The sequence below is a fragment of the Vagococcus fluvialis genome (assembly GCF_048815235.1).
GTDB lineage: Bacteria > Bacillota > Bacilli > Lactobacillales > Vagococcaceae > Vagococcus.
This window is the reverse complement of record NZ_JBMEAO010000022.1, coordinates 1-47,073: the sequence shown is the minus strand read 5'-3', so window position 1 is coordinate 47,073 and position 47,073 is coordinate 1. Positions and strand designations below refer to the sequence as shown.

Sequence of the window (47,073 nt, the reverse complement as noted above, 5' to 3'; positions counted from 1 at the left end):
GGCTGTAAATCAGAAAAATAAACCAATAGATAACAAAAAAGAATCGGAATCCAAAAATCTTTTTAAGATTTTCGAATTTCGATTCTTTTATTTAAGAACTGTAACTACTTATGTCACAGCCTCTTTTATTTTTGATTAATTAGTGAAAAATACAATGATAAAAGGTACTAGTATAACTCCAATCATAAAAGCCCATGCTTGCCATTTAGCAAAGTTAAAAGTCATCCCGACTCCCATTCTTTTCTCTACCCAAAAAGAAGGATCTTCTTTGTTAAAATAAAACATACCTAACTTCCAATTGTCATCTGAGTCATCCATAATAATACTGTCTTCTAGTTCTTTATCCTCAGAAGTAGTCGGCATGTTTTTTAATCGATCTCCTGATTGTCCATAATAAAGTGAATACCATAAAGTAATTCCCAGAACTAGAACTGTAAAGATAATCGATAATATCATAACAACTTTAGGTGAAATCGTATCAAAAATAATTAGCAATTGGATAGCTGTCATTAATATTTGCGTTAAAATAGAAATGACAAAATTTAGTAAAGAAGACTGTCTTCTAAATTTTTTATTTTTAGCAGCTGATTGTTCTGGATTATCCCTATCAATTTGTTGTTTAGCAGATAAAAAAGAGTGATTGCTAATAGCCATTACCACTGTTAAAAATAATTGAATAAAAGGAAGTGATAAAACAGTTCCCCAACTCTTATCAGCTACTCTACTTGGATTCATATTAAAATCCCATTGCATCACAACTGTATCTGGAATATTGTGATAATTAGCGATTGTTAAAACTAAGGTTAACAACACAAATATTAAATTAATTCCTACTAAATAACTTGTTGGAAAAATAAGTTTTTCATCTCGAAAAGACAAATCTACTACTATTTTTTGACTGATTTTTTCTTGGCTAGATAAGCTTTGTTTGTATTCTTTTATCTTTTTAAAACGAGTCACATAAGTAACTATTGAAATAAATAAGATGATAAACAAACTAACAATACTTAAATAGACTAATGTTTCTTCCTTAATATTATTAGATAATTGATTTAATAATATTGTTACTATGCTCAAGACAATACTTGATAAAAAATTAATAACAAAATAGCTTTTCTTTTGTTTATCTACTACTTTTTTAGTTGTCTCTGTCACTGGTAGACTAACCCCGAAAGGTGTGTTTTTCCGACTAATAAAAGGAGTCAATCCTAATAATAATCCCATCAATATATTCAAACTAGTAAAAAAATAAACACTAATCATCTCTGTCAACTCCTTCTAACTTGTTACCTACTCTTTCCATGACTTCTTTCAAATCAAGCCCGTAAACGCCTGCATCGATTAACAAGTTTTCTACTTGCATCTCTAGCTCTATATTATATTCTCGACTTATTTTTGGAGGTGCGTTTCGAGAAATTTCATATCCTTTTTTGACTTGAATAACGGCACCTTCAGTAACCAATTTTTTATAAGCTTTATTCACTGTATGAAGATTTATTCCAATATCTCCCGCCAAACTTCTCACACTAGGTAAACTGTCTCCTGGCTTTAATTTTCCTTTGTAAATCCCTTTTTTAATTTGAAATACTAATTGTGTGTAAATAGGTATTTCTGACTTCGTGTCAATTTCAATAATCATCTTCTCACCTCTTATCGTTATACACATAGTATAACAAAACTTATTATAGGTCAACTATAACAAAAGTTATAAATAAAAAAAGTTGCGATGTAAGCAACTCTCTTTACATCACAACTTTACTTATTTTATTAGAGGATATTTAATCCCATTTTTCACTAATTTTTCTGCGATAATCTCATCAATATCAAATCCCAGATTATCCGCCATCATGTACGTATAGATTAGAACATCAGCAATTTCTTCTTTTAAGTGTTCTCTATCTTGATTACCTTCTTCTGCTGATTTCCACTGATAAATTTCTAATAATTCATTGGCTTCTAAAGAAATAGACAAAGCTAAATCTTTTTCATTATGGGCTTTTCGCCAATTTCTTGCATCACGGAAAGCATTAATTTTACTTAGCGTTTCTTTTGTACTCATTCTATTCAATCCCCCGTTTATAATAACTTGATTTTATTATAAACCTGTTAACTTAAAAGAGCATTAAAATTGTTTTTTCAGATTCTCTTGATGTTCTTTTTTAATTGATTCTAATAATTCTGTGTCTACGATTAAATCAAATGCTGTTCTAGCTAATAATTCTGCTCCTAACGCAATTGATGCTAGTCCTTTTTCACTTTTCGATGCTTCTCTAAATTCAATACTGTGCCCCGCAATATACTCATCAGAAATTGAAACGGTTGGTTGAATAGTCGGAATAACTTGACTAACATTTCCCACATCTGTTGATCCTAAACTGATTCCTACTTCTTCTTTAAGATAAATATCTTTTTCAGGAATTCCAATTGCCTCCACGTGTTTAAAGAAAGCCTCATCAAACGTAGGTGTTAATACTGTATTATCTACTGAGTTTTGGAATAAGCCAAATTCATAAGTACAACCTGTTTGTAAAGCCGCTCCCTTAACAATATTTTCTACCTTTTGATAGACTTCATTTAAAGTTGGCCTTGTGGCAGCTCGTAAATAAAATCTAGCAGAAGCAAATTCTGGAACCACATTAGCAGCTACTCCTCCATCTGTAATAACACCATGTATTCTCACATCAGTTGGTAAATGCTCTCTTAAAGCATTGATGCTATTGTAAACTTGAATAACAGCATCTAAAGCGTTAATTCCTTTTTCTGGCGCTGCTGATGCATGAGACGCACGACCATAAAATTTAATATCTACTGGATCATTAGCTAGTGAAGGACCAGATTTTGAGTAGTAGGTTCCTGGATGAACACAAACAGCTGCATCAACATCATCAAAAAAGTGTTCTCTAACAAAACTACCTTTAGCTGACCCGTTTTCGCCACCCTCTTCACCAGGTGTTCCGTAAACTCTGATTTCACCACCAATTTCATCAATCACTTCTTTTAAGGCACTAGCTGCTAACACTGAGGTTGTTCCAAATAAGTTATGACCACAAGCATGACCAATTCCAGGTAACGCATCAAATTCAGCTAAGAAACAAATAGTTGGTCCTGACTTTTCAGCTTTGTAACGAGCATCAAATCCTGTTCTATGCCCTGCTACTCCATAGTCTACAAAAAAACCTTCTGCTTTTAGTTGTTTAACTAAAGCTTCTGATGAATAAAATTCATAATTACTAACTTCTGGATGGGCATGGATATCTAAGGCTAACGCTTTATATGTTGGTAAATTTCCTTCAATAAATGTTTTGATCGTTTCTAATTGTGTCATAGTAAATCTCCTCCATTTTTTATTTTTAGATAAACAAAAAAAGCCTTCATCCTTATAAAAGGACGAAAGCTTTGAGCTCACGTGTTACCACCTTAGTTCATGAGAAAAAATTACTTTTTTCTCACCTCTATCAGAACCAAAAACCGATTCTTATCCCTATATCGTAGGCATACGTTGTTAGTTTATCTTATCGACTCACTAACAAATAAACTCGAAGACCATTTTCAAATAACGTCAATTACTCAATTCACACCATCATGAGCTCTCTTTAAACCGCTGCTTATCCTACTTATCTTGTCATAGTTTTTTGTTTATTAAAATATGTTAAGAGTATTATTAAACATTTATGAATGTTTGTCAACTATTTTATTGCTAAATGAATTGTTACTTGTCCATTTGCTTGATATTCTTCAAAATCGGCTGTAAATAAGCGTTGCTCATAAATTACCTTATCTTCCCATATGATATGCCAAGCTGCCCCTACTTTCTCAGGTGTCGCATTTGGTATCTCAACCATTAAATAATTGCCCTCTGATAAGACAACGTCTTCACCTTCTTGGTAATTAGAAGTTCCTATTAAAAAGTCATATTCACCATGATGGTCACTCTCATAATTATAATATACAGCATATAGATTGCCTTCTAGTCCCATAGTTGGTACCTTTTGCCACAATTCTATAATTTCGTCTACCTTAGAATTACTTGTTCTAATCTTGTTACCTCGAATACTTATCTCACTTAATTTTATTTGTTTCATTGACTCAACTTCCTTTCTCCTATGCTATACTCACACTATATAAGTTAATAGTGCCATTTTTAGTCACCTTTAGGAGAAAATATATGAAAAAAAATGAACGACTCATTGCTGAACTTTTCTACATCAACCAAATAAAAGACTTTAACCTCAATGACTTAATGACAGAGTTTTCTATTTCAAAACGAACTGCATTAAGAGATATTTCTGACTTAGAAGCTTTAGGAGCTCCAATTACAGTTAATAAAGGGCGATTTGGTGGGTATCAAGTCTTACAAAATAATAACTTACCTCCACTTTATTTGAATAAACAAGAATGGCATTCTTTATTTTTAGCATTACAATTATTTAAACACATGGAACAATCTCCGTTTTCTTCTTCCTATCAACACTTAAAAACAAAATTACTAGCGATTGCTCCCCAAGAAGAATACAAAATTAATGAACAGCTAGAAAAGATGGTGGTAATCTCAACGACTCAAACTATTTCTAGTGTGCCTTTTTTAACTGAGTTATTTCAAGGTATTTATGAAGAACAAACACTGATAATTACCTATACAAGATACTCCGAAGATAAACGCAATATTCGTCCTATTCAGTTAGGCTTTAAATATGGCCATTGGTATTTACTTGCTTGGGATTTATCAAAGGAGTCCTTTAGATATTTTCGTTGTGATTATATTTCAACTATCACCGAATTATTAGAAGAGCACACCCCTCTTTCTTTTGACATTCTTTATGAGCGTTACCTTGAAGAAAATAAACAAAAAAAACCTCTTACTTTCAAAGCTAAATTGAAAGCTGAGGCATTAGATTTATTTCATTCAAAAAAATATTTAGGTGTAGATTTAATGAAAGAACAAGATTCCTACTTCATCATTGGCCATTATAGCAAAGATGAAATTCCTTTTATGGTTAACTACTTATTAAGCTTTGGGACGTCCATTCAATTGCTAAGCCCTACTTCTTTAATAAATAACGTCAAAAAACATATTCTATCCATTTTAGAAAACTATGATTAATAACGAATATCTTGTTTTCTTTTTTTGGTAATTATTAAAGTGAGAGCTATACCAAACAAACTATATAAGGATAATATTAAAATAGACTGAATTGGTATAACACCTGTATTCATATACCCCACAGCAAGTTCTCTTACTTGATAGGTTGGCATAGCTTTTGATATTGGTTGTAACCATTCTGGAAATTGATCTGTCGGTATCCATAATCCCCCTAAAGAAGACATACCTAGGTATAATATATTAGCAAACACAGAGGCGGTTTTTTCATTTTTAAATAACGTCATTATTAATCCTATTCCTAAAAATAAAACCCCACCTAACAACAAAGCTAATCCTGATATAATCCACTCTTGAGGAGTTAGTGTTACACCTTTAGCTAGTCCTCCTACTAAAAAGACGGCGACAATAGCAACAATATACATCACTACCATTTTTAACATTTTAACAAAATAAATAGAGAATTGGCTTAAATCCACGTGAGTTAGTCGTAATCTCCATCCATTTTTTCTATCTTGAATAATATCAAAAGGAAAAGTAAATAAAGAAAAATTACATAAACTAAATGCTGTCATCGACATTAAGTATTCACGATAATAAACTTCTTGATACTCTTTTGAGATAGGAATTAGAGATGTAAAAATAAAATAGAAAAAAATGGGCATTCCAATACTCATAATAAAAGTTGATTTATCTCGACTCATTCGTTTAGCCTCTATTTTTATTAAAGCTAGCATTATATCTCTACTCCCTCCTGTAAATTATTATTAAAAATCGTTTCAAGTAACGACGTATTCGTTAGTTCAACATTTTCAAATGGAAAATCTATTTCCATTAAGTTTTTTAATAAATTTGCTGTCACTTCATTTTTAAAATGCCATCTGACAACAGCTTTATCTTTAATAACGTTTATGTTAAAAGTCTTAATGAGTGATTCCAGACTATTTTCTCTAGATTCGTAAATATCATTTTCAATTATCATAATTTTCTTTTTATTTAAAGTTCTCAAGTGATAAGGTGTACTATCTGCTCTTATTTTACCTTGATCTAATAAGATTACCCTATCTGCACAATAATCTACTTCTTCTACATAGTGAGTAGTAAATAATATCGTTGTGCCTGTTTCTTTTAACGGTTTTATTAACTGCCAAAAATGATTTCTCGTAGACGTATCCATACTAGCTGTAGGCTCGTCTACTATTAAAAGTTTAGGTCGATTCATTAAAGCTAAACAGGTATCAATCAAACGTTGCTCTCCCCCTGAACAAGTTCCCACTAATTGTTGGTATTTCTTTTTTGGAAAGGGAAGTATCATCTCTATTTCACGACTAGATAAAGGATTATCAGAAAAACTACTTACAAAATCTATCATTTCTTGAATAGTCACATCATCTGGAAACCGTGTTTTCTGAGATAAAAAGCCAATTTCTTTTTTTCCGTATGTTAACGAAAGATTACCTTTGGTTGGATAATAATGACCTAAAATCAAATTGATTAAAGTACTTTTCCCCGCGCCATTTTTCCCTAACAACGCGACGCATTCTCCTTCGCCAATTGTCATAGAAATATCCATTAATACTTTTTTATCCTTAAACACCTTATTAACCTTATCTATATCAATGATTGTTTTCATTATCTCGTCCCCTGCCATCATTTAATTTTTTATTGATTTCATTCACACTCAATTTCACCTTTAACATTGATAAAACTACCATTGATACATAAATACCAATAAAAATAATAGTGTATCTCATCATATCTGTAAGAGAGTACTCAAACCAATTCAGTAATACGTTTAGTAACAACAATCCTAAATAAGTACAAGAAAAATGTATACTAGCCTGTTTAAGAATTGACCAGTTATCCTTTTTATAAATTAAGCTGGCAAAGGAAAACATGATACCAATGACACTCCACAAGACAATACTCCAACCTAAAGCTTCTAATTCAGTATTAAATTTTGACATAAATAAAGGTGTACTTGGATAAAACTTACCTTCTCCAACTCGCCATGAAATAATAAAAGATGTGATTAGGCCAATAAAAGTTCCTGAAGAAATACCAACACCCATATGTTGAATCATTTTTTTCATATTCCTAACCTCCTTTTAAATTCTTTCATATATCTTCGTGATGTATGGCTAAATGATCCATCCTTAAAATTAATCTTTATTGTTCCTGTAAAAGATAGTTCTAAATTTTTAATATAATCTGGATTTATTATCTCTCCACTTGAAATTCTAATCATTTTTACAAATCTTTCTTCTAGTTTATACAGAGGTTCTTTAATTAGAACTTCTTCATTTCCAACATGACAAAAAATTTTCTTATCAGATGTGAAAAAACGAATCACTTCTGATTCTTTAATTGGAATTATTTGTTCATCCTTGTAACCAAAAAGTGGTGTTTCTTGAGATTCTTTAGAACAAATAGTTAATATTTCTTGAATAGCTGGTGTCATAGCCTTAGCATATATATTTATTTCGACTTCTTCATATTTATCATCTATCTCAAAAGAAACGTTCATCTTACCAACTCCCGTCTTAGTTACATTCTATCGTTTTTTTTACCTATCTGTCTTATTATTTTGATAAATGGTTCTTATTCAATGCTATATGGTTCTCTAAAATTCTCTATATTTTTTTCACCCTATCAAACAGTTTACTGCTATAATGAAGCATAATACTACGAAAGGTGCTGAAACTAGTGAGAAGTCGTCGAAAAAAAGAAACATCTAAAATAAATGGTTTAGGAACCAGTTTTGGACAACTGATTCTAGAATTTTTCTCTACCTTATTTTTCTTCTGGCGCTAAATATATTTTATTATTTTTAATTTAGGAGTGATATATTTGAAAAAATCAGATTTAGATAGATTAAACCCAAAAGCAGATTCTATGACAGGTTTTGATTTTTATAATCGAGGTAATATTGGTAAAGACAGCTACTCAATGACGACCAATAAATATGGTATTCTATTTTTTTCGACTTTTATTGTGTCATGCATTGGTTTCTTATTCCTATTATTAAATTCGTCTTATTATTTGAAGAACTATGGAGATTCCCTGTCTGCATTAGCCATCACCTTGTTGGTTATTATTTTAATAAGCCTCATTCTTGCATTTACTCTTAATACAATCTACCTAAAGAGAAAAAAGAATTTACGTAAATAAAAAAAGTGTAGAAAATTCTACACTTTTTTATTTATATTTATTTGTTAGTCTTAAATAGAACTGTTCCTGCAATAGCAACTACCATTGTTGTTATAACTTTTATCGTATTTTTTTGCCATTCAACAGAAATCAATTGATTAATGAAGTGATTCGCATAAAATAAAATAACAGCAACAATAAAAATAATCACTATTTTCGATACAAATTCTATTTTTATTTTATTCAAATAGTTAAAAATTTTATTATTTTTAACTAGATAAATTATGCCTCCTCCTAATAACACCATCACTGCGATTCCGTTAATGAAAGGACTAGTAATCTTAGGTGTCTCAAAAAAATGACTAAGTAAATATAAAAATAAATAAGCTACTGCTATGACAATTAGTATTAAACTTATTTTCTTACTACTCATTGCACTATCACTATCTCTCTCAATTTTTTCCATAACTTCTCTATCTCCTTTAATTAATTCATCCAGACTTATTTCATAAATCTCACTAATTAAAATAATATTTTTAATATCTGGTAGTGTGCGCCCCGTCTCCCAATTTGAAACAGTTTGTCTAGATACATATAACTTTTCTGCTACTTCTTCTTGTGAAACACCTAATTCTTTTCTTTTATTTTTTAGTTTTTCTGATAATTCCATTTCTACTCTCCTCTATTTCCATACTAACTAGAACATTATAATTCGTCTGCCAAAACCCTTTGTTATTCAAGTATAACTTAGTATAAAAGCATTTGACATAGCTCTGATTAAGTCTTTTTACATAGCATTCATCGCTAATTAAGCATTGCAGTTTATTTATCTACATATGTGGTACTATAAGATATAAATACATTTGTTATCTAAAGGAGTTGGTCTAATGAAATCACTAATCAAAAAAAGAAACTTACATGTTGGGCTTATTTTATTACTAAGTTTTTCATTTTCTTTTACAAGCATCACTTCTGTAGAGGCCAAAAGTAATAAAGCTAAAACAGAAAAAATTACAACCAAACAGGAGAAACGATTAAAAAAAGAAACAAAAGCAGCTTTAAAAGAATACGGTATTAAAGATGATACTAGTAAAAAATTAAAAGACTGGACTATCAAAAAAGATACAACTTGGAAAGTCTCAGTTAAATCAAAAAAACACAAAAAAATTACTTCTGAATTTAAATGGAATGGTAAAAAACAGGACGAACCAGAATTAATAAGTCTTACTACCAATAAAAAAGAAGTTCTAAAAAAAGAAAATAAAAAAACAAAAGAAGTCACTAAGAAACAAGATAGTATTTCAAAAGAAATCAAAAAATCATATAAACATTTAGCTAGTTTAGATTATTCTGGTGAGCAAACAATTGATGTGAATAAAGGAGTTCCCTACTTCACTGATAAGGATTTATCCATTAAAAATGGTGCTTGGGAAACTTATGGAGATTTAGATTCTTTAAATAGAGCGACTGTGGCAAATGCGTTATTAAATCAGAGTTTAATGCCTTCAGAAAAACGGGGCGACATTTCAAAAGTAAAACCAACGGGCTGGAAAAACAAAGAGATAAAAGGTGGCTATCTATACAATCGATCACATCTTATAGGTTTTGCTTTGTCTGGTGAAAATGATAATTGGAAAAATTTAATCACTGGAACTCGCCAATTAAACTCACCTGAAATGCTGCGACATGAGATGGATGTTAAAGAGTATCTAGAACGAGATAAAGATAACTATGTCAGATACCGTATTACACCTATTTTTAAAGACGATGAACTACTCGCTCGTGGTGTACAAATGGAAGCTCAATCGATTGGTAGTTCTGACATCCAATTTAATGTTTATATTTTTAATATTCAAGACGGGGTTACTTTAAATTATACAGACGGATCAAGTACTATAGATCCTAATTACATCTCTGACTCAGAGAAAGAAGAAATAGCCAAAAAACAACAAAAAGAAGCTGATGAAGCTGCTGCAAAGGCCGCTGCTGAAATCGCAGCTCAGCAACAAGCTGAAGCAGAGGCACAAGCTCAAGAAGAAGCCACTAACAACGGAGAACAGCAATACGTTGATGAAAACGGAAATGGTACAATAAAAGGATCTAATAACGGGATTTATCATGTGCCTGGTTCTACCTATTACAGTCGAACTACAAATCCAGCTGCTTGGTTTAAAACAATTAGTGAAGCAGAAAACGCAGGTTACAGGGCACCAAAAAGATAAAAAAGAAGCTAGGTTATAAGATTTTACTTATAACTTAGCTTCTCTTTTTATAAAGGTAAATAAATATTAAGTTTAAACAAATCACCATCAACTTCAATTTCAATATTTCCTTCATGGAGAGAGACAATCGAATTAATAATCGCTAATCCTAATCCTGATCCTTCTGTATGTCTCGAACTATCTCCACGTTGAAATTTTTCCATCAACTGATCGGCATCTTCGTTTAGTTCATGTTGAGAAATATTTTTTAATTCTATCCTTGCCATCTCTTCTTGTTTTTCTAATTTTAAATAAACACGTGTTTTAGGCATAGCATATTTAATGGCGTTGCCAAAGATATTATCAAAAACACGCCACATTCTCTCACCATCTAGAGAAATATTTATTTCTTCTTCTGGTTTATTAAAAATAACTTTTAAATCATGGTCTTCAAATTCTTCGCTATATTCAGAAACAGATTGCTGTAGTAATTGAGTTAAATTGACTTCTGTTTTATCTAAGATAATTTCACCATTGTTCATCTTAGTCACTTCAAATAAATCATCAATTAGATGTTTCATTCGTTGTGATTTTTTATTAATAATCTCAATATATTCTTTTCTATTCTCATCAGAAAGAGAATCTTGTTTTAATAATTCACCATAGGTAATAATTGACGTTAATGGCGTTCTTAAATCATGACTGACATTCGTTAATAGCTCTGCTTTTAACATTTCACTTTGAATTGTATCTTTTTGAGAGACTTCAATTAATTTTTCCAATTCTCCTAATTCTCGAATCATTTCATCAAGACTTAATTCCTCAGACACATCTTCATCATAAGAGGCTAATAATTTCTTAGATTGTTCTAATGCTCTCTTTGTCTTAAAAAGTACATCTCTAAATAATTTAATTTCTATCCCTAGCAAGATCAATAAACCAACAGCTAAAATCAATTGATACAAACTACCTAAATAACCCCTTAAAAAGAGCATTACTAAAAAGACATTGCTTATCAATAAAAGAATTATTGTAACTATCTTTAAACGCCAAGGTAATTTCCGATAGGTTCTAAAAATCCCGTTATAAACAATACAAACAAAACTATCTCCAAATACTTCTTTAATCTCTTTCTCTCGATATTTAGGCATTAATTTTTGCCAAATGACTTTAAAAGCTAAGAAACTTATCCCTAAACAGAAAAGCCCTCCTACAAACGGCAAAATGATATTATATAAATTCGACGTAACACTCATATTATAAGGATGAACTACTACAGCTGAAAAAGCAGCAAAAAATCCTAAAATAAGAAAAATAATTATAGCAATATCTATTGGCAGTTTTTTTAATTTAAGAAGAATAAAATCGGTATTAATATACAGATATAAAACAACTATCCCAACTAACATTGCTATAATGCCTACATAAATTAATTGGCTAAAAACTTCCCTACTTTGATCTTGCTCTTTTAGTTGTGTCGCTAAATTAGAGTCTTTTGACACAATACTATATCCTTTTAAAAATGCCATGGTTGACTGAAACAATCCTTTTTCACTTGCTTCAGATGTTATTAGTTGATGAAAACCAATTGGATATTCTTCCCGATTAATTTTCCCATAACCATTTTCTTTCAGAGCATTTTTTATTTCTTTATCACTCGAATATTTAGTTAACTCTGAAACATTTGTATAGATTTCACCAGTCTGTGCATCTTTAAAATAATACTGAAACGACTCATTTGCTTGAGAGATATAATTAGATGAATCAGTAAGTATTTGCTTTTTATGACGCTTTAAATATTCTTTTTCTTCTTCAATAATTTTCTTTTTAACCACTTCATCATCACTAAAATTTTCAACAATCGCTTGTATTTTACTATCCCGTTCTTTTTTTAGTTTTGCTTGTTCTTTCTCATCAGTCGTCGCAACTATTTTTTCTTCATATTGATTTTTTATATCTAATACTTGGGCTCCTAAATCACCATAACGATTACGATAATTTTCGACTTCTTCCTGACTAATATCTTTTGGTCGATTCTTTTCATAGTCCTTAATCGTTTCATTAACATAAATACTTTCAACCATTAGAAAATCAAGTCCATAATTTGTAGAATCAGCTGTACTCACTCTGTCACTCGATATATAAGTCATAAACCATCCACCAAGACAAAGAAATGTTGCTAATACAAAAAGTAGCCTATTTTTCCATTTTGTAGCCAATGCCCCACACCACCTTTAGATACTTTGGTTTTTTCGGATTACTTTCAATCTTCTCACGAATTTTTCGAATATGAACTGATACTGTATTATCTGAATTAAAACTAGGTTCTTTCCACACTGATTCATAAATATCATCAATTGAAAAAACTCGTCCCGGATGAGACATTAACAGCTCAACAATTTTATACTCTGTTTTCGTTAAATTAACTTCTCTTTCTTCTACAAAAACAGTTTTTGCATGAGTATCTAATTTAAGCTCATTTAATTCAATAATGCCTTCACTTGATTCTTGACCAAACTCACCTAATGTAAAATATCTACGTAACATTGACTTAACACGCGCTAAAAGTTCCATAGGGCTAAAAGGCTTAGTTAAATAATCATCTGCGCCTACATGTAATCCACTTATTTTATCAATATCTTCATTTTTAGCGCTTAACATCAAAATCGGCACATTACTTGTTTCTCTAATTTTTTGAGTAGCTGAAATACCATCTAAGTTAGGCATCATAACGTCCATAATAATTAAATGAATATCTTTGTTTTTGACAATATTAAGAGCTTCTACTCCATCAGTTGCTTCTATTACCTGATAATCATCTTGCGTCAGGTAAATCTTGATGCCTTCACGTATTTCTTTATCATCATCAACCACCAAAATAACTGTTTCTTCCTTTTTCATTTTTTCACCTACGTCCTTTATTTGTACATCTCTTAGTATAAATTATATCCTTTAATTCTTTCTTCGTAAAATTCTTAATAATTTATGAAGAAAATCAACTAGTATGCTTTACATACTAGTTGGAATATGATAAATTAATACCACTAATATGTTATACATACTAGCAGGAGGTAATCAATTTTATGAAACAAACGCAACTACTAAAAGGTGTCTTAGAAGGCTGTGTTTTAGCCATTATTAAAGAAAAACCTATTTATGGATATGAATTAGTCCAATCATTACGGCTTTCTGGTTTTCAGGATATTGTTGGTGGTACAGTTTATCCTTTGCTCCAAAAACTTGAAAAACAAGGAGCGATTTTAGGAGTCGAAAAACCTTCTCCTGACGGTCCTAACCGTAAATACTATACACTTACTAATCTTGGAGAAGATAATCTTATAGCATTTAAAAAGCAATGGAAAAGCTTAACTATTAATGTTGAAACTATTTTAAACAATGAAAAGGATGTTTTAAATGACTGAATCAGAAAAATTAATTGAATTAAATAATGAACTCCGTGAACAATTAACACCTGAAAATAATGAATATTACGAAAATATATTAATCTATCTACGAACAAAATCATTATTTCAAGATGAATTAACGATTGAAAAAATATTAATAGAATTACTTCAAGATATACTAGAGGCTCAAAAAAACAACGAATCAGCTAAAGACTATTTTGGTGAAAACCCTCAACCAATGTTGGATACTCTCTTGAAACAAGTTCCTAAAATATCTTTCCTAAAAAAGTTAAAATTAATGTTGATTGTTTTTAGTATCAGTTCTGTATTTGCTTTATTCTCTATGTTGACTAAACCTGAGCCAACTCTTAATTTCTTAACCCTCTTATTTAACGGTGTGATTAGTTTTATTTTTGTGGAACTCATTTTTCTTATGATTAATCGTTACACTTTTAAACCTAATAAAAGTAAGAAAAAAGAATACCTTGTCGTTTTTTTAGTTAGTTTTATTTTTATTGGCCTAACTTTCTTATCTAATATTTTTGGTGATTTTTGGCTAAGTATTCCTGTACCAAGTTTCACTAGTTTAGTTATTGTATGGAGTGCCTTATTAATTGCTAGTATTTGGATATTAGTTAAAAAGAAAAAAGAGTATTATTATGCTATTCCTTCTTTAACTATGCTCGCTTTAATTCCAACCTTACTAAAATTACCAATGACAAAACACTTATTCATTTCTTCTACTAACAAAATAATTATGGTAGTAATTGCGTTAATCGTTATCTATGGATCAATGTTTATTAGTTCAAAAAAATTTAACATAAAAAGAAAGTCGTTTCTGCATCTAGCAGTCACGACTTTCTTTTTATGTTAAATTTTTTCTTGTTTACTTACTTGAGCAATTAATACATTAAAGAAATAACCTAAACCAACAGTTAATACAATATGTCCAATTCCTGCAAGTCCTGCTATCATGGGTGAATCATCGTAACCTAAAACGGTCATTGATCCATGGATTAACATTAATAAAAGAGTAATTCCTAATCCACTATTATAAATGGCATAGAATTTTTTATAATTTTTATGTTCACTTAGTTTAAAGCTTTTTTCTAATAATAATACGATTAAGAAAAAGAACATACCTAAAACTAAAATATGAGTGTGCAAGGTATTTAACTGGCTCTTCCCTTGAAAGTCATTAAATCGGCCAAATTCTCTATAATAAATGCCTGATGCTAAGCCTGCTATCATATAAGTCATACTTGTTCTTGCTAATTTTTTCATTTCTTACCATCCTTTTTGTTATTATATGATTATTTTACTTAAGCAGTGACACTTTGTCACTTTAATTGCTCAAAAAAAGATTAATTCTAGATTAATCTTTTTTTGAGCAATATGATTTTTGTCCCACTTCTAAATGAAACTCTTTTAACTTACTTAATTCTTCTAACTTTTTAGCATTTCTTGCCCAGTAATCTAGGACTGCCATAGCACAGATTAAAACAGGAGCTTGCTCTTTATTAGGAATCATAATTTTAAAAAATCTTTTTCCTTCTTTTGAAATAACACCTGCTTCAAGTATTCTTTTTTTGAAACTTATTATTTGATACCTTTTTTTAGGAATATGACCAATAACAAGCCAGTTTACTTTTTTGATGACATAATAATCTCTTTTTAGCGCGAATAATTGTTTCATGGTTCCTATTTGAGAAGTGCTATCATACAAATCAAACTTCGCTCTAAAACCATCACTTTTTTGAGTTGCTTTTGCTAAACGCTGGCCATCTAAATCATAAATGGATACACTATCACCCTTAACTCCCCAATTACCTAGAAGTAAAAAAACAGGCTCATCGCTTTCATTCTTAATAAATACTCGAACTTTCGCCGATAATAAATGTTCTTCTATATAATAAGTCGCCATGTTTACTCAGCTTCTTTCTTTAATTCTTATAGATTTTCTTCAATTGCTTTAAATATCGCTTTTCCAACACCATCGTTAATATTTGTATCTGCCTCATATTTCGCAATTTTTTTAACGCCATCTTCAGCGTTTCCCATTGCAAAACTAACACCTGCAATACTTAACATAGAAACATCGTTATAATTATCTCCAATAGTCATAACATCTTCTAAAGAGATACCTCTTTCTTCAGCCATTCGTTTAACGGCATTTCCTTTTTGAGCTTCTTCATGATTTATTTCAATATTGTTTGGGAAAGATGAGGTAACATATAATTTACCAAGTTGTTCCACTTTTTCTCCAATCGGTTGTAAAAAATCTGCGCCTTTATCACTAAAACTAATAATTTTTAAGACTTCTATACTATCATCTTCAAGTAACAAATCATAAGAAGAGATATAATTAACTGGCAACATATTTAAGTGTGTTGATGCCATAGCAATCGCCATTTTATATGTTAAATGAGGTACTTGATTTGCTAGTAAAGTAGCAAAATTTTCAATTCGTTTTGGCTGGCTCTCAGCATAAACTCCATCAGTTGTCATTAACTCAAAATACAACTCATTTTCTCTTAATAAACTCATGATATTTCTTGTCGTTTGTTTATCAATACCAATGTTAAATATTTCATTTCCTTCGGCATCAAAACCTTGAGCTCCATTTCCAGTAATCATCGGGCACTTAATTCCTGCTTCATCTAAAGCAGGTTTAGCTTCTGAGTATGCTCTCCCCGTTGCCATCATAAACTCAATCCCTTGAGATTGTGCATATAACACTGCTTCTTTATTTTTTTCTGAAATGGATAAATGAGAAGATAAAATCGTCCCATCCATATCTGATGCAATCATTTTAATCATTGTTTGCCTCCTAGAATTTGGTTATTTCTATTTTAACATTTTTCTAAAAGTAATCATACTTTCTACTGTTTATGATAAACTAATCATCGAGGTGAATAGAATGAAGCTAATAATTCCAACAGAATGGCAAAAACACTTACAAGAAGAGATTAATCAGACTTATTTTAAAGAGCTTGAAACTTTCCTATCAATTGAATATAGTACCCAAACTATTTTTCCTAAGGAAGAAGATATTTTCACAGCTCTTTCAGCAACTAAATTTGAAGATGTTAAAGTCGTTATTTTAGGACAGGACCCTTATCACGGTGAGAATCAAGCTCACGGATTAAGTTTTTCTGTTTTACCTGATCAACCTTTACCTCCTTCTTTAAGAAATATGTATAAAGAACTAGAAAGTGATTTAGGTATTACCAGAAAAGATGGTTGTCTACTCTCTTGGGCGGAGCAAGGAGTTCTTTTGTTAAATACTTGCTTAACAGTTAGAAAAGGACAAGCAAACTCTCATAAAGAAAAAGGTTGGGAAACATTCACTGATAGTATTATAAAAAAACTAAGTCTTCGTGAAGATCCTGTCATTTTTGTTTTGTGGGGAAATCCTGCTAGAAAGAAAAAAGCAATGATTGATACAGAAAAGCACTTTATTATTGAGGCTCCGCATCCTAGCCCACTATCTTCTTACAGAGGCTTTTTCGGAAGTCAGCCATACTCTGTTATTAATAACCTATTAAAAAAACAAAACAAGACAGAAATCAACTGGGAATAATAGTACAACAGACCATTATTCTGTTACATTAATACTACTAAAAATCTAATATTTCAATGATTTTCAGAAAAAACAGTCTCAAATACTGTTCTTTTTGTTCATTTAGTTGTATGATAAAACAGTGAACAAAAAAGTATAATAATAAAGTGGAGGGTTTCATAAGTGGAACTATTTGAAGGACTTAAACAAAATATTGGCGGCAAAAAAATTACAATCGTATTTCCAGAACCAACAGATGCTCGTGTTTTAGGCGCAGCTGTTAGATTAAAATCAGATGATTTAGTTGAACCTATTTTAGTAGGTAACCCAAGTGAAGTTAACAAAATCGCTAGCGCTCGTGGTTTAATCATCGACAACTTAAAAATTATTGACCCTGAAAAATTTGACAAAATAGATGAAATGGTTGAAGCATTTATCGCTCGTCGTAACGGTAAAGCAACTGAAGACCAAGCTCGTGCAACTTTAAAAGACGAAAACTATTTTGGTACAATGTTAGTATACATGGACTTAGCTGATGGACTTGTAAGTGGTGCTATTCACTCTACTGGTGACACAATTCGTCCAGCTTTACAAATTATCAAAACTAAACCAGGCGTTAGCCGTACAAGTGGTGCTTTCTTAATGGTTGGTAACCGTGACTCAGAAAAATACATTTTCTCTGACTGTGCTATCAACATTAACCCTGATGCTCAAGCTTTAGCTGAAATCGCTGTTGAAAGTGCTAAAACTGCTGAATTATTCGGTATCGATCCTAAAGTATCATTATTAAGCTTCTCAACAAAAGGTTCTGCTAAATCTGAAGAAGTAACTAAAGTTATTGAAGCAACTAAAATTGCTCAAGAATTAGCTCCTGAAATGGCTATTGATGGTGAATTACAATTTGACGCTTCTTACGTTCCTGGTGTAGCTTCTCAAAAAGCTCCTGAATCAGACGTAGCTGGTAAAGCAACTGTATTCGTATTCCCAGAAATCCAATCAGGTAACATTGGTTACAAGATTGCTCAACGTTTAGGTGGATTCCAAGCGATTGGACCAATCTTACAAGGTTTAAACAAACCTATTTCTGACCTTTCTCGTGGATGTAATGAAGAAGATGTTTACAAATTATCAATCATTACAGCTTCACAAGCATTACAAGTAAAATAATTATTACAACAAAAGAGGCTGTCCAATTAAATTGGTCAGCCTCTTTCATTATAAATTCATATGTCTGTGTTACAATTTTTTATATACTATTATTTTTTAAGGAGTTTAGATATTTATGCATCCACATTTTGAAGATGTTTACGATTTAATGGTGACTTCTTTTCCATCTAGTGAAAGAAGAACTTATGAAGATCAAAAAGCATTATTAAACAAATCAAATTATGAAATTAAAACTAATCACGATAATAAAGGAAATTTATTATCTTTTATGGCTATTTGGCAACTTGAAACATCACATTTTATCGAGCACTTAGCTGTTTCTCCTCTTAGTCGTGGAACTGGTATTGGCGCTTCTGTCATGAAAGAAATGCTTGCAGCTAGTGAAAAGCCTGTTCTTTTAGAGGTAGAATTACCTGAAAACGAGATTGCTAAGAAACGTATTCAATTTTACGAACGTTTAGGTTTTCACTTAAATGAGCATGACTATGTGCAACCTCCTATTCAACCTGGGGAAGAACCACTTCCTTTACTGATTATGAGTTATCCAGATCCAATTAAAGCAGAAGATTTTTCTTATTTTAAAGAAGATGTTTTCTTACACCTTTATAATAGTAAAACTGCATAAAAAAAGCTGTCCTTTTGGGCAGCTTTTTTTATATATGAATAACTGTTTCATTTTCAATTAATTGGTGTGGTATAATCACTCGTTTTTTGAGTGCATCTTCTTCTTTTAACTGACTTAAAAACTCTACTACTGCCGTTTTACCCAAATCACTGACATTGACATCAATCGAAGTAATATATGGGTGAAGCAGTGTCGTAAAAATAGAATTATTAAAACTAATAATAGACACGTCATCAGGTACTTTAAAACCTAGTAGATTCAACATTTGAATTACTCTTAGAGCAAACATATCATCAATAGCAATACATGCTGTTGGTTTAAATTCGTTAATCACTTCATCAAATTCAACATAATCTTCTGGGGTTATTAAAGATAACTCTTTATAACTTGCTAGTTGATTATCTCCCATGCATTTTTGATAACCAAAAAAACGATCTTTCGAAAAGTTTTCCTGTTGATTATTAGTTACAAATAAAATTCTTTCATGCCCTTTATCAATTAAATGTTGTGTTGCTGTTTGGCCTAATAATTGATTATCATTATCCACACAACTAGCTTCATTATTGTATTTGTAAGGTTGCCCAATAATAGTAAATGGTACCTTGTTTTTAACAAGATAATCTAAGACTTGATCTTTTTCTTTTGAATACATCAAAATAAAGCCATCCACTCTTTTTTGTCGATACATTAACTCAACATTTTCAAGTAACTCTTCATCAGAATGACCACTAGCAATAGCTATTGTCACTTTTTGCTGGCTAGCCTCTTCATTCATTGCCATCAACATTTCTAAATAAAAAGGATTGTTACTTCTTTCTTTAGAACTAGTAGCTGGGAGAATAACTCCAATGGTATTAACATACTTATTCGCTAAGTTCTGAGCTGACACATTAGGAACATATCCTAACTTATCCATTGCTTTTCTAACTCTCTCTTTTGTTTCTTTAGAAATACTTGGATGATCTTTTAGCGTTCTTGAAACAGTTGAAGGGGCTACTCCTACTTCTTTTGCGACATCTTTAATTGTTACACTCATTGTGATTCTCCTTCATTTTCATTACATGTCTATCATAATACCAAAATGGTCGCTCACAATTGGACCTTTCTGATTATTAAATATAACTTGATAAGTCTCTATCTGAGATTCTTCTCTTAAAAAGCCAAAATCAATTCTCAACTTCTCTTCGTTATCTTCCCACCCATCAATTTCCTCATCTACAGTATAAGAACCGATTCTTTCTTTGGCAAGACTGTAAACATCATAAAAAGTCTCATTGACTAGACTATAGCCTTCTGACTTGATATGAGCTGGGGCATTAAAGTCTCCTAATAATAACACTTGATGTTTGATAGGTGCCACTTTTTCCATTAATTTTTGCCATTCATAATAAAAACCTTGCTTTTCATCTTTATCCCACCAAGAAAAATGGCAACTGGCAGCTGAAAAACTATCTTCAAAATGAGCTAATAATAATTTTCTCGTATGATAATCTTTTGGGTCATTCATCGGTGAAACCAGTAAACTTTCAGCTTCAAATGGTTTTAAAGACAGTATTGCTGAACCTTCTTCATAAATATCATAACCAATATGACTATAAGTCCATCCCCAATAATAAGTTAAGCCCTTTTCACGTAAGTAATTAACTAACAACAACGCATAATTATCTTCTTTAATGGGTTGCTGATTTTCCACTGAACAGAAATCATCTAAATTAGTTACTATTTGGCTATTTATATGTTGGTTAATTTCTTGTAATGCGATTAAATCTATTTTATTTTCAATAATAAAATCTGTTGTTTCTTTTAATTTATCAAATGGATTCTCTTCTAACCAACTATGGGTATTTAATGACATAACACGCATCTCTTCACTCCTCTTTAATCAAGCTAAGGCTGACTCAATTGAGCCAGCCTTCCTTTTACATATAAACAGTTCCTATTGCATCGTTTTTCTCTTTTGTTCCGTTAGCCGTTAAATCAAAGGATTGAATCATATGAGAGTTAGTAAAGACTACAACAATCGTTGTTCCTTTACCTTCTGCTTTGACTTTATCCCAATCTGCATTTGCTATTAACTGACCTTGAGAGATATTGTCGCCTTCTTTAACAACTACTTCAAAGGCTTGCTCACTCATTTGAACCGTATCTAATCCCATATGAATTAAAACTTCGAATCCATCTTCTGTTATCACACCAATGGCATGTTTTGTTGGAAATACTGATGTTACTGTACCATTAACTGGTGATACAACTTCTTTGGCTGAAGGAATTACTCCGAATCCTTCACCCATCATTTTTTGAGAAAAGACTTCATCTGCTACTTCTTCAATAGCAATCACTTCACCTGTTGCAACAGTTGTAATGGATACTTCTTTATTTAATTTCTCAGAAACAACTGAATCAGTTGCTTCAGTTTGAGTACTCATTTTAGGAATTTCAATTCCAGAATCAAGAGCATCTTGAATATCTGATTTTAAAATATCAGCTTTAGGGCCATAAACAGCTTGAACACCATTGTCTTTAACAATCAATCCCATAGCTCCTGCTTTTTTCCAAGCTTCTTCGTTACCAACTAGTCGGTTATCCTTCACACTAACACGAAGACGAGTCATACAAGCATCAACATCTGAAATATTTGTTTTCCCACCTAATAAGTTAATAATCGCAATCACTTCTTGGCTTAATCCAGAAGCATCTGTTGAAGCAGGCGCTTCTGTTGTTTCTACTTCATAATTTCCGTTTCTACCAGGTGTCGCATAGTTAAATTTCTTAATTAAAAAGTTTGCTAAGAAGTAAGTACCAACACCAAAGACAATAACACAAATAATAAAGTTAACGACATCCATACCAAGACCCGCTTTAATTGAAATTGGTAATCGTGTCAATAATTCAATATTACCAAAAGAATGAAGTCTTAAGTTAACAATATCTGCCATTGCAAATGCTGCACCTTGAATCAAGGCATAAACAACGTAAAGTGGCATTGCAGCAAACATAAACATAAACTCTAAAGGCTCTGTGACACCTGTTAAAAAGACTGCTAAAGCTGCAGAAACATACATTCCTTTATATTGAGCTTTTTTATCAGCATCAACATTTTTATACATGGCTAATGCCATACCCATTAAAATACCTGAGGCACCAATCATTTGACCTACTTTAAAACGAGCAGGTGTAAAGCCTGATAAAACAGCTTCATATTGATCCATTGTTCCAGGTGCTTTTAAATTCAGTAAATCTGTTGCCCAAGCTAACCATAGTGGATCTTGTCCATAAACAAGTGTACCAGCTTGTGCTCCTGATAAAATTTCATAAGTTCCACCTAATTGCGTATAGTTAATCGGAATAGTTAACATGTGGTGCAATCCAAATGGTAGTAATAATCTTTCAAGCGTTCCGTATAAGAACGGTGCCAATACAGGTGCTGTATCTTGACTAGTTGCTATCCATAAACCAAAGTTATTAATCCCTGATTGGATCATTGGCCAAATAAGAGCAAGTGCTAATGAAACTAAAACAGACCATAAAATAACCACAAAAGGAACAAAACGTTTTCCATTAAAGAAAGATAAAGCATCAGGTAATTTGCGGTAATTGTAGTACTTGTTATAAGCCATAGCTCCTACAAAACCTGCAATAATCCCTACAAAAACACCCATATTAAGGGCTGGCGCTTCAAGAACACTAGTAAAGAACCCTTTTACCATTATTTTTGTTCCAAATAAAGTATGGGTAAAAGCTTCTGGGTCATTTAGCATATCCCCGGTTACACCAAAAATAGAACCTGTAATACGGTTAATTAAAACAAAAGCAATCCCAGCAGCAAAAGCTCCACCAGCTCTTTCCTTAGCCCAACTTCCACCAATAGCCAAAGCAAATAGTAAATGTAAATTACCAATAACTGCCCAACCGATATTTTCGATAACGCCACCAGTTGTCACTAAAGCTCCCATCTCTGGACTAATTAATGGAATTGTTTTCCCAATACTAATCATTAATCCCGCAGCTGGCATAACAGCAATAACAACCATTAAAGCTTTACCAAACTTCTGCCAAAACTCAAAACTAAATATTTTTTTCATCTCTTTTCCCTCTTCCTTCTGACTTGTTTCCTTTTGCATCCGAACAACGCAATCGTTTTCGCAATTAAAGTATAACACCAGAAAATTCTTTGTAAAGATGTAAGTGTTTTACTGAAACAAAATGTTACTGGTAACAAGATTATCTTGGTCTATTGATTTCGCAATCGTTTGCGTTTATGATGGTGGTATCAACTGATCTCAAGGGGGACTATTTTAATGGAACACTTAAAACGATTATTCGCTATTGATCCATGGAAAATCGCAACAAATGAACTTCATACATCAGACATTCGTTTACAAGAGTCTTTAACAAGTACTGGAAACGGCTATATGGGAATGCGCGGAAACTTTGAAGAAGGTTTCAGTGGCGATAACCACCAAGGAACATACATTGCAGGAGTTTGGTACCCAGACAAAACACGTGTAGGTTGGTGGAAAAATGGCTACCCTGATTATTTTGGAAAAGTCATTAACGCTATTAATTTCATCGCTATGGATCTTTTCATCAATGATGTAAAGATTGATTTAGCTACACAAGAAGTAACAGACTTCTATCAAGAACTAGATATGCAACATGGTTTATTAAGTCGTCAATTCACTATTGAAGCAGAAGGTATGACAGTTACATTCTCGTTTGAACGCTTCTTAAGTTTAACAACAAAAGAACTTGGTGTTGTTGACATGACAGCTAAAGTTTTAGCTGGTTCAGGAAACATTAAAGTTGTTTCAAAATTAGATAACAACGTTCATAACGAAGATAGTAACTACGATGAAATGTTCTGGGAAGAGCGCTCAGTAGGTGAAAACTTTGTTACGGCTCGTACAATTCCTAACAAATTTGGCATTGAACAGTTTACTATTACTGCTTTAATGGAAAATGTTTCTTCTACAGATATCACAAGTAAAAAAGAAACTGCACCTTTCTTAGCAACAGAAACATTTACTTTTGAAGTGGTTGCAGAAGATGAAATTACATTAACTAAAAAAGTTGTTATTGTAACAAGTCGTGATATTGAAGAAAGCAAACAATTAGACGTTGCTAAAGGATTAATGGCTGATGTTAACAACACAACTATTGAAGAACAAAAAGATGCTCACATGAAAGCATGGGAAAATCGTTGGGAAATTGCAGATGTTGTTATTGAAGGCGATGATGAAGCACAACAAGGAATTCGCTTTAACTTGTTCCAATTATTCTCTACTTACTACGGAGAAGATGAAAGATTAAATATTGGTCCTAAAGGATTTACAGGAGAAAAATATGGCGGTGCTACTTATTGGGATACTGAAGCTTACGCTGTTCCTTTATATTTAGCCTTGGCTGATCCAAGTGTGACTAAAAACTTACTTAAATATCGTCACAATCAATTACCTGAAGCTCATCATAATGCGCGCCAACAAGGTCTAAAAGGTGCTCTTTACCCTATGGTTACTTTCACTGGTGTTGAATGTCATAACGAATGGGAAATTACCTTTGAAGAAATTCACCGTAATGGTTCAATCGCTTATGCCATTTACAACTATACTAATTACACTGGTGATACAAGTTACATTGAAAATGAAGGTTTAGAAGTATTAACTGCGATTGCTCGTTTCTGGGCAGACAGAGTTCATTATTCAAAACGCAACGCTAAATACATGATGCACGGTGTTACTGGCCCTAACGAATATGAAAACAACGTTAACAACAACTGGTACACTAACTATATCGCTGTTTGGGTATTAAAATACACTCTAGAAAATTATGCGAAATACAAAGAAAATGCTCTTGTTTCCATTTCAGATGATGAAATCAAACATTGGGAAGATATTATCGCTAATATGTATTTACCAGAAGATGAAGAATTAGGCGTTTTTGTTCAACATGATACTTTCTTAGATAAAGACTTAATGCCTGTTACTGACTTAGATCCTAAAGATGTACCTTTAAACCAAAATTGGTCATGGGATCACATTTTACGCTCATGCTTTATTAAACAAGCTGACGTTTTACAAGGGGTTTACTATTTTGGAAATGACTTTACTATAGAAGAAAAACGTAAGAACTTTGAATTTTATGAGCCAATGACAGTCCATGAGTCTTCTCTATCACCATGTATTCACTCTATTTTAGCTGCTGAATTAGGTATGGAAGAAAAAGCTGTTGAAATGTACCAACGTACAGCACGTTTAGACTTAGACAACTACAACAATGACACTGAAGACGGATTACACATCACTTCAATGACTGGTAGTTGGTTAGCTATCGTCCAAGGGTTTGCTCAAATGAAGACTTATGATGAAACACTAAGCTTTGCCCCATTCTTACCTCAAAAATGGAGTAAATATGCTTTCCACGTAAACTACCGTGGTCGTTTACTACATATTTTAATTGATTCAAATGTGACTATTACCTTACTAAGTGGTGAACCGATTGATGTAACAGTTTACGGACAAGTCCATTCAATTACAGAATCAATTACTGTTTCTGTTGAAGATTAAGGCTATATATTGATAAGTAGTCGCTTTTCATATATGTCTGATTTAAACTAAAAGTAAACCGAGAGTGTAACACTAGTTGCACTCTCATTTTTTAAAATGAAAGGATGTTTAAAATGTTTAAAGGTGTTTTATTTGATTTAGATGGTGTGATTACTGATACAGCTGAATATCATTTTCTTGCATGGAAAAAATTAGCTGACGATTTAGATATTACAATTGACCGAGAATTTAATGAAAAACTTAAAGGTGTTAGTCGAGAAGATTCACTAACCCTTATTTTAGAGCATGGCAACAAACAAGATACAGTAACACCTGAAAAATTTGCCGAGTTAGCTAAAGAAAAAAATGAAAATTATGTTGAAATGATTCAAGCTATTTCGCCAAAAGATATCTATCCAGGTATTTTAGAATTATTAACAACATTAAAAGACAATAACATTAAAATTGCTTTAGCTTCTGCTAGTAAAAACGGCCCTCTTTTATTAGACAAAATGGAAATCAGTCATTTCTTTGATGCCATTGTAGATCCTGCTTCTTTAGCTGCAGGTAAACCGGCGCCAGATATCTTTTTAGCAGCTGCTAAAGCTGTTGGCATTGATATTTTAGAGGCTATCGGTATTGAAGATGCTGCTGCTGGAATAGAAGCTATTAAAGCGAGTGGTGCTTTACCTATTGGGGTTGGAGAAGCTAAAGATTTGGGATCAGATATCGCATTAGTTGCTGACACAAGCTATTTATCTTTAGATTATTTAACATCAGTTTGGAACAATAAATAAATGATCAGCTCAAGCGTTTTTACCGATCAAGAAACCAATATTTCCTATATCACTTTAACTAATGACACTTTATCTGCTACTTTTTTAAACTTTGGCGCTAGATGGCATCAATTTATCACACCTGATAAAGATGGTCAGCAAGAAAATATTCTTCTAAGCTTAGATACAGCTAAAAGTATCTTAAATGATAAAGCTCAATTTGGTGCACTTGTAGGTCCAGTAGCAGGACGTATAAAAAATGCCAAATGGGAAGATGTTCCTCTAGAAAGAAATCTAGGAGAACATCATATTCATGGTGGTAGTCATGGTTGGTGGGCTCAATTCTGGACTTTTGAACTATTAGAAACAACTAACTCAATTAAAGTTATTTTTTCTCTAACAGATACCTCATCAGGTTATCCTGGACCTATTTATGTAACCAATACCTATGAGTTAACTACTTCAAGTGTCATTATGACTACAGAAGTGACTAGTGATAAAAAAACAATTATTAATCCAACCAACCATGTGTACTTTAACCTATCTGGAAATGCTAAACGAGATATTAAAAAACATCAACTACTAATTAATAGTTCTCATCTTTTAGAAACAGATGAGAATAATATCCCTACTGGAAAACTATTAACTACAAAAGACACAGGTTATGATTTTAATCATGAAAGACTCATTGCTGATAGTATCAATGAGATACCACAAGGCATTGATGACGCTTATTTATTGGCATCATCTAACCCTCAAATCACTTTATCAGAGCCATTAAGTGGTAGAAAATTAAGTATTTCTTCTAACCGAGATGCTGCAATTATCTTTAGTACCACTGGGTTTAATGACGATTCTTTTTCAGTTAACAAACAACCTATGAGTTCTGAACTCGGGATAGCTATTGAAACACAGGAATTACCAGACATCATTAATCATCCAGAATGGGGAAACATTGAGCTTTCTCCTCATGAGAAAAAAATATTTCAAACAACTTATTCAATTGAATTACTCTAAAAAAGCCATTTATCAATGGCTTTTTTATTTACTTAGCTTTATACTATGACTGACAAGGAGGTACCTATGATAACTATTAATTTACCCAATGAAGAAACAACTAAAAAATTAGCCTATGACATCGCTCAGTTAAGTCAAGCTGGAGATATATTTATTCTGACTGGTGATCTTGGCGCTGGAAAAACAACTTTTACAAAAGGATTTGCTGAAGGTTTAGGCATTTCTCAAATGATAAAAAGCCCTACTTATACTCTGATTAAAGAATACGAAACAGGAACACTCCCTCTCTATCACATGGATGTTTACCGTCTCGGTGAAGGTGCTTCTGATCTAGGATTAGATGAATATCTTGAAGGTGACGGTGTTTGTGTCATTGAATGGGGACATTTAATCAAAGAAGATATTTTTTCACCTTACACTGAATTATTTTTAGATAAATCTAGTGATAATGAGCGTGTTTTTTCTATCTCAAAAACAGATAATGAGCTAACTAATCGTCTTATTAAAGGACTTCAAGATAAAGGCTGGGAAATATAGATGACTGAGCTAGCTATTACCTTACGAGAAGCCGTTCCAAGTGATGCTAAAGATCTATTACGTGTTATGAATCTTTTAGATCAAGAAACCCCTTTTCTTTTAGTCAATCAGCAATCCTTAAAACTAAACCCAATAGATATGGCTGAACAAATTGATTTTATTTATGAACAAGATAACCAGCTTATTCTCCTTGCCTATAATCATGATGAATTAATCGGTGTGGCGACTGTTATGGGAGAGATGGATCAACCTGTCCAACATATTGGTGAAATCGGCATCAGTATTTTAAAAGAGTATTGGAATTGCGGTCTAGGAACTATTATGCTAGAAGAAATTATTGCTTGGGCAAAAGAAGCTAGTATTATTAAGCGTTTAGAAATCAAAGTCCAAGAACGAAATAAAAGAGCTTTCCACCTCTATCAAAAACTAGATTTTGAAGTAGAAGGTATTATCAGACGAGGCTTTTTATCAGAAGACAATCAGTACCTTGATATTATTTTAATGAGTTACTTAACATAAAAGGAGGCAGCCAAATTGGCTGCCTCCTTTTATGTTTGTTTTACTAATGCTTTTAAAGGTACTACGCCAAATTCGGCTTCTTGTTTTAAAAGAATATTAGCACAAGCTAAACTATCATCTAAAGCATGATGATGTTGATCTAATGCAATGCCTAAATACTTTGAAACAGTATTTAGTTTATGATTAGGCAACTCCTTATAGAGCTTCCTACTTGTTCTAACCGTACACAAGGACAAGAAATGAGCCTCAGGTAAATCATAGTATGCTAAACAACCAGATAAGACTCTATTATCAAATGATGCATTATGAGCCACAATCAATCGGTCTCTTTGGAAATAATGCTCTATCTCTTGCCACACTTCTTTAAAACTAGGCGCTTTCTCTACATCTTTTGGCGAAATCCCATGAATTTCAATATTTTTTGAGTGAAAGTAAGTTTCAGGTTTAATTAATGAATAATACTTTCCTACAATTTGATTGTCCTTAACCATTACTAAAGCAATCGAACATGCGCTATGTAATTCATGATTAGCTGTCTCAAAATCATATGCTATAAAATTCATTTCTATTTCCTTCTATCTACTTGATTTACGTTTCTTTTTCTTTTTACTATCACTTGTTGATGAATTACTACTTCTTTTTCTTGTTTTCGTTTTTGTTCCTTTGTTTAACTCTGATTCAATTAACTCATCTAAATCAGTTTCTTTAGTTGTCTCAGAACGACGTTTTTTACGGGTTCCAGTTTCTTCTGACGCTTTCAAATCTTCATACAAGTCTTCTTCAAAATCATCATCTAATTTTTCTTGACGTTTTTTCTTAGATGAATTTTTACGTTTAGCTTTTTTAGCAGCTTCTTCTTTTTCAATTTTTTTCTTATAACCAAAGTAAATAGCTACTAATAATCCAATAACGCCAATAACAATTAATAATGTCCATAACCAAATTAAACTTCTTTTTTCTTCTACTTCATTTTCTGCATCGTAACTTTCAGAAGAAATACTGTTTTGAGATTCTTGACTAGTTGATGCCTCTTTACTTTCCGTACTACTTGTTTCAGTCGTTCCACTTTCTTTAGTAGAATCAGATGTCTTCTCTTTATCGCTTTCTTTTTCTTCTTTTTTAGAATCAGATTCTTTTTTCTCTTCTGATTTATCACTACTAGAAGAAGAACTACTTCCTTCTTGCTGAGTTGATTCAGTCTCTACAGTATTTTTCTCGAAATTATATCTAAGATCTGTAGAAGTATCTCCTTCAGCATCTAGCATTAATACAGTTGAAATTTTTAGCCCTTTAGGAACTGGCATTTCAAATTCGCCTTTATCATCGGCTACAATACTACCTGCTAAATCATTGATATAGATATTAGCATTTGGTTTTGTTTTTCCATACAAAACACTTTTTTGTTCATCATATTTTAAGTCATAAAGTAATTTACTATCTTCAGCAAAACTAATACTAGGTAACACTGAAAAGAATAGCAATAATAAACTAACGAGCGATAATCGCTTCATCATTTGTTTCATGTTTCTACCTCACCTTCCTAAGTTGTCAGCACTAATCCCACAGGGCAGTGATCACTTCCATACACTTCATTTAAAATAAACGCATCTTCTAATTGGGGCGTTAGACTTTCTGATACACAAAAATAATCAATTCTCCAACCTGAATTATTTTGACGAGCATTAAATCGATAACTCCACCAAGAATAGGCTCCTTCTAAATCTGGATAAAAATGTCTGAAACTATCTACAAATCCATTAGATAATAAAAATGAGAAAGCTTCACGTTCTTGATCAGAGAAACCTGGATTTTTACGATTCGTTTTCCAGTTTTTTAAATCAATATTATTATGTGCCACATTTAAATCCCCACACAAAATAACTGATTTGGTTGTTTCTAATTCTTTTAAATAAGCTAAGAAATCTTTTTCCCATGTTAGGCGATATTCGATTCGTTTTAGTTCAGCCTGAGCATTCGGTGTATAGCAATTCACTAGGTAAAAAGAATCATATTCAACTGTAATAACGCGTCCTTCTTGGTCATGCTCTTCAATACCTATTCCGTAGGCAACACTAAGTGCTTCAGTCTTACTAAAAATAGCTGTTCCCGAATAACCTTTTTTAACTGCATAATTCCAATATTGATGATAACCAGGTAGTTCCAAGTCAATTTGGCCTTCTTGTAGCTTTGTTTCTTGTAAACAAAATATATCTGCATCAATGTCATCAAAAATGTCTACAAATCCTTTTTTAACAACAGCTCGCAAGCCATTTACATTCCAGGATATTAATTTCATTAATCGTACCTCCAACTTACTTCTATCGCTATTATTTATTCTAACACAGAATCTCTTGTTCAAAAATAATAAATCTACTTTAAATAGTCTAACATCCCTTTAAATTAAGATAAAAATAGCCTATTAGATGTAAAATATGTTAGAATAATCGCGATGGACTTTATGGATGGATAAGGGGACTAAATATATGAACACTGAAAAAATAAAAAAAGATTTAAACGGGATTCGTTTATTATTTAACGAGCCACTTTCAAAATTTACTTACACCAAAACAGGTGGACCAGCTGATTGTTTATTATTTCCAAAATCAGTAACTGAAGTAAAACAAATAGTTGACTACTGTAATGCTGAAAATATTGAATGGCTTTGTCTTGGTAACGCAAGTAACTTGATTGTACGCGATGGCGGCATTGCTGGTTTTGTTATCATGTTAACAGATTTAAAAGATGTCATTGTAAAAGATACGCTTATTACGGCTGATGCTGGCGCAAAATTAATTGATGTTACTCGAATTGCTCGTGATGAAGTTTTAACTGGTTTAGAGTTTGCTTGTGGCATTCCTGGAAGTATTGGTGGAGCAGCCTATATGAATGCTGGTGCGTATGGCGGAGAGCTAGTTGATTGTTTTGAATCTGCTGATATTCTTTTAGCAGACGGTTCTATCGTAACTTGGTATAAAGATGATATGGACTTTTCTTATCGTCACAGCGTTTTACAGCAAACAAAAGGTATTGTACTAAATGTGACCTTCACTCTTGAAAAAGGTGATTTAGATACTATCCAAGGAAAAATGGATGAATTAACGGAACTTAGAGAAAGTAAACAACCTCTAGAATACCCTTCATGCGGTAGTGTCTTTAAACGCCCTGAAGGACACTTCACTGGTAAATTAATTCAAGACGCTAAATTACAAGGGTTGAAATGGGGCGGCGCTCAAATCTCAACAAAACATGCAGGTTTCATTGTTAATATTGATGGAGCAACTGCTACAGATTACGTCGAGTTAATTAAACATATTCAAAAAACAATCTTAGAAGAATTTGATGTTGTTTTAGAAACTGAAGTTCGAATTATTGGAAGAGAAAAATAAATAAAAAGGTCCTGACTGTCAAAAGTCAGGACTTTTTATTATGAACAAAGCTCTCTAATTCTCTTTGTTGTGAATAAATCGATTGATTAAAATTAAAATGATAGGCTACTAACATCGTAATGAAAAAATAGGGTAACCACTCAAAACCAAATACTTCTGCTCCAATTAAAACAGGGGCTAAAAAAGTATTAGTTGCACTACCAAAAACAGCTACATAACCTAATGCTGCAACAAGTTCAATCGGCAGACCGATTAAAGGAGCTATTAAAACCCCAAATGAACTTCCTATCGCAAAAAGCGGTGTAACCTCTCCCCCTTGAAACCCAATCGCAAGAGTCAAAACGGTTAATAATAACTTGGCTAGGAAATCATAAGAGTAAACAGTATCTCCAGTAAAACTCGCTGTAATTATATTAGTTCCAAGACCTGCATAACGACCTGAATGACTAATAATAATCAAAGTAGCTAAGATAATACCACCAAAAAAAATCCGTTTATATCCATTAGGAAACCACACACTAAAATAATGTTTGGCTTTTTTTAAACTTAAAGTAAATAACGTGCCAACAACTGAAAATAATAATCCTGCTATCACCAATTTGAGCACAATCATTGGTGTTAAAGTCATATTAGTTTCGATGATAAAAGAAGCTTTCTCTAATCCTAATCCCTGTGAAATAAAAAAGGCGGTATAAGAAGCTACTCCTGTATAAATTAAGAAAGAAACTTCTAATTTCCCTATTATCATCACCTCTAATGCGAAAAATACCGCAGCTAAGGGTGTTTGAAATAAACCTGAAAAACCTGCTGCCATCCCAATTATCACTGATTTGCGGTTGAAATCTGCTTCATTATTCAATTTTAATATTTTTAATTTAGCTAACCAATTGGATAAAGTCGCACCAATTTGAACAGCAACTCCCTCTCGTCCTGCACTTCCTCCGAATAAATGGGTTAACCAAGTAGATACCATAATTAATGGAATCAACACCACAGGAATTTTTTCATTTTCTCCTTGTCCTACTTTAAAGATCAATCCCATTCCTTCTTTTGATTTGCCACCAAACTTATCATATAAATAATAAATAAATAGACCTATAACAGGTAGAAAAAAAATAAAATTCAACTGTCGCCAATCTGTCACTAATAAGAGTATTTTTCCGAATAAGACTTCTAAACTCCCTACCAATATCCCAACTATTAAACTAAAAGATAACCAACTTATTTCTCTTTTCAAACTCATTTTATTTGTAAATCCTTTCTTTACAACGGAGCTAATTTTTCTTTAAACCCATTTTACTTCTGACTAAAAGATATATCAAATATATCTTTTAAACAACTTGTTTCATGATTTTTTTCATAATTACGCTTTCATTTGTTATTAAAGTATTAAAAACTGACTAATTAATATTTTCACTAACGACTTTATTCGTGTTATTAAACTTAGGTTTGTTAAAATAATAAAATAACATATCAACTTTATTTTTATACCGAACAAAACTTGATAAAACAGATTATATATCAATAGTTATTAAAATATAAAACATTAAAATTTCATTATTGTCCGATAAAAAGACAATTTTTTGTTTACTTACATCCTTTTTACGTGTTATTATTTCTTCAACCAAAGGAAATAAACAACATTTAAACACTTTGTTATTAAACTATTATCTATTATCAAGTTTCTACATCTGTACATTATCTTTATCAATTTAAGCAATAATAAAATTTAGGAGGATTTATATGTTTTTACTATTATTGGAAATTGTCATTATGGTCTCATTCATTATTTATGGTTTAGTTAAAGGCGGCGCATTAGGTTCAGGTATAACTTCGATTGTTGCATTATTCATTATGTTATTTATTTTTAAATTACCACCTTCTGCTCCACCTGTTACCGCTGTGCTAATTATTATCTCTATTGGAGTTGCTAGTGGTGCATTACAAGCCTCTGGTGGTATGGATTATATGATCTCTGTTGCGACAAAAATCATTAAAAAATTCCCTAAAGCAATCACAATCGTTGCACCACTTGTATGTTTCATGTTTGTATTCGGTATGGGAACTGCCATGATTAGTTTATCATTAGAGCCCATTATTGCTGAAACAGCTATTAAATCTAAAGTAAATCCTAAAGGAGCTCTAATCTCATCTGTTCTTGCTTCTAACATGGCTTTATTATGTAGCCCAGCTTCATCTTCAACTGCATTTGTTATTATGTTATTAATGCCATTTGGTATTTCAATGGGAACTTACTTAAGTATTGTTTTACCTTCAACAATTATTTCAATTGTCCTTTTAAGTTTAATTTTATTAGTTGTTAATAAAAAAGTTCCATTTAACGAAGACACGTTAATTGCTGGTGAAGAAATGGTTGAAGTAACAACTCATGACAACAAAGCAAAATATTCAACTTACGTATTCTTAGCATGTGTACTTGGTATTATCGTGTTTGGTTTATTCCCAGGATTATTACCACAATATACAGTTAACGGAGAAAATGTTAAAATAGCTACAGCAGACTTAGTTCAAATGTTCATGTATGCATCAGCTGCACTTAATCTTTTATTCTTCAAAGTTGAATCTAAAAAAATCTTAAATGCTCCTGCTACAATGAACGCTTTAGCTGCATCTTTAGTTGTACTTGGAGGTGGTTGGCTTGGTGGAACAATCTTTGGCTCACCAGGTAATCAAGAAACATTAACAAACAGCCTAGGAGCAGTTCTAGGAAGCTATCCTTGGGTTATTATTATTCTTTGTAGTTTTGTCGCTATGATTATTGGAGCACAAACAGCTGTTGCTGCAATTGTTTTCCCACTTGCTTTAGCACTTGGCGTATCTCCATTATTATTAGTAATTATCGTTCAATGTTTAAATGTTAACTTTATCATTCCAGCACAACCAACTATGTTACTTGCTTGTGAGTTAGATAGAACAGGACGCACAAAAACGTACAACTTTATCTTGCCAGGTCTTGCCATTACAGCTTTATCAATCTTTGTTTCTTACGGAATAACATTATTTATCTAAAACTATTATCAGGAGGCTACATATTATGATTAAAAATATCGAAAAATTAATTGAAGCTAAACAAAATGAATACTTTGAACTAAGTGACCGTATTTGGGATATTGCAGAAGTAAAATTCCATGAACAAGAATCAGCAAAAACAATTATTGCTTTCTTAGAAAAAGAAGATTTTAAAGTTGAAACAAATACTGGTGATATCGACACAGCTTTCATCGGTACATATGGCGATAAAGGTCCTATCATTGGTTTCCTAGGTGAATATGATGCTCTTCCAGAATTAAATCAAAAAGCAGGAGCAACAACTAAAGAAGCTGACCCAAGCTTAGGTACAACAAATGGTCATGGATGTGGACATAACTTATTAGGAACAGCTTCATTAGCTGCTGCTATTGCTACAAGAGACTATTTAAAAGAAAATAATATTGATGCTCAAATTAGATACTACGGCTGTCCAGCTGAAGAAGGTGGATCAGGTAAAACTTACATGGCTCGTGCCGGTGCTTTTGATGATTTAGATATGGCTTTATGTTGGCACCCAGGAACTGATAATGCGATTATCGGTTCACCAACATTAGCTAATATCCAAGCAGTATTTGAATTTAAAGGTGTGTCTTCTCATGCTGCTAACTCTCCTCATATGGGACGTAGCGCATTAGATGCTATGGAAATTATGAACATTGGCGCTAACTACTTACGCGAACACGTAACACCTGAAGCTCGTTATCACTATGCTGTTTTAGATGGTGGTGGTATGCAACCTTCAGTTGTTCAAGCTCACGCTAAATCTTTATACTTAATCAGAGCTCCTAAAGCTTTCCAAGTAAAAGATATTTACGACCGTTTAGTAAACTGCGCTAAAGGTGCTGCTCTAATGACTGGTACTGAAGTTGAAGTTCACTTTGACAAAGCTTGTTCAAACTACATGCCAAATAAAGTATTATCTAAATTAATGTCAGATACAATGTTTGAAGTTGGTGCTCCTAACTTTGACGAAGAAGACATCGCATTCGCTAAAGAAATGCATGCTTCATTATCTGAAGATGAGAAAAAATTCATGATGGTTCCTCCTGTAACTGCTGTTGAAAAACAAGTTTTAGGTGCTAACCAAGGTAAAGTTTTAGCTGACTATATCTATCCATTCAACGAAGCTTTAACAAACATTGTAATGCCAGGTTCTACTGATGTTGGTGATGTTAGTTGGGTTGTTCCAACTGCACAGTGTGTTATGGCAACAGAAGTAATGAATACCGCCTTACATTCATGGCAATGGGTTGCAAATGGTAAAACACCAATTGCTAAAAAAGGTATGTTACAAGCAGCTAAAGTAATGGCTGCAACTGCTATGAAAGCAATTGAAAACCCTGAAATTTTAACAGAAGCTAAAGCTGAATTAAAAGCTATCACCGATCAAACGCCTTACATCAACCCAATTCCAGCTGATGTAAAACCAAATAGTTTAGGTTTATAATAAAAAAGCTCCAATCACATGTAACTTGTGATTGGAGCTTTTATTTTTAATTTAACGGATTATCTTCAATTCTTTTTTTAGTATAAAACAATAAGAATGTACCCAAAATTGTGATTAATCCTTGAATGAGTAACATTCTTGGTGTTAATTCTTCTCCAGTTTTAGGTAAAAACTTCTGATTTGATACATTCGATTTTCCATTAGGAGTTTTCGGATTGGATGAACCTACAACACCTAATTCTGTCTTGCTTGATTCTGTTGTACTCGGTTCTGTTGTACTTGGTTCTGTCGGTTCTGTTGTACTTGGTTCTGTCGTACTTGGCTCTGTCGGCTCAGGAGTAACTGGTATCTCTTCTTTTGGTTTAACTGGGTCTACATCTTCTCCCTCAACCAATGCGATATTAATTATTTCTCCTACAGCCTCACTAGTTACTCTTGCTTGAAGTGATATGCTTATGTTTTGTCCACCTTTAATTTCATTAAAAGTAACTGAAACTTTATTTCCAACTGTCACTACTTGTTCTTTGTTAATATTAACTTCTTCTCCATTTACTTTAACAACAACACTATTTTTGATAAGTTGTAATCCTTTTGGAAGATTATCACTAATCTTAACATTAGAAATAATACTATTTTCAATAATGTTCTCAGCAGTTATTTCATAAGTTAAGATATCACCTAATTTAGCTATAGATGAATTTACCTCTTTTGTTGCTCTAAGTTCTCCCATTAAAGGCTCAATACTTGGTTTCGTCGTACTTGGCTCCGTTGTGCTTGGCTCCGTTGTACTTGGTTCCGTTGTACTTGGTTCCGTTGTACTTGGTTCCGTTGCGCTTGGTTCCGTTGTACTTGGCTCTGTCGTACTTGGCTCTGTCGTACTTGGTTCTGTTGTACTTGGTTCTGTTGTACTTGGCTCTGTTGTACTTGGTTCCGTCGTACTTGGCTCCGTTGTGCTTGGCTCTGTTGTACTTGGCTCTGTCGTACTTGGTTCTGTTGTACTTGGTTCCGTTGTACTTGGTTCCGTCGTACTTGGTTCCGTTGTATTTGGTTCCGTCGTACTTGGTTCCGTTGTACTTGGTTCCGTCGTACTTGGCTCCGTTGTGCTTGGCTCCGTTGTACTTGGTTCCGTTGTACTTGGCTCTGTCGTACTTGGCTCTGTCGTACTTGGTTCTGTTGTACTTGGTTCTGTTGTACTTGGTTCTGTTGTACTTGGTTCTGTTGTACTTGGTTCTGTTGTACTTGGTTCTGTCGTACTTGGCTCTGTTGTACTTGGTTCCGTCGTACTTGGCTCTGTTGTACTTGGTTCCGTCGTACTTGGTTCTGTTGTACTTGGTTCCGTCGTACTTGGTTCTGTTGTACTTGGTTCTGTTGTACTTGGTTCTGTTGTACTTGGTTCTGTTGTACTTGGTTCTGTCGTACTTGGCTCTGTTGTACTTGGTTCTGTCGGTTCTGTTGTTTTTTCAGGAATTAGTGGTTTATTTCTAAAATTATGAACCTCAAAACCTCCTGCTGATATCAGATTTTCAGCATATAAAGAACCGTTTAGCGAACCTCCCTTTGTATCAACGCTCGCATTAGGAGCATAAACATCTCCTATCAATCCATATCCTTCAATTCTTAAATCAGTAGCATTTGGTAAAACCCAAGTTAATTTACTTGCCATATCAAATAAAACATCGTTATTTGGTTTTCCTGTATCTATAGGAAAGCCTTTGTAAACAATACTACCTCTTGAAAATTTTAAAGACGGTTGGCTTGAGTAGATAATTACATGATCATAAGCATCTAAATTAGGTAAATAGATGTCATTAATGTCATGACTCTCTGCTGACATATCAACAAATAAAACACTATCACTCTCTTTCGACTCATAGAAATCAAATTGTGAAACCCACGCCTCTTTTTTATGATAAATAGTTTCTTCTGTTTGGTCTGTCATCATGGACTTGTATAATGACATTTCGTTAGCAATATCTGCTTTAAAAGAATTAAATAAGGCATCCATTTGTTCTTTCGACCAATTAATCATCGAAAAATTTGGATCTATATTAAATTTTTTTGATACTTGATACAAATCAGTGTGAATAAAGTTTCCACCTTCAACAACTACTAAGGAATCTGAATTGTAATTTATATTGCCCGCAACCACTAGCCCTGGTGTTCCTTCATGCAAGCTTCCCTGACCAATAATGTTATGAGCATTGCTGTAAGAACCCGCATATGTAAATCCGCCATGTGTAATAATGTCTCCACCTATTGCAACTGATCCTTCTATATCCGCAGTATGTACTGTGTGGTCATTAAAGATGATACTGTTATAATCTCTATAGTTACTAGAAACAATTTTATTTGATTCAACAGCAAGTACATCTAATGGAACAACCAAAACACTTAAAAGTAACGCAACAATTGATACTAAACTACTTAATTTCTTTTTCAACACTATCCTTTAACCTCCTATTTTAAAAAACCATCCTCCCTATCGTAATTGGTCTATACATTATATTCAACGAACTTTACAATTCGTTCCCATTAAAGAGTAGTAAATGAACTTATTAAGCCTTTTCATTTTGAATTGTAAAAAAAGAGAAGCTCCTATTAGGATTCTTCTCTTTCAATCTATTTATGTATGATAAAAAACTGTTCTATTATTTACAATCTTGAACATATTTATACGTTGTTCCTAAAGAAACATCACATTTTTCCGCTATCTCTCTTAACGTATACGATTGATTATGATACAAATATCTAATTTCTTCAATCGTTTCTTCTGATACTTTAGGCCTACCACCTATTCGCCCACTTCTTCGAGCCTTTTGAATACCTCTTGTTGTTCGCTCACTAATGATAAAGCTTTCCATTTCAGCAATTTCAGAAACTAAATCATAAAATTGATGATTAGTAATTACTTGAAATTCACTTTCTTTATCTATTAATGTTAATTTGATATTTTTCTTATTCAAAAAAGTAAGAAATTGATCTAATTGTGTAATAGTTTTACCTAAACTTCTCAGTTCATAAACTACTAACTCATCACCTTCTTTTAACTCGTTAATACCATCTTCTTCAAGTATGATTTTTTTTACACCAAACTCTTTAATCCCTTCTATTTGTTCTTTTATATAAGCATCATCTAAAGATGAATAGACATAGCCAATTCGCTCCATTAAAAAACCTCCTTAAATATTTTTACTCTTTAAACTGATTAATTATGTTTTCTCAATTTTTCTAACTCTAGAATAAATTTTTCCCAGTCGGCAGCTTCAGGAGATGTCTCCCAAATCACTTGATAAATATGATTGTAGTTTTCAAAATAGACATCTGATAAAATAATATCTGTTTTATCATCTACAAACTCTTGATAATTAATTTCAAATCCTAAAAAACGTTTGATAATACCAAGCATTAAGTTGGTATATTTTTTTCCATCTGAAAAATCTACATACAAGTTAATAGGTTTACTGCTATTACTAACTAGCTCACCATTAACCAGAATTAACAAGTATTTATAAAATAAAAATTGATTTAACTTCCAAATCTCTTGGTTGTTTTTTTGCTCCTTGATATATGACTGACAAAATGTCACGTAATCGGGAAAACCATAAGCCACAGATTTACTATCTGGGCTTCTTAGTGGTTGCTTCATTGGTAATATGAAATACAGCGCATTAAAATGAATTAACTCTATTTGTCTCATATTATGATCAATATATGTGCTCAAATCAGGAAATCTATTCTTAGCAGCATTCATAAAATTGAAACCATAAATTTTAAAATTTTGATCGATTACATAATTTAAAAAATCCTCTTCTTCAATAAGCTCTTTTGCTTTTAAAAAACAGAATAGCTCATCTATTTCACAGACACATTTATCATTTGGAACAGACAAACCTAACTCCTTTAAAGTCTTTGTTAACCAAATTGCTGTTTCATTTTTCTTTAAATAAGAACGTTCAACATGAAGACTTTCTTTCTTTAAATAATTATTTTGGCTTGCTCTCAAAAACACAACATTTATATAATGAGATAATTTTATTTTAGGATATTCTTTTAGAGGTTGGTGACGATACTTTTCTAATTGATAGACAAAAATGATAGATTTTTCTTCTACTTTTTTTGGATAGATATCTAAATTTTGATTGTAAACCTTAGTGAATAAATAAGAAAAAAAGAGTCTAATTTTCTTTTCATTGCCAGATAATTCATTTTTTTTAGTGACTGTAAAACCAAATTGTTTCAAGTAAGTTCTTATCTCTGACATTTTATTATAAACAGAAGAATAACTAAGAAAATGATGTTCCGAATACTCATTAATTGATGTGAATTTTCCAAAAAATATATCACTTATTAAAGAAAATGCTAGTGAATTTTTTACTAATAAAAGTTCCAACTGACTTGCTGCACTATTTCCTTTTTTCTCTAACTTAACTCCCGCACTACTTGGAATAAGCTTAAACTCATTTTCTAAATGATATGTTTCAAAATCACTATTTAACTCATCTATCACTTTGTTCAATAAAAACTCAGATATTTTTAAATCTTTAATGATAACTTCCCTTAATTCCTTTTGTGACGATGCTTTTTCTATGTACCTAAGAAACTCCAACTTACGTAAATCTGCCTTCTCTAAAAAAAAATGTATCATCCCTATATAATCCTCTCCTCAATCATTTATTCTTCCATATAAAACTTTTCACAAACCCAAATTGGACATATTTTAATTTTAAATGCAAGAACTATTTTAATTTATTTTAAAAATATACAGTTTTTGATGCATAAATATGGAGTCATTAAAAAAAACTTATTAAATTATTAATTTTTATTTTTCTGGATAATTGTATTTTTTCAAAATAAACCCTTTACATTGTTTTGTTTTTCACTAATAGTGACACTTTCTTAAGGAATAGAGTTTTATCATCTTATTTTCATTTTTCTCATTATTTTCTTTTATTTAAAACCTGTTTAACGAACATAAGATATTTTCACTAGTTTTATAACACTCGTTATAATTGTTTGTCATTTTTTTGACTCTAAAACTGACTTATCTACTTTATAAAAAGTTAGAACTTGCTTTTCATAATTTTTAATTTTTTGGATATCTGATAATGCTTCTTTTAAACTCAACTTATCTGATGATAGCATTGCTGATTTTCGACTAACATTAATACCTAATTCTGACATCCCTTGATAGTACCTATTTAGCACTCTTTGACCATCTATTGTATTTAACGTGCTTGCTTTTTTTACACTGTAACCAGCTAAAGAAGTTACTACAAAATTGATTGTCTGATTTGCCTTTTCTTCATCTGTTTTCCCTTTTTGAATTCCTTCTAATTCTTTTTCTAAATCACGTAAATAATAAAACCCATCTTTAATGTTTTCCATATCTTCCGTTGAGAGATTAGTTGCTTGGTAGTAAGTAACATAAGCTGATAAACTTCCTACCATAGCTCCTAATAACAAACATGTTATTCCCCGAATTAAGGCTTTATTCTTCTGCTTTTTTAATCGAGATATTCTTTTTTTTGCTTTTTTTTGTTTACTAGCAGTTCCAGTTTTTTTGATGTTACTTTTACTCATGATAAAAGTAATAAAAAAATAGACAGAGCAAATTAAAAAAATAATGGTTATTGCTACCCCGATAATAAATAGCCATTGCAATATATCCATTAATTACGCCCCCTATTTATTTTTTCTATTGGATTGAGATTTTCTACTTGATTTTTTTTTGCTTTTTTTTCCACTACGTTTGTTTTTTATTATTTTTAAAACAGCAAATAAAAGACCAATAACAACTAATGCTCCAGCAACGATGACTGTAACTATTTTCCAATCTAAGCCACGATCTTGAACAAGACCTACGTCGCGCTTGTTGTATTTATCTGCTTCTTCTTTGGTAATCGTAAAATCAAGAGTCTCTTCCCATTTTTGATCCCCTATGCTAGCTAACACCTTAGCTCTGTAATCTCCTGGTACCATCTGTTCACCAGCCATAGATACATAAAAATCCATTTGAGAATTAGGAGCGATTGACATGCCTGTTTGCTTTCTTTCATACAGAACTTCTTCCGAACCTTTTTTTGTAATTTGACTCTCAATATCTAGCGTATTTTTTACAAGCGTTCCTTTAATATTTGATAGATTAATAACCACTGAATTTCGGTAATTTCTTTGAGATCCTTGTGCTTTATTAAATTTTATTTCAGGTTTTACTTTTGTTTGATTGTTTCGAAGCCTCATCGCTACAACATAACTATAAGTATTTCTAACTGTTGCGCCTTCACTCTGTGTTTCTTCTTCTTGATCAGCTTTCTTCATTTGAATACCGCCTAGAATCGACCCTTCAAAAGCTGTTTCAGGCATTTTAATTTTTATTGGAACTGATTTTACTTCGCCTGCCTTCACCTCAACTTTTTCTGGTCCTGAAACGATTTTTTCAAATGGAAACTTTAATGATTTATCGTTTTCAATATTAGTTGGTCCGTATTCTATTATTCCATTTGAATTGGTTTTCGTTCCATTTATTGATAGATTAACTGTCACATTCTTTTTTCCACCGTTACTGATATTTAATGTCACAGTCTCTTCTACACCTGGACTTAGTTCTAAATCAAAGAAACCATTTTCTCCACCAATTTGGCTTTTTGGATACTCTATTTTATAGTTAAATCCAACGACATTATCCATCTCATCATCAGCAAATGTTATGACTGGTGATAACAAAAATAGTAATACACCTAACAACATTCCTTTAATCATTATTCGACTCTTCTTATTGGTTATTTTTTGCATGTTATTCCCCCACTTTTGATTATTGTTCTTGTTTTCATGTACCTTATTAATTGAACATTTACTAAAAAAAGCTAAGCTGATGAAAGATGTCATCAGCTTAATTAATCTAGTAAATGATAGGCTAAATAATTTTGTTATGCTTCTGGCGTTGCTTCTGCAACGATTGACCATTCAATATCAGAAGTGTAGCTTCCACCAGCCATTGATGATGCTGTGTTCGCTGGAATTACTAATTGAACTGAGTTAGCAGTTGTATCATCTGTATTAACATTTGTTGATGAACCGTATTCTACTGTCCACATACCTTTACCAACTTTTTCAGCATTTTCAGCTGTTGCTACGATAGCTGATTTGTCATATTCTAATAACACTTCTGGTTCAAAAGCAGGCTTAATTCCTGTAGCACCAGTCGCTGTTGCTGACCAAGGATTGGTTAAAGTAATTGTTGCTCCTGTTAACTCATCAGCACCTTGTGTAAATTGTTTAGTCATTTTAGCTGAAACTGTATATCCATTAGAGTCAGTACGTAAGTCACCAAATTGTAAAATAGCTCCACGTTTTTGTTCTCCATCTGCTGTTGTAAATGTGTTTGGTGCAGCAAATGTTGATACTTCACCTGTCGATGTTTTAACTGTTCCAAATTGTAATTCTGGTGCATGAGAAATTTCTAAAGGTCCCATTTCTGGATTTGGGTTAGGTTTTACATCTGGTAATTCTGGTAATTTTTCATCTGGTTTTTCTGGGTCAGTTACGCCTGTATCTGGATCGATTGTTCCTTCTTCAACTGTTACATGACCTTGAGTTGTCATTGGGTCTCCTGGTGCTGGTGCTGCTGATGCCACTACTCCTCCAAGAATAAATGTTGATAATACTGCTGCACATAAAGTTTTTGCTTTCATTATGTTATTCCTCCTATAATTTTTTTCTTTTTTTATTGATAGTCATTTTGACTTGTTCAATCATTTTTTAGACAGGTTTCTTTATGGAGTTGCCTGTAAAATCCATGTTAACTCTATTTGATAACGACCTGGTACAATCGTTGTTTTATCTGGGACTGATAAATTAATAGCTGAATTAGTAAACATTTCTTTATCAAAAATCGGGTCTACTATAGCCTTACCAGTATCATCTTTTAATTTAGATAGTGTATTCTCTTGACCAGCCTTATTTTCTGCTGAGGCTCCAAAAGATAATAACCATGTTCCATTTCCAGCCCCTTGCTCTGCTGATGCGATTTGATAGCCGTTTCCAATTGAATCAATTGAGATAGCATCTCTAAACATGACGGGTGATTTACCAATACCACCTGAGTTAGCCCAACCTTTATCAAAAGATAATCTAGCTCCATTAAGTTCAATGCCATTATCATTTTTAAATTGTGTTTCTTGTTTTAATTGAAGATTCCATCCTGGTTGTCCCTTACGTAAATCCGTTATTTGGATATATGAAGCTCTAACCGGTGTTTCTGAATGAAATAATTGAGCCAGACTTTGGTATTTTCTATTTGTTTTTGTAATTTTTGCATCTGCAAAATTAATGGTCGATACAAAGTCTATTCTTAATTCACCATCAGTTGATGGTCCTTCTCCTGGATCAACTGGTTTTAAAGGATCTTCTGGATCTAATGGCTTTGTTGTATCACTCGCTTCCACATGAACATTGCCATTTGTCGAAAACCCATTTTCAGCGTTAACTACCATAGATTTTGATATTAGAGTTAGGAAGGTTACTGAAGATAGCGTAAACATAATCAATAACTTATTTTTCATACTTCCTCCTCCTTTTCAAAAGAACCCATCCTACAAAGGCCGTTAATACTAATCCCCATCCGTAAAATGTACCATTGCCTTTTTGTTCCCCAGTCTTTGGTAAAAATGTTTTACTATTTGAACCAGTCTGATCTTTTGGATTAGGAGTTGGTTTTGGTTCTTTAGTAGGTGGTTCTTCGCTTTGATAAAATGTAATACCACTTTTAGAAGAAACCTGCCCACCTGCTGATTCAGCTTTCACGCTTATTTGGTTAAAAGACATGAACAATATCGTACAAAAAATTACTTTAATTAGTTTTTTCATCATGGAGTCGCCTCCATGAGTTGCCATTCAATTTCACCTGAATATTGTCCTTTTAACACTTTTGATTTAGATGGGTCTACAACAAGTTTAATACCGTTAGAATCTTTGGTCGTTCCCCATGTATCTGAGATGTTTACACTATCACTAGTTCCTGAAGTATCTTCATTCGATTGATAAACATCTTGTAGTTCTTCGCTTAAGATAATATTTTTTCCATCATTGACATATTGTAGTGAATCAACTAATTTAATAGATTCGTCATCTACCTTAGTCATTTGAGTAATCAACTTAGCTCCTAGAATCCATTTAGACTTTCTTGCTCTAGTGTCATTAATAATTAAATCTTGATCATAAACACCATCGTCTACCCTTTTAATTGTTGCATCATAGGTTACAGCTCCAAAATTAATCACTGTAGGGGCTGATGTAAGTTCTAAAGTACCAAAAACCTCCGTTGTCGATACTTCACCTTCTGCTTGATAGGTTTCTTTTTCATGAGTTTCATTTTCAGGTCCCATGACAAAATTTTTCTCTCTTGGAGAATTACCTACTGCTATAGCTTTGTTTGTTATTACTTTTCCAACAGAAGACGTAGTTAACTTCACTTTAAAACTAATATTCATTTCCTCTTGAGATTCCAAATCACCTATTAGTATTTTCAATTCCCTAGTGCTTTCATCATAATCATAATCTGCTTCTGAAATTGGAACATTATTGATTTCTATATCTGCAGTTTTTTTATCAAATAATAAGCCTTCTGGTAATTTATCTGTGACTACGATATTTTTCCAATTTGTTGCTAGTTCAAGAGGTTTGTCATTTTTGATATCAATCATGTAATTTAATACATCTCCAACCTGAGAACTTTCTCCTCCTGATGAGATATATGATTTACTTACTTTAGGATTATCCGGAAGGACATCAGTTGTTAATTTCCTTAGTCCTTTATCAAATCTGAAATCACCTTCATCACTACTAATAGCATTGTGATATCCCAAATATTTATCATAAGCATCAATTTGTTCATTTATATTTCCCCATACTCCATCTGGTTCCATCGTATAAGTCTCTGGTAATGTGTATACGATATCTTTTGATAATTCTGTATTATCTTTTATATACACATCAATATTGTCCTCTTTTTCAACATATTTAGATAAATCAACTTCCCACTTACCTTCTTTTACTATGCCGTAAACTGGTTTCACTTGGTCATTTAGCAACCATTCATTATTGACCTTAACGAATACTCTAGCTCCTTCTTCATCACTAGTTCCTGATATTTGTTTAGTTGCGTTTGTTACTTTAGCATCTGATTTCACTTGAGAAGGTGGTCTTACATCAATTGTTTTAACTGATTCTTTAACCCACTTATCATTATCGGAAGGATATCCTATATGCGTCTTGTCAGGTGACGGGTTAGTTTCCATTCCTGCACCACCACGCCAAGCACTAAGTACTTCTACCTGATCTCCTTCTTCAAAGAATTCTCCATTTTTATTTTCTATTGCAAACATACCTGCTCGTTCTTCTTCACCATACACTGACAAACCTTCACTCGTATCACTTGCACCAATTGTTTTACCTTTTAATTCATATCCTGAATAATTCATAGCTTTAATTCTTTGGTACATTTTATTGAAATATGTATCACTAATATCCCTATCAACTGATTTTGACTAAAAAGTTACTTCAAACATTCACTGTTCAAAAATATTGAGGAATA

Annotated in this window: 47 protein-coding genes and 1 other annotated feature; of the genes, 16 read left to right on the top strand and 31 right to left on the bottom strand. The window is 32.3% G+C overall.

Going from position 1 to position 47,073, the window contains the following annotated elements:
- Nucleotides 1-135: 135 nt before the first annotated feature.
- The 5 genes from ACODH8_RS13085 to ACODH8_RS13065 all read right to left on the bottom strand — a co-directional run bounded on the left by ACODH8_RS13085 (nucleotide 136) and on the right by ACODH8_RS13065 (nucleotide 4,082).
- Complete coding sequence (locus ACODH8_RS13085) at nucleotides 136-1,263, bottom strand: DUF1648 domain-containing protein (RefSeq protein ID WP_332525999.1); 1,128 nt, start codon at nucleotides 1,261-1,263, stop codon at nucleotides 136-138.
- On the bottom strand, nucleotides 1,256-1,639 hold the full coding sequence (locus tag ACODH8_RS13080) for a GntR family transcriptional regulator (protein WP_332526000.1): 384 nt from the start codon (nucleotides 1,637-1,639) through the stop codon (nucleotides 1,256-1,258). The genes ACODH8_RS13085 and ACODH8_RS13080 overlap by 8 nt, the downstream gene beginning before the upstream one ends.
- Nucleotides 1,640-1,759: 120 nt before the next feature.
- A complete protein-coding gene (locus ACODH8_RS13075; RefSeq protein WP_332526001.1) occupies nucleotides 1,760-2,059 on the bottom strand; it encodes a nucleotide pyrophosphohydrolase in 300 nt (99 codons plus the stop codon).
- Between the two features lie 63 nt (nucleotides 2,060-2,122).
- On the bottom strand, nucleotides 2,123-3,325 hold the full coding sequence (locus tag ACODH8_RS13070; protein ID WP_332526002.1) for a M20 family metallopeptidase: 1,203 nt from the start codon (nucleotides 3,323-3,325) through the stop codon (nucleotides 2,123-2,125).
- A gap of 55 nt (nucleotides 3,326-3,380) precedes the next feature.
- Nucleotides 3,381-3,635 (bottom strand) — a binding site (T-box leader).
- A gap of 51 nt (nucleotides 3,636-3,686) precedes the next feature.
- The gene (locus ACODH8_RS13065; RefSeq protein WP_332526003.1) at nucleotides 3,687-4,082 is read right to left on the bottom strand and encodes a GyrI-like domain-containing protein; all 396 of its coding nucleotides are present in this window, start codon (nucleotides 4,080-4,082) and stop codon (nucleotides 3,687-3,689) included.
- Between the two features lie 83 nt (nucleotides 4,083-4,165).
- On the opposite strand from ACODH8_RS13065, the gene ACODH8_RS13060 reads away from it, so the two are divergent.
- Nucleotides 4,166-5,101, top strand: a complete 936-nt coding sequence (locus ACODH8_RS13060) for a YafY family protein (protein WP_332526004.1) — start codon at nucleotides 4,166-4,168, stop codon at nucleotides 5,099-5,101.
- Here ACODH8_RS13060 and ACODH8_RS13055 read toward each other — a convergent pair.
- Genes ACODH8_RS13055 through ACODH8_RS13040 form a run of 4 tightly spaced genes read right to left on the bottom strand, consistent with a single transcriptional unit; the run spans nucleotide 5,098 to nucleotide 7,625 of the window.
- Nucleotides 5,098-5,835, bottom strand: coding sequence for an ABC transporter permease (locus ACODH8_RS13055; protein WP_332526005.1), 738 nt, complete (start codon nucleotides 5,833-5,835; stop codon nucleotides 5,098-5,100). The genes ACODH8_RS13060 and ACODH8_RS13055 overlap by 4 nt on opposite strands.
- Nucleotides 5,835-6,731: an ABC transporter ATP-binding protein gene (locus tag ACODH8_RS13050; RefSeq protein WP_332526006.1), complete on the bottom strand. Its 897-nt coding sequence runs from the start codon at nucleotides 6,729-6,731 to the stop codon at nucleotides 5,835-5,837. Before ACODH8_RS13050 ends, ACODH8_RS13055 begins: the two co-directional genes overlap by 1 nt.
- On the bottom strand, nucleotides 6,715-7,191 hold the full coding sequence (locus tag ACODH8_RS13045; protein WP_332526007.1) for a DUF3021 domain-containing protein: 477 nt from the start codon (nucleotides 7,189-7,191) through the stop codon (nucleotides 6,715-6,717). The genes ACODH8_RS13050 and ACODH8_RS13045 overlap by 17 nt, the downstream gene beginning before the upstream one ends.
- Nucleotides 7,188-7,625, bottom strand: coding sequence for a LytTR family DNA-binding domain-containing protein (locus ACODH8_RS13040; protein WP_420517765.1), 438 nt, complete (start codon nucleotides 7,623-7,625; stop codon nucleotides 7,188-7,190). Before ACODH8_RS13040 ends, ACODH8_RS13045 begins: the two co-directional genes overlap by 4 nt.
- Before the next feature lie 323 nt (nucleotides 7,626-7,948).
- On the opposite strand from ACODH8_RS13040, the gene ACODH8_RS13035 reads away from it, so the two are divergent.
- Nucleotides 7,949-8,269, top strand: a complete 321-nt coding sequence (locus ACODH8_RS13035) for a hypothetical protein (RefSeq protein WP_332526009.1) — start codon at nucleotides 7,949-7,951, stop codon at nucleotides 8,267-8,269.
- Nucleotides 8,270-8,306: 37 nt separating this feature from the next.
- On the opposite strand, the gene ACODH8_RS13030 is transcribed toward ACODH8_RS13035, so the two are convergent.
- Nucleotides 8,307-8,918, bottom strand: coding sequence for a helix-turn-helix transcriptional regulator (locus ACODH8_RS13030; protein ID WP_332466634.1), 612 nt, complete (start codon nucleotides 8,916-8,918; stop codon nucleotides 8,307-8,309).
- A gap of 628 nt (nucleotides 8,919-9,546) precedes the next feature.
- On the opposite strand from ACODH8_RS13030, the gene ACODH8_RS13025 reads away from it, so the two are divergent.
- Nucleotides 9,547-10,470, top strand: coding sequence for a DNA/RNA non-specific endonuclease (locus tag ACODH8_RS13025; RefSeq protein ID WP_332466723.1), 924 nt, complete (start codon nucleotides 9,547-9,549; stop codon nucleotides 10,468-10,470).
- A gap of 47 nt (nucleotides 10,471-10,517) precedes the next feature.
- Here the strand turns inward: ACODH8_RS13025 and ACODH8_RS13020 are convergent, their stop codons facing one another.
- Both ACODH8_RS13020 and ACODH8_RS13015 read right to left on the bottom strand, forming a co-directional pair.
- Complete coding sequence (locus tag ACODH8_RS13020) at nucleotides 10,518-12,599, bottom strand: sensor histidine kinase (RefSeq protein ID WP_420517764.1); 2,082 nt, start codon at nucleotides 12,597-12,599, stop codon at nucleotides 10,518-10,520.
- Nucleotides 12,600-12,645: 46 nt separating this feature from the next.
- A complete protein-coding gene (locus ACODH8_RS13015; protein ID WP_420503917.1) occupies nucleotides 12,646-13,350 on the bottom strand; it encodes a response regulator transcription factor in 705 nt (234 codons plus the stop codon).
- 182 nt (nucleotides 13,351-13,532) lie between these two features.
- On the opposite strand from ACODH8_RS13015, the gene ACODH8_RS13010 reads away from it, so the two are divergent.
- A complete protein-coding gene (locus tag ACODH8_RS13010; RefSeq protein ID WP_332466637.1) occupies nucleotides 13,533-13,871 on the top strand; it encodes a PadR family transcriptional regulator in 339 nt (112 codons plus the stop codon).
- The gene (locus ACODH8_RS13005; RefSeq protein WP_420517763.1) at nucleotides 13,864-14,727 is read left to right on the top strand and encodes a hypothetical protein; all 864 of its coding nucleotides are present in this window, start codon (nucleotides 13,864-13,866) and stop codon (nucleotides 14,725-14,727) included. Before ACODH8_RS13010 ends, ACODH8_RS13005 begins: the two co-directional genes overlap by 8 nt.
- Here ACODH8_RS13005 and ACODH8_RS13000 read toward each other — a convergent pair.
- From ACODH8_RS13000 to ACODH8_RS12990, 3 genes are all read right to left on the bottom strand, one after another.
- Entirely contained in the window at nucleotides 14,724-15,137 is a 414-nt protein-coding gene (locus ACODH8_RS13000; protein ID WP_332466639.1) for a DUF2871 domain-containing protein, read from the bottom strand. The genes ACODH8_RS13005 and ACODH8_RS13000 overlap by 4 nt on opposite strands.
- Nucleotides 15,138-15,228: 91 nt before the next feature.
- On the bottom strand, nucleotides 15,229-15,777 hold the full coding sequence (locus ACODH8_RS12995) for a hypothetical protein (RefSeq protein ID WP_332466640.1): 549 nt from the start codon (nucleotides 15,775-15,777) through the stop codon (nucleotides 15,229-15,231).
- Nucleotides 15,778-15,803: 26 nt separating this feature from the next.
- A complete protein-coding gene (locus tag ACODH8_RS12990) occupies nucleotides 15,804-16,673 on the bottom strand; it encodes a Cof-type HAD-IIB family hydrolase (RefSeq protein WP_332466641.1) in 870 nt (289 codons plus the stop codon).
- A 100-nt stretch (nucleotides 16,674-16,773) separates the two neighbouring features.
- Here ACODH8_RS12990 and ACODH8_RS12985 point away from each other — a divergent pair, with 100 nt between their 5' ends.
- From ACODH8_RS12985 to ACODH8_RS12975, 3 genes are all read left to right on the top strand, one after another.
- Nucleotides 16,774-17,436, top strand: a complete 663-nt coding sequence (locus ACODH8_RS12985; protein WP_332466642.1) for a uracil-DNA glycosylase — start codon at nucleotides 16,774-16,776, stop codon at nucleotides 17,434-17,436.
- Between the two features lie 162 nt (nucleotides 17,437-17,598).
- Nucleotides 17,599-18,582 carry a phosphate acetyltransferase gene (gene pta / locus ACODH8_RS12980; RefSeq protein WP_332466643.1) on the top strand — a complete coding sequence of 328 codons (984 nt, stop codon included), beginning with the start codon at nucleotides 17,599-17,601 and terminating at the stop codon, nucleotides 18,580-18,582.
- A gap of 115 nt (nucleotides 18,583-18,697) precedes the next feature.
- Nucleotides 18,698-19,207: a GNAT family N-acetyltransferase gene (locus tag ACODH8_RS12975; RefSeq protein ID WP_332466644.1), complete on the top strand. Its 510-nt coding sequence runs from the start codon at nucleotides 18,698-18,700 to the stop codon at nucleotides 19,205-19,207.
- Between the two features lie 28 nt (nucleotides 19,208-19,235).
- Here the strand turns inward: ACODH8_RS12975 and ACODH8_RS12970 are convergent, their stop codons facing one another.
- The 3 genes from ACODH8_RS12970 to ACODH8_RS12960 are packed head-to-tail and all read right to left on the bottom strand — an operon-like array spanning nucleotide 19,236 to nucleotide 23,289.
- Complete coding sequence (locus tag ACODH8_RS12970) at nucleotides 19,236-20,243, bottom strand: LacI family DNA-binding transcriptional regulator (protein ID WP_332466645.1); 1,008 nt, start codon at nucleotides 20,241-20,243, stop codon at nucleotides 19,236-19,238.
- Between the two features lie 21 nt (nucleotides 20,244-20,264).
- Nucleotides 20,265-21,071: an endonuclease/exonuclease/phosphatase family protein gene (locus ACODH8_RS12965; RefSeq protein ID WP_332466646.1), complete on the bottom strand. Its 807-nt coding sequence runs from the start codon at nucleotides 21,069-21,071 to the stop codon at nucleotides 20,265-20,267.
- A gap of 55 nt (nucleotides 21,072-21,126) precedes the next feature.
- The gene (locus ACODH8_RS12960) at nucleotides 21,127-23,289 is read right to left on the bottom strand and encodes a PTS transporter subunit IIBC (RefSeq protein ID WP_332466647.1); all 2,163 of its coding nucleotides are present in this window, start codon (nucleotides 23,287-23,289) and stop codon (nucleotides 21,127-21,129) included.
- A 216-nt stretch (nucleotides 23,290-23,505) separates the two neighbouring features.
- Between ACODH8_RS12960 and ACODH8_RS12955 the strand changes: the two genes are divergently transcribed.
- The 5 genes from ACODH8_RS12955 to ACODH8_RS12935 all read left to right on the top strand — a co-directional run bounded on the left by ACODH8_RS12955 (nucleotide 23,506) and on the right by ACODH8_RS12935 (nucleotide 28,598).
- Complete coding sequence (locus ACODH8_RS12955) at nucleotides 23,506-25,770, top strand: glycoside hydrolase family 65 protein (protein WP_332466648.1); 2,265 nt, start codon at nucleotides 23,506-23,508, stop codon at nucleotides 25,768-25,770.
- A gap of 113 nt (nucleotides 25,771-25,883) precedes the next feature.
- On the top strand, nucleotides 25,884-26,546 hold the full coding sequence (gene pgmB / locus ACODH8_RS12950) for a beta-phosphoglucomutase (RefSeq protein WP_332466649.1): 663 nt from the start codon (nucleotides 25,884-25,886) through the stop codon (nucleotides 26,544-26,546).
- Complete coding sequence (locus ACODH8_RS12945; protein ID WP_332466650.1) at nucleotides 26,547-27,542, top strand: aldose epimerase family protein; 996 nt, start codon at nucleotides 26,547-26,549, stop codon at nucleotides 27,540-27,542.
- A gap of 66 nt (nucleotides 27,543-27,608) precedes the next feature.
- On the top strand, nucleotides 27,609-28,079 hold the full coding sequence (gene tsaE / locus ACODH8_RS12940) for a tRNA (adenosine(37)-N6)-threonylcarbamoyltransferase complex ATPase subunit type 1 TsaE (RefSeq protein ID WP_420503925.1): 471 nt from the start codon (nucleotides 27,609-27,611) through the stop codon (nucleotides 28,077-28,079).
- Complete coding sequence (locus ACODH8_RS12935; protein ID WP_332466652.1) at nucleotides 28,080-28,598, top strand: GNAT family protein; 519 nt, start codon at nucleotides 28,080-28,082, stop codon at nucleotides 28,596-28,598.
- 29 nt (nucleotides 28,599-28,627) lie between these two features.
- On the opposite strand, the gene ACODH8_RS12930 is transcribed toward ACODH8_RS12935, so the two are convergent.
- From ACODH8_RS12930 to ACODH8_RS12920, 3 genes are read right to left on the bottom strand one after another with little or no spacing between them, the layout of a single operon-like run.
- Nucleotides 28,628-29,161, bottom strand: a complete 534-nt coding sequence (locus ACODH8_RS12930; RefSeq protein ID WP_332466653.1) for a 3'-5' exonuclease — start codon at nucleotides 29,159-29,161, stop codon at nucleotides 28,628-28,630.
- Nucleotides 29,162-29,173: 12 nt separating this feature from the next.
- On the bottom strand, nucleotides 29,174-30,121 hold the full coding sequence (locus tag ACODH8_RS12925) for a hypothetical protein (protein WP_332466654.1): 948 nt from the start codon (nucleotides 30,119-30,121) through the stop codon (nucleotides 29,174-29,176).
- A gap of 17 nt (nucleotides 30,122-30,138) precedes the next feature.
- Nucleotides 30,139-30,894 (bottom strand): exodeoxyribonuclease III, encoded by a 756-nt coding sequence (locus ACODH8_RS12920; protein ID WP_332466655.1) that lies wholly within the window; start codon nucleotides 30,892-30,894, stop codon nucleotides 30,139-30,141.
- 187 nt (nucleotides 30,895-31,081) lie between these two features.
- Here ACODH8_RS12920 and murB point away from each other — a divergent pair, with 187 nt between their 5' ends.
- Nucleotides 31,082-31,984, top strand: coding sequence for a UDP-N-acetylmuramate dehydrogenase (murB, locus tag ACODH8_RS12915; protein WP_332466656.1), 903 nt, complete (start codon nucleotides 31,082-31,084; stop codon nucleotides 31,982-31,984).
- Between the two features lie 25 nt (nucleotides 31,985-32,009).
- Here the strand turns inward: murB and ACODH8_RS12910 are convergent, their stop codons facing one another.
- Nucleotides 32,010-33,227, bottom strand: coding sequence for a chloride channel protein (locus ACODH8_RS12910; RefSeq protein WP_332466657.1), 1,218 nt, complete (start codon nucleotides 33,225-33,227; stop codon nucleotides 32,010-32,012).
- A 500-nt stretch (nucleotides 33,228-33,727) separates the two neighbouring features.
- On the opposite strand from ACODH8_RS12910, the gene ACODH8_RS12905 reads away from it, so the two are divergent.
- The gene (locus ACODH8_RS12905) at nucleotides 33,728-35,014 is read left to right on the top strand and encodes an anaerobic C4-dicarboxylate transporter family protein (RefSeq protein ID WP_332466658.1); all 1,287 of its coding nucleotides are present in this window, start codon (nucleotides 33,728-33,730) and stop codon (nucleotides 35,012-35,014) included.
- 25 nt (nucleotides 35,015-35,039) lie between these two features.
- Nucleotides 35,040-36,482: a M20 family metallopeptidase gene (locus tag ACODH8_RS12900; RefSeq protein ID WP_332466659.1), complete on the top strand. Its 1,443-nt coding sequence runs from the start codon at nucleotides 35,040-35,042 to the stop codon at nucleotides 36,480-36,482.
- Nucleotides 36,483-36,528: 46 nt separating this feature from the next.
- Here ACODH8_RS12900 and ACODH8_RS12895 read toward each other — a convergent pair whose 3' ends face one another.
- From ACODH8_RS12895 to ACODH8_RS12855, 9 genes are all read right to left on the bottom strand, one after another.
- Complete coding sequence (locus ACODH8_RS12895; RefSeq protein WP_420517762.1) at nucleotides 36,529-38,925, bottom strand: collagen-binding domain-containing protein; 2,397 nt, start codon at nucleotides 38,923-38,925, stop codon at nucleotides 36,529-36,531.
- 205 nt (nucleotides 38,926-39,130) lie between these two features.
- Nucleotides 39,131-39,649, bottom strand: coding sequence for a recombinase family protein (locus tag ACODH8_RS12890; RefSeq protein ID WP_332466662.1), 519 nt, complete (start codon nucleotides 39,647-39,649; stop codon nucleotides 39,131-39,133).
- A 38-nt stretch (nucleotides 39,650-39,687) separates the two neighbouring features.
- Nucleotides 39,688-41,127, bottom strand: a complete 1,440-nt coding sequence (locus ACODH8_RS12885; protein ID WP_332466663.1) for a helix-turn-helix domain-containing protein — start codon at nucleotides 41,125-41,127, stop codon at nucleotides 39,688-39,690.
- A gap of 371 nt (nucleotides 41,128-41,498) precedes the next feature.
- Nucleotides 41,499-42,152: a hypothetical protein gene (locus ACODH8_RS12880; RefSeq protein WP_420517761.1), complete on the bottom strand. Its 654-nt coding sequence runs from the start codon at nucleotides 42,150-42,152 to the stop codon at nucleotides 41,499-41,501.
- 12 nt (nucleotides 42,153-42,164) lie between these two features.
- A complete protein-coding gene (locus tag ACODH8_RS12875) occupies nucleotides 42,165-43,274 on the bottom strand; it encodes a DUF916 and DUF3324 domain-containing protein (protein ID WP_420503934.1) in 1,110 nt (369 codons plus the stop codon).
- A gap of 134 nt (nucleotides 43,275-43,408) precedes the next feature.
- Complete coding sequence (locus ACODH8_RS12870) at nucleotides 43,409-44,173, bottom strand: WxL domain-containing protein (RefSeq protein WP_420503935.1); 765 nt, start codon at nucleotides 44,171-44,173, stop codon at nucleotides 43,409-43,411.
- Nucleotides 44,174-44,254: 81 nt separating this feature from the next.
- Nucleotides 44,255-45,043 (bottom strand): WxL domain-containing protein, encoded by a 789-nt coding sequence (locus ACODH8_RS12865; RefSeq protein ID WP_420517760.1) that lies wholly within the window; start codon nucleotides 45,041-45,043, stop codon nucleotides 44,255-44,257.
- Nucleotides 45,033-45,350, bottom strand: a complete 318-nt coding sequence (locus ACODH8_RS12860; protein WP_332466668.1) for an LPXTG cell wall anchor domain-containing protein — start codon at nucleotides 45,348-45,350, stop codon at nucleotides 45,033-45,035. The genes ACODH8_RS12865 and ACODH8_RS12860 overlap by 11 nt, the downstream gene beginning before the upstream one ends.
- Nucleotides 45,347-46,960: an isopeptide-forming domain-containing fimbrial protein gene (locus ACODH8_RS12855; protein ID WP_420517759.1), complete on the bottom strand. Its 1,614-nt coding sequence runs from the start codon at nucleotides 46,958-46,960 to the stop codon at nucleotides 45,347-45,349. Before ACODH8_RS12855 ends, ACODH8_RS12860 begins: the two co-directional genes overlap by 4 nt.
- Nucleotides 46,961-47,073: the final 113 nt, after the last annotated feature.

Excerpts from the sequence above, each read along its gene's own strand:
- ACODH8_RS13085 (WP_332525999.1), bottom strand. The coding sequence starts at position 1,263 with ATGATTAGTGTTTATTTTTTTACTAGTTTGAATATATTGATGGGATTA.
- ACODH8_RS13080 (WP_332526000.1), bottom strand. The coding sequence starts at position 1,639 with ATGATTATTGAAATTGACACGAAGTCAGAAATACCTATTTACACACAA.
- ACODH8_RS13075 (WP_332526001.1), bottom strand. The coding sequence starts at position 2,059 with ATGAGTACAAAAGAAACGCTAAGTAAAATTAATGCTTTCCGTGATGCA.
- ACODH8_RS13070 (WP_332526002.1), bottom strand. The coding sequence starts at position 3,325 with ATGACACAATTAGAAACGATCAAAACATTTATTGAAGGAAATTTACCA.
- ACODH8_RS13065 (WP_332526003.1), bottom strand. The coding sequence starts at position 4,082 with ATGAAACAAATAAAATTAAGTGAGATAAGTATTCGAGGTAACAAGATT.
- ACODH8_RS13060 (WP_332526004.1), top strand. The coding sequence starts at position 4,166 with ATGAAAAAAAATGAACGACTCATTGCTGAACTTTTCTACATCAACCAA.
- ACODH8_RS13055 (WP_332526005.1), bottom strand. The coding sequence starts at position 5,835 with ATGCTAGCTTTAATAAAAATAGAGGCTAAACGAATGAGTCGAGATAAA.
- ACODH8_RS13050 (WP_332526006.1), bottom strand. The coding sequence starts at position 6,731 with ATGAAAACAATCATTGATATAGATAAGGTTAATAAGGTGTTTAAGGAT.
- ACODH8_RS13045 (WP_332526007.1), bottom strand. The coding sequence starts at position 7,191 with ATGAAAAAAATGATTCAACATATGGGTGTTGGTATTTCTTCAGGAACT.
- ACODH8_RS13040 (WP_420517765.1), bottom strand. The coding sequence starts at position 7,625 with ATGAACGTTTCTTTTGAGATAGATGATAAATATGAAGAAGTCGAAATA.
- ACODH8_RS13030 (WP_332466634.1), bottom strand. The coding sequence starts at position 8,918 with ATGGAATTATCAGAAAAACTAAAAAATAAAAGAAAAGAATTAGGTGTT.
- ACODH8_RS13020 (WP_420517764.1), bottom strand. The coding sequence starts at position 12,599 with ATGACTTATATATCGAGTGACAGAGTGAGTACAGCTGATTCTACAAAT.
- ACODH8_RS13015 (WP_420503917.1), bottom strand. The coding sequence starts at position 13,350 with ATGAAAAAGGAAGAAACAGTTATTTTGGTGGTTGATGATGATAAAGAA.
- ACODH8_RS13010 (WP_332466637.1), top strand. The coding sequence starts at position 13,533 with ATGAAACAAACGCAACTACTAAAAGGTGTCTTAGAAGGCTGTGTTTTA.
- ACODH8_RS13005 (WP_420517763.1), top strand. The coding sequence starts at position 13,864 with ATGACTGAATCAGAAAAATTAATTGAATTAAATAATGAACTCCGTGAA.
- ACODH8_RS13000 (WP_332466639.1), bottom strand. The coding sequence starts at position 15,137 with ATGAAAAAATTAGCAAGAACAAGTATGACTTATATGATAGCAGGCTTA.
- ACODH8_RS12995 (WP_332466640.1), bottom strand. The coding sequence starts at position 15,777 with ATGGCGACTTATTATATAGAAGAACATTTATTATCGGCGAAAGTTCGA.
- ACODH8_RS12990 (WP_332466641.1), bottom strand. The coding sequence starts at position 16,673 with ATGATTAAAATGATTGCATCAGATATGGATGGGACGATTTTATCTTCT.
- ACODH8_RS12985 (WP_332466642.1), top strand. The coding sequence starts at position 16,774 with ATGAAGCTAATAATTCCAACAGAATGGCAAAAACACTTACAAGAAGAG.
- ACODH8_RS12975 (WP_332466644.1), top strand. The coding sequence starts at position 18,698 with ATGCATCCACATTTTGAAGATGTTTACGATTTAATGGTGACTTCTTTT.
- ACODH8_RS12970 (WP_332466645.1), bottom strand. The coding sequence starts at position 20,243 with ATGAGTGTAACAATTAAAGATGTCGCAAAAGAAGTAGGAGTAGCCCCT.
- ACODH8_RS12965 (WP_332466646.1), bottom strand. The coding sequence starts at position 21,071 with ATGCGTGTTATGTCATTAAATACCCATAGTTGGTTAGAAGAGAATCCA.
- ACODH8_RS12960 (WP_332466647.1), bottom strand. The coding sequence starts at position 23,289 with ATGAAAAAAATATTTAGTTTTGAGTTTTGGCAGAAGTTTGGTAAAGCT.
- ACODH8_RS12955 (WP_332466648.1), top strand. The coding sequence starts at position 23,506 with ATGGAACACTTAAAACGATTATTCGCTATTGATCCATGGAAAATCGCA.
- pgmB (WP_332466649.1), top strand. The coding sequence starts at position 25,884 with ATGTTTAAAGGTGTTTTATTTGATTTAGATGGTGTGATTACTGATACA.
- ACODH8_RS12945 (WP_332466650.1), top strand. The coding sequence starts at position 26,547 with ATGATCAGCTCAAGCGTTTTTACCGATCAAGAAACCAATATTTCCTAT.
- tsaE (WP_420503925.1), top strand. The coding sequence starts at position 27,609 with ATGATAACTATTAATTTACCCAATGAAGAAACAACTAAAAAATTAGCC.
- ACODH8_RS12935 (WP_332466652.1), top strand. The coding sequence starts at position 28,080 with ATGACTGAGCTAGCTATTACCTTACGAGAAGCCGTTCCAAGTGATGCT.
- ACODH8_RS12930 (WP_332466653.1), bottom strand. The coding sequence starts at position 29,161 with ATGAATTTTATAGCATATGATTTTGAGACAGCTAATCATGAATTACAT.
- ACODH8_RS12925 (WP_332466654.1), bottom strand. The coding sequence starts at position 30,121 with ATGAAACAAATGATGAAGCGATTATCGCTCGTTAGTTTATTATTGCTA.
- ACODH8_RS12920 (WP_332466655.1), bottom strand. The coding sequence starts at position 30,894 with ATGAAATTAATATCCTGGAATGTAAATGGCTTGCGAGCTGTTGTTAAA.
- murB (WP_332466656.1), top strand. The coding sequence starts at position 31,082 with ATGAACACTGAAAAAATAAAAAAAGATTTAAACGGGATTCGTTTATTA.
- ACODH8_RS12910 (WP_332466657.1), bottom strand. The coding sequence starts at position 33,227 with ATGAGTTTGAAAAGAGAAATAAGTTGGTTATCTTTTAGTTTAATAGTT.
- ACODH8_RS12905 (WP_332466658.1), top strand. The coding sequence starts at position 33,728 with ATGTTTTTACTATTATTGGAAATTGTCATTATGGTCTCATTCATTATT.
- ACODH8_RS12900 (WP_332466659.1), top strand. The coding sequence starts at position 35,040 with ATGATTAAAAATATCGAAAAATTAATTGAAGCTAAACAAAATGAATAC.
- ACODH8_RS12890 (WP_332466662.1), bottom strand. The coding sequence starts at position 39,649 with ATGGAGCGAATTGGCTATGTCTATTCATCTTTAGATGATGCTTATATA.
- ACODH8_RS12885 (WP_332466663.1), bottom strand. The coding sequence starts at position 41,127 with ATGATACATTTTTTTTTAGAGAAGGCAGATTTACGTAAGTTGGAGTTT.
- ACODH8_RS12880 (WP_420517761.1), bottom strand. The coding sequence starts at position 42,152 with ATGGATATATTGCAATGGCTATTTATTATCGGGGTAGCAATAACCATT.
- ACODH8_RS12875 (WP_420503934.1), bottom strand. The coding sequence starts at position 43,274 with ATGCAAAAAATAACCAATAAGAAGAGTCGAATAATGATTAAAGGAATG.
- ACODH8_RS12870 (WP_420503935.1), bottom strand. The coding sequence starts at position 44,173 with ATGAAAGCAAAAACTTTATGTGCAGCAGTATTATCAACATTTATTCTT.
- ACODH8_RS12865 (WP_420517760.1), bottom strand. The coding sequence starts at position 45,043 with ATGAAAAATAAGTTATTGATTATGTTTACGCTATCTTCAGTAACCTTC.
- ACODH8_RS12860 (WP_332466668.1), bottom strand. The coding sequence starts at position 45,350 with ATGATGAAAAAACTAATTAAAGTAATTTTTTGTACGATATTGTTCATG.
- ACODH8_RS12855 (WP_420517759.1), bottom strand. The coding sequence starts at position 46,960 with ATGAATTATTCAGGATATGAATTAAAAGGTAAAACAATTGGTGCAAGT.